Below are 55,879 nucleotides of genomic sequence, written 5' to 3' on the forward strand. Positions count from 1 at the left end.
GTGCATGGGCATGGGGCTGGACAGCCGCTGCACGGTGCTGGGGGCTGCCTCCACGTGGAGGGGCGGCGCGCTCACCGGCTCCGTGGCGTGGGCCGTCTCCGGCAGTTGTGACGACCCCAGGGCCACGGCGAGCACGGCGCTGCCCAGTCCGCTGGCGAGCCGCCAGGACCTGCGCGGCGTCATGTCCTCGGACGCGGACAGCAGCCGGCGAACGCGCATCAGCAGCGAGCCATCGCTGACGCCCAGGGCGGGGTGGGGTGATGGGGCCAGGCGCAGCTCCTCGATGTGGGCCAGGGCGCGGGCGTAGAGCAGCGCATCCCCGCAGCACTGGACGGCCAGGTCATCCGCGCAGTGCTCACGCTCCTCGCGGATGCGGTGGGACAGCCACCAGACGGCCGGGTGGTAGAACAGGAGGGTCTCCACGAAGGACTGGAGGAGGTTGACCACGTAGTCGTGGCGCCGGATGTGGCCCAGCTCGTGGGCGAGGATGGCCTCCAACTGCGCGGCGGACAGCCCGGTGATGGCACCCGCCGGCACCAGGATGAGGGGGCGCCACAGGCCAATGACCATGGGCACGTCGACGCGGGCGGAGGCCAGCAGGCGCACGGGCCGGGACAGGCGGACGTGGCGCAACGCACGGGTCAGCGCCTCACTCCAGTGGGCCGAGGGGGCTTGCGTCTCCTGCCGGGCCATCCGGTGGGTGATGAGCCAGGCAGCCACGGTCCGGGCCGACAGGAGGAGCACGCCGCAGCACCACGCCGGCAGCAGCCAGGGCCGGAGCACCTCCGTCCAGTGCGGAGCCGCCAGGGAGGCGGTCTCCGTCGTGACCACGGCCAGCATGCGGGACTGGCTCAGGGACTCGAAGGCGCCGAACGTCGCGGCGCGCGAGGCCTCCGCCAGCGCGGTCAGGAACGTCACCACAGGCAGCACGGCCATGGCCACCATCCCCAGACACGCGGTGGCGTAACGCGCCCGCGCGGCGCGCTGCGGCGTCAGGGACAGGATACCCGCGACCGCCAGGGCCACCACCGCGCCCTGCCACAGGAAGCCGAGCAGCGCCTGCTCCAGGGCGTGGAGATAACGCGCGTCCATCACTTCCCCCGCTTTTCGTGTGCGTCGAGCAGCCTGCGAATCTCCGCCAGCTCCTCGGCGGACGCGCGCTTCATGGACAACGCCTGGGCCACGACCGACGTGGCGGACCCCCCGAAGGCCCGGTCCATCAAGTCGCGCAGGAGGTCGCGCTGGGTGCGCGTCTCGCTGATGGCGGCTTCATAGACATGGGTCCGCTCGCTCTCGTCACGCTGGACGATGCCTTTCTCCGTCATGTTCTGGAGGAGCTTGAGGACCGTGGTGTAGCCGGTGTCCTTGTCCTGGGTGCCCCGAAGCAGCTCGTGCACCTGTCGGACGGTGCTGGGGCCCTGCTTCCAGAGCACGCGGAGGATGGCCAGCTCGGCCCGCGTCGGCTGCGGGAGGGCGTGGGTGGTCATCTCGTGGAGTATTACGACGGCCGTCGTAAGAGTCAACGACGCCCGTCGTAGATGGCCGTTCCTGGAATGCACTGCCCTTGCTAGGGGGCGGGGGACAGGGCTTTGAGCTCGCGGAGTGGGTCGAGGGTGGTCAGCGACGATGCCAGGATTTGGAGTGCGAAGGGGCCCCTGAGGGCGCTCGTGGGAATCAGCCGCGCCGCCAGGGGACGCTCGTCCCCTGCACCCCGCATTGTATCGTCATCCGTCACCGTGAGCCCTTGCTCCCAGATGGACGCCAGCAGTTGCGTGGGGCAGTGGCCCGCCGCGCTGGCTGTCTTGAGTTCCAGGTACGCCTGCCGGTGCGTGCCTTTCGCATAGGGTTCCAGGTAACGGCCTCGACGGGCGGCCTCCACCAGGCCAATACAGCGGCCAATCGCCGGCTCACACGCGCGTGCCTTCTCGCCGACCTCCATGGGAGAAGCGATGCTCGAAAAGGCAGAGGCGGACCACAGCACGGCCTTGAAGCGCCTCTGTTGTTCGAGGCTCATGGGCCGCCAGTCAGGCGGGGGATTCTCCAAGGTGGCGTGGAGCCTGTGTTCGGCGGTGAGCAATGAGAGGGCGACCATGCCGCCCACCAGCGTGTCCGTGCGGTAGGCCAGCCACGCGAGCTGCCTCACGTCGCGCACGGCTTCCAGCGGCGTCCCCTGTTCAATCGCATGCCGGAGCCGCAACTTCGACCAGAGCACCAGGAGTGAGAACTCCGGAAAGGACGCGGACATCAGGTCGAAAGGCTCGCCCGGTGCGATGGACGCACGGGGAATGGCATTCCAGTGGTCGAACGCATGCATCTGGCGCATCCAGCCGAAGTCCAGGCTGTCGAGGTCCAGGTCCGTCGTTATCCAGTCCTCCATGCTCTCGGCCTTCTGGAGCAACAGAAGGTGTGCCGGGAGCCGAAGGGGTGACTCTTCCAGACCGGGCGGGCCGGAAGCCACGCGGAGCCATTCGTTGAGCAGCGGGCCCGCATCGCCCGAGCCCCGCGGTTCGTGAAACCACGGCTCCGCGCCCACCAGCGCCTGTTGTTCGCAGAAGAACTCCACATGCGCCGTGACGTCGGCCCGGAACTGCCCGATGGCGGGGCCATATTGGCGCTGAGACCAGACGTGGAAGGCCATGAGGGCCAACATGGCGAGCAGCAGGATTCCGCTCACGCCCCATACCAGGACCCGCAGCAGCACGTTGCCCCGGTGAACCGAGGCTCGCCTCGAACGCCATCCCATCCAGGGCACGCTAGCAGTGCCTCAGCCCACCCATCAAACCGCTACGACTCCGCGGCCAGGTCCTCCGCCTCATCGGCCACGACCTTGAGCGGCGCGCCATCCGGCGTGCTGTACTCCTTGAGCCGGTACTGAATCTTCCGCACGCTGATGCCCAGCACCTCGGCGGCCCGGGACGTGGAGCCCTGCACCATCTCCAGCGTGCGCAGGATGGCCTCGCGCTCGATGGCTGCCAGCGTGGCGCCGGGGATGAGCGCGCCCGTGGACGTCCCATGCGGCCGGGGGCCGCGCAGCACCGGCGGCAGGTCATCCGTGGTCAGCTCCTGTCCCTGCGCCAGCACCACCGCGCGCTCGATGGCGTTCTCCAGCTCGCGGATGTTGCCCGGCCAGTCATGGGACAGCAGCGCCTGGAGCGTCCCGGGCGCCAGACCTCGCACCTGCTTGCCGTATGAATCGCTGTACTTCTCCAGGAAGTGGTTCACCAGCGCGGGGACGTCGCTCTTGCGGTCCCTCAGCGGCGGCAGCGTCACGCTCACCACGTTGAGCCGGTAGTAGAGGTCCTCGCGGAACCGGCCCGCCTTCACCTCGGCCACCAGGTCCCGGTGCGTGGCCGCGACGATGCGCACGTCCACCTTCAGCGTCTGGGTGCCACCCACGCGCTCGAACTCACGCTGCTGGAGGACGCGCAGCAGCTTCACCTGAACGGCGGGAGAGATTTCGCCAATCTCGTCCAGGAACAGCGTGCCACCGTCCGCCAGCTCGAAGCGGCCTTCCTTCCGGGCCAGCGCTCCCGTGAATGAGCCCTTCTCGTGGCCGAACAGCTCGCTCTCCAGCAGGTTCTCGGACAGGGCCGCGCAGTGCACACGGATGAAGGGCTTGTCCTTGCGTGGCGACTCCTGGTGCAGGGCCTGGGCAATCAACTCCTTGCCCGTGCCCGATTCGCCCAGGATGAGCACCGTGGCGCGCGTGCCGGCCGCCCTCCGGATGACGTCGTAGATGCCCTGGAGCTGGGGCGATTCGCCGATGATGTCGTGGAAGCGGCGGACGCGCGAGCGAACCTGGTCCCGCAGCGCCTCGGCCTCCTGGCGCAGGCTGCGCTTCTCCAGCACCTTGCCCAGGGTGACGAGCACCTGGTCCGCGTCCAACGGCTTGAGCAGGAAGTTGTCCGCGCCGGACTTCATGGCCTCCACGGCCGTCTCCACGCTGGCGAACGCCGTCATCATCACGAAGGTGGCGTCGCTGCCCTGCTCGCGGGCCGTCTTCAGCAGCGTGAGGCCGTCCATCTGCGGCATGCGCACGTCGGTGAGCACCACCGCGGGGGAGAACTCGCCGATGCGAGCCAGGGCCTCGGCGCCGTTGGCGGCCTCGGCCACTTCGTAGCCTTCCTCATTCAGGATGGTGGCAATCGCCCGGCGGGCATTGTCCTCATCGTCGACGACCAGGATGCGCTGTGGGGACATGGGGGAAGGGGAGCCTTTGCTGTCAGGTCAGGATGCGGGGGCGGTCGCGGCGGGTACGCTTCGACCACTGCTACGAGCGTGCCACGTCTCGACCACCGGTTCGATGCGCGGAGTGATGTTGATGACGGAGCTGGGGAAGCAGTGCGCGGGGAGTTCGGTGAAGATGAGGCGGACGGCCTCCGCGTCGGCCTCGGTGGCCACGGCCACGTGTGGGCGCACGATGAGATCCGTGAGGTGCGGCGGCTGGTCCGCGCCACACACCACGCGGGCCACCGCGGAGCTTTGGTAGAAGAGCACGCGCACGTCCGCTTCCCGCGCCTGCTCCAGGAACGCCAGCAGGGTGCGTCCCTCTACCGCGCCCACGAGCAAGGCCTCCGGGGACCAGGGGCCCACGGCCACGGTGTCCTGCCCGGTCAGCGGCTGGCCAATGGGCACGGGCGGCGCACGGTCGCTCGTCAGCACGGCGCCGCGCTCTCCCTGCCAATAGAGGCGCGTTTCATACTCAGTGATGGTCACGTTCGTCACGAGCTCACCTCCGCCGAAGCCTGAGCAGGCAGTGCCCCTTCAACGCGCATGCCGCGCGACTGCTTCTTCCGGGACGCCACGTTCGTACCGTGGTGCCGCGCAGGCGTGGAGAGAAACTCATGGCAACCCAAAGAGGCGCAGCACGGCAGGGCCCGAGACGCTCACCAGCAGACAACCGCCCAACATCAGGGGAACCCCCAACTTCATCAGCTCGGAGGAGGCCAGCCCCTCGCCCACCGTCATCGCATTGGGCGGGGTGCTGATGACGAAGGGCATGCCCAGCGAGCATCCCAGGGCCACGAGGACCGGCGTCGAAGCGGCGGGATGCAGCTGTGTGGCCAGGGGGATGAGGAGCGCCGCCGTCCCCGTGTTGCTCATCAGCGCGGACAGCACCGCCGCGACGGCCACCAATACCCCCAACTGCACCGGCACCGGCCAGCCCGCAAGGTCCGCGCCGGCAAGTGCGCGAGCGATGAGCCCGGAGTGCTCCAGCAGCCGGCCCAGGGCGATGCCGCCGGCGATGAGCAGCAGCGTTGCCCAGTCCAACCGGCCCAGGTCCTCGCGCTTCAGCAGGCCGCTGCCGAAGAGCAGCGCGGTGGCGGCCAGCGCCACCACGGGCGCGGGCACACCGTGGAGCGGCTCCGACAGCCAGGCCACCACGCACGCCGCGCTCACCCAGAGCACGCGGCGTCCCGAGCGCGCCAGGGACACGGGCGCTTCGGTGGGCAGCGTCAGCCTGCCGCCCACGCGGAAGCGCAGCAGCACCAGGCCGAAGCCCGCCAGCAGCAGGAGCAGCGTGAGCGGCAGGGCGAAGGACATCCACTTCGCGAAGGTGACTTGCGCATACGCGGACGCAGCGGATACGGCGAGCGCATTGGGGCCGCTGCCCACGGGCGTGGCGATGCCGCCGACGTTGGCGCCCAGGGCCACGCCCAGCAGCAGCGCGGGCCGCAGCGGCGCGCCCGCGGGCATGGCCTGGAGCAGGGGACGCAGCGCGGCCAGCATCATCGCCGCCGCGGCCACGTTGGACATCCACATGGAGAGGAAGGCGACGCCCGCCATCACCAGCAACACCAGCCGCCGCGGCCGCCCACCCGACAGCCGCATCACGTGCCGCGCCACCGAGGCGTCCAGTCCGTGCCGCATGGCGGCCACTTCCAGCGTGAAGCCACCCAGGAACAGGATGAGCACCGGGTCCGCGCACCACGCGAGCACCGACGGCAGCTGATAGGCGCGGTCCAGCGGCCCCAGGAGGAGGGGCGTGGCGCCCAGCAGCAACAGCGTGGGCACGAACGAGGGAACCACCTCTGTCAGCCAGAGCACCAGACAGGCACCGCCGATGAGCACCGTGCGCGTGGCCACCGGTCCCTCGACGCCGAGGAACGCCACCAGCGCGACCCCCGTGAGCCCGGCCAGCGCGAACGCATGCCGGGGCGCGGAGACGCCGGGTGGAGTCGCGGAGAGGGGGGCCTCGGCGGAGGCCGCTCCGGTCAGGGGAGTGGGGGACATTGTGGCGGGGGGAGCACGCCAGGCGGAGAGGGGACACGGGCCCGCCCCTCACGCGCTGGCGGAGGGGTCAGGCATTGAACTCGGCGGCGAGCTCCCGGCGGTCCTGCTCGCCGATGAGGTGCTGGGCGTAGCGGACCAGGTCCGCCTCGGTGAGGATGCCCTGGAGGACGCCGCCCTCATCCACCACGGGCAGGCAGCCGTACTTGTGCTCGAGCATCAGCGTCACCGCCCGGCGCAGCGGCGTGTCCGGGCGCACCGTCTGCACGTCGCGCGTCATGATGTCCGCGGCCCAGAGCGGCTGCGCGGCCGGGTCCGTGGCGTGGGTGGCGGCGGCGCGCAGCAGGTCGCGGTGGGTGATGAGGCCCACCAGCTTCTCTTGCCGCACCACCGGCAGGTGACGGATGCGGTGCAGCCGGAGCAGCTCATCCGCCTTGGCCAGGTTCTGCGTTTCCTTGAGCGTGACGACGTCACGGGTCATCAGCTCTCCGACAATCTGCATGGCGGTACTCCTGGCGGGTGGAAGACGACGATTGTCCCGTCATCGTTGCATCTCCGGGGCCAACAGGTCTGCCCCAGGGAACGGTGTTTCCCTGCCTTGGGGCGCGCAAGGTTTGCGTGGACGCCCGCCGCTCCGCAGACATTGCGCGGTCGACAAGCGCTTGCGCCCGCGGCCGGGTTGAAGCCGGCCGCGCTGTGCGCTACATGCTCACCCAGTCGCTAGGGGTGTCCCGGAAGGGACTGAGACGGCCGTGGTCCCGGCCAACCCTTGGAACCTGAACCGGTTCGTACCGGCGGAGGGAAGCGGCCCGGGAGGCTTGCTGCCCCCCGACCGCCTGCCCGTCCGCCCTCTCAAGAGGAGATGCGTGATGAGCGGAGCGTCCAGAAGCCTGAAGGTCGACGGGAAGGTGCTGGAGGGAATCAGCCGGGGCCCGCTGCCAGCCTCGCGCAAGGTGTACGTGCCCGGCGTGCTGCACCCGGACCTGCGCGTGCCCCTGCGCGAAATCAGCCAGACGCCCACGCGCCTCGGCCACGGCCCGGACGCGAAGGAGACGGCCAACCCGCCCGTGCACGTCTACGACTCCAGCGGGCCGTATACGGATCCAGCAGCGGAGCTCGACCTGCGGCAGGGGCTGCCCGCGCTGCGCGAGTCCTGGATCCTGGGCCGCAATGACACTGAAGCGCTGTCCGGCGTGAGCTCCGAATACGGCCGCGCCCGTGAAGCGGACCCGCGTCTGGCGGGCCTGCGCTTCGCCCACCGCCGCTCACCGCGCGTGGCGAAGTCCGGCGCCAACGTCACGCAGTTGCACTACGCGCGCAAGGGCATCATCACCCCGGAGATGGAGTACGTGGCGCTGCGGGAGAACCTCCAGGTGGAGGCGTCGCTCGCGGCCCAGCACCCGGGCCAGTCGTGGGGCGCGGCGATTCCTCGGGTGATTACGCCCGAGTTCGTGCGTGACGAAATCGCGCGGGGCCGCGCCATCATCCCGGCCAACATCAACCACCCGGAGCTGGAGCCGATGATCATCGGCCGCAACTTCCTGGTGAAGATCAACGCCAACATCGGCAACTCGGCCGTCACGTCTTCCATCGAGGAAGAGGTGGAGAAGATGGTGTGGTCCATCCGCTGGGGCGCGGACACGGTGATGGACCTGTCCACCGGCCGCAACATCCACGAGACGCGCGAGTGGATCCTCCGAAACGCGCCGGTGCCCATCGGCACCGTGCCCATCTACCAGGCGCTGGAGAAGGTGGGCGGCAAGGCGGAGGACCTCACCTGGGAGCTGTACCGCGACACGCTCATCGAGCAGTGCGAGCAGGGCGTGGACTACTTCACCATCCACGCGGGCGTGCTGCTGCGCTACGTGCCGTGGACGGCGAAGCGCCTGACCGGCATCGTCAGCCGTGGCGGCTCCATCATGGCCAAGTGGTGCCTCGCCCACCACCGGGAGAACTTCCTCTACACGCACTTCGAGGAGATCTGCGAAATCATGAAGGCGTACGACGTCAGCTTCAGCCTGGGAGACGGGCTGCGGCCGGGCTCCATCGCGGATGCCAACGACGCGGCGCAGTTCGGTGAGCTGGAGACGCTGGGCGAGCTCACCCAGATTGCCTGGAAGCACGACGTGCAGGTGATGATTGAAGGCCCGGGCCACGTGCCCATGCACCTCATCCAGGAGAACATGACGAAGCAGTTGGCCGTGTGCGGCGAGGCGCCGTTCTACACGCTGGGGCCTCTCACCACGGACATCGCGCCGGGCTACGACCACTTCACCAGCGGCATCGGCGCGGCGATGATCGGCTGGTTCGGCACGGCGATGCTCTGCTACGTGACGCCCAAGGAGCACCTGGGCCTGCCAGACCGGGATGACGTGAAGGAAGGCGTCATCACGTACAAGATTGCCGCCCACGCCGCGGACCTGGCCAAGGGGCATCCAGGGGCTCAAGCCCGGGACAACGCGCTGTCGAAGGCCCGCTTCGAGTTCCGCTGGGAGGACCAGTTCAACCTGTCGCTCGACCCCGAGCGCGCTCGCGCCTTCCACGACGAGACGCTCCCGGCGGAAGGCGCGAAGGTGGCGCACTTCTGCTCCATGTGCGGTCCGCAGTTCTGCTCCATGAAGATCACGCAAGAGGTGCGTGACTTCGCGGCGAAGCAGGGCGTGAGCGACGACGCCGCGCTTCAGTCCGCGCTCGATGAGAAGAGCGAGGAATTCAAGAAGGCGGGGAGCCAGTTGTACCGCTAGGCGGGTGCCCCTTCAGTTCACCTGTCCTGGACGTGACAATCGGAGCGGGTGCGTGTCATGGTGGACCCCGCTGGGTGCGGTGCACGCGCCCGAGACATCTTTGGAGGGGATTTTCAATGGAGACTCCGCCGCAGGAGCAAATGGGTTCGTTCATCAGTGGCACGCCGATGCCGACCCAGGATGAGAAGACGATGGGGCTGCTCGCTCACATGGGCACCATCCTGGCCAACTTCGTGGGCCTGGGCTTCGCCGTGCCGCTGGTGCTGATGCTGACGAAGGGCAAGGAGTCCTCCTTCGTCCGCGCCCACGCCGTGGAGTCGCTGAACTTCCAGATCACGATGTTCATCGCGGCCTTCGTCAGCGCCATCACCGTGTGCATCGGCATTGGCGCCGTCCTGCTGCCCATCGTCGGCATCGTGGCCATCGTCTTCGCCATCATCGCGGGCCTGAAGGCGAACGAGGGCCAGCTCTACAAGTACCCGGTCAACATTCGACTGGTGAAGTAGCGCCACGCGGGGCCGGCGGAAACGGTCCAGGAACACTCGGGCGGGCCAGGCGCGAAGGCGCGGGCCCGCCCGTCGTGTTTTCAGCCGCCGATGCCCATCATGGACAGCAGCGTGGCGCCGTTACCGGGCTCGGTGAAGCGGTGCCCTTCTGGCTTGTCGCCCAGCGCCTGGCGGATGGCCACGGCCAGCTCCACGTCGCTGGCGCCGCCGCGGATGAGCTGGTGCAGTGGTGCCTGCGCCCGGCCGCCGAGGCAGCTGCGCAAGTCGCCATTGGACGCCACGCGCACGCGGTTGCAGGTGCCGCAGAAGTTCTGCGTGAGCGGGGAGATGAAGCCCACGCGGCCTCCGGGCGCACGCCAGTAGCGCGCCGGTCCGGCGGCGTCGCCCGTGTCATCAGGCTCGGGTTCCAGCGGCAGTCCTGACGCCTGGAGCCGCTCTACCAGCTCCGCGGTGGGCACCGGCGTGCCCTGACCGAAGGGCATCAGCTCGATGAAGCGGGGCGTGAAGCCGCGCGCGTGCGCATAGGCGATCAGGGCGGAGGCTTCCTCGTCGTTCACGCCCCGCATGACGACGACGTTGAGCTTGAGAGACGCGTAGCCGGCGCCCGCCGCCGCGTCCACGCCTCGCAGCACCGCGTCGAAGTCCCCCTGCTTGGAGATGCGGCGGAACGTCTCCGCCAGGAGGGTGTCCAGGCTCAGGTTGAGCTGGGTGACGCCCGCCTCGCGCAGGGGGCGGGCGAGCCGCTCCAGGTGGCTGGCATTGCTGGTGATGGCCAGGTGCTGGATGCCGGGCACTGCGGCGATGCGCCGGGCGATGTCGAGGATGTCCGGGCGGATCAACGGCTCGCCGCCGGTGAGCCGCACGCGGCGGATTCCCATGCGGGCGAAGACGGAGGTGATGCGCTCCAGCTCCTCGGGGCCCAGCAGGTCCCGCTTGCCGCCCCACGAAGCGGGCGAGCAGTAGCTGCACCGGAAGTTGCACCGGTCGGTGATGCTCAGCCTCAGGTACGTCATCCGCCGCCCCTGCGCGTCCAGAAGGGGCGGCGCCAGCGCGGAAGGCGGGGGCTGGAGGGCAGGAGTCGTCACGGCGGACCTGTCCTCATAACAGCCGCCCCCCGTGCGGTCATCTCTTCCAGCCGGGCTCACCCCTTGTTGCCAGCCGCCGAACGTACGACGGCGGACTTGGGCTCGTCCTCGTCACTGGCGGAGTGGCCTGGCACGGCGGCGTCCACGTCGTCGTCCAGATCCGTGAGCCGGGCCAGCTCCGCCTCGGCGTCATGGGCGTCCTGCTCGGCCTGCGGGAGCTGGAGCTTCTTCGTCGCCATCTCCTGCTTGATGCGGATCAGCCCCTCCTCGCCAATGTCGAGGAACGCCCGCACGACCTCCGGATCGAACTGCGTGTTGGCGCAGCGTTTGATCTCCTGGATGGCGTTGGTGAACGTCGTGCCCTTGCGGTAGGGCCGGTCGCTCGTCATCGCGTCCAGCGTGTCCGCCACGGCAAAGATGCGCGCGCCAATGTGGATTTCGTGCCGCTGGAGGTTGCGCGGATAGCCGGCACCGTCCCAGCGCTCCTGGTGCGAAAGGACGATGGAGGCGGGCGTGTCCAGGAACGGAATGGCCTGGATCATCTGGAAGCCGATGTCCGGGTGCTTGCGCATCTCCAGCCACTCGTCCGGGGTGAGCTTGCCCGGCTTGAGCAGCACCGCGTCCGGCACGCCAATCTTCCCGATGTCGTGCAGCAGCGCGCCGCGTCCGATCTCCTCCAGATCCTTGCCCTGGATGCCCATGCGCTGCGCGATGGCGGACGTGTAGCTGACCACGCGCTGGGAGTGGTCGCTCGTCTCGTGCTCGCGCGCGTCCAGGGCGGCCACCAGGGCCAGCAGCGTGTTCTGGTACGTGTTGGCGATGTCGCGCAGGGCGCTGCGCAGCTCGGCCGTCCTGTCCCGGACCTTGCGCTCCAGCTTCTTCTGGTAGCGCTTGCGGGCCATCTCGATGCGGCGCTTGGCCAGCGCCCGCTCGATGGCCCGGATGAGGTCCGTGAGCTTGGGTGGCTTGAGCAGGTAGTCCACCGCGCCGCGGCGCAGGCAGTCCACGGCCGATTCGGTGTCACCGTAGCCCGTGAGCATGATGACGGAGGTGTCGGGGAGCCGCTCGCGGAGGTTCTCCAGGAGCCAGAGGCCGTCCTTGCCCGGCATCTTCATGTCACTGATGACGAGCGGCGTCTCCTCCTCGCCCGCCAGGTCCAGGGCCATCTCGGCCCCGTTGGCGACGACACAGTTGTAGCCTTCCTCACGTAGCAGGACAGAGATGACGTCTCGTACGGAGTCGTCATCGTCGACGATGAGGATTCGGGGTGGGGCAGGGGGGATGGCTTCCACAGCGAGCGATTCTAGAGGTTTCCGGGATTCATTGGCCAACGAGTACGGGAATTTACCACCGGATCAGGGTTCAGGGCTGATCGATTGAGGGGCCTGGCGAGGGGACGACCCCTGGAGGTGGGTGGGACAGGCAGGCTCCGCGTCCTGTCCGCCCCTCTGAATCAGGCGGTAGGACCGCCCGCCCGCTCGTACCCCCTTGGGCCGAGGAGGCAGGGGGACGGCTCCTCACCCTTGACGTCGGGTTGCGTCAGGTGCGGGGCTGGGCGGACGAGCGGTCGTACCGGAAGGGGGCCAGGTCCACGGCGGGCCGCTCACCCAGCACGGCCTGCGCGACGAGCTTCGCGGTGATGGGGGCCAGGAGGATGCCGTTGCGGAAGTGGCCCGTGGCCAGGAAGAGCCCGGGCACGGGGCCTTCACCCAGGTAGGGCCGCTTGTCCTCGGTCCACGGCCGGAAGCCCGCCCACGTCTCGGTGATGGGCGCCGAGCCCAACTCCGGGCACAGCTCCAGGGCCATGTCGAGGATGCGCGCCAGCCCCGCCGCGGTCACCTGCTTGTCGAAGCCCACCAGCTCCATGGTGCTGCCAGCGATGACCCGGCCGTCCGCGCGCGGCACCAGGTAGCCCTTCTCGGACGTGACGATGCGGTCCAGCAGGGGCAGGCGTGTCTGGAATTGAACCATCTGCCCGCGCGCGGGCCGCACCGCCCGGGCCTCCACGCCGGCGCCCTGGACCAGGGCGGACCAGGAGCCCGCGGCCAGCACCACCGCGTCGGCGCGCAGCAACTCGCCGTCCAGGTCCACGCCCACCGCGCGGCCACCCTCCTGCACCACGCCGCGCACGTAGCCGCTGCGGAACTCCGCGCCCAGCCGGGCGGCGGCCATCGTCAGCGCGCGCACCAGGAGCCGGTTGTCCAACTGATGGTCGTCCGGGAAGTGCGCGGCGCCCACGGCCTTCGCGGACAGGCGCGGCTCCAGGGCGCGGGCCGCGGCGCCGTCGAGCAACTCGGCCCGGAGGCCCATGCCACGCTGCCACGCCACCGTGGCGTCCAGGTGGTGGAGGCTGGCTTCGTTGAAGGCGACCTTGAGGATGCCGCAGGGCCGGTAGGCCACGTCCACGCCGGACAGCTCGCGCAGCTCGGCGGCGAAGGCGGGATAGAGGCCGCGGCTGCGCAGGCACAAATCCAGGAAGGCGCCCGGACCGTCGGACTCCATCTGGGGCGCGAGCATTCCCGCCGCCGCGCTGGAGGCCTCCGCGCCTGGAATGGAGCGCTCCAGAACGACGACGCGCACTCCGGCCTGCCGCAGCCGCAGCGCGATGCCGCAGCCCATGATGCCCCCACCCACGATGATGACGTCCGCGACTTGCATGGGCGCTTCCTGCTCGCCCGCGCGGGTGTTTGCAAGCGTTGCGCGGGCTCTCCCCGGGCCCGGTTGACGGCGGGGCGCTTTGTCGTTACTCATGCTGCGATGCTCTTCGCGTCCCTTCACCATCACCATGCGCATCATCGGCTCGGCCCCGACGGGACCGTTCGCCATGCGCATGCCTGGGTGAGACGCTAGACGCACCACCCACCTCGGCACCTGCCGCAGCGACCGAAGGCCCGTCCCCCCAGGACGGGCCTTTTTTCGTTTTCGCGTCGTTGTCTCCTCGCAGTCTCGAAGGGCCCCCATGCAGCTGAAGATTGCTCTGCCCAACAAAGGCCGCCTCTCGGACGAAGTACGGGAGTTGTTCAATGACGCGGGCCTGGAGGTGCGGGCCCGGGGCGAGCGCGCGCTCACCGCGTCATTGGGCGGGGAGTTCGAGGCCATCTTCGTCCGCGCCCAGGACATCCCAGAGTTCGTGGCGGACGGCGCCGCGCACGCGGGTGTCACCGGATGGGACCTGGTGTGTGAGTCCGGACGCGAGCTGGACCTGCTGATGGACCTGGAGTTCGGCAGGTGTCGCCTGGTGGTGGCGGCGCGGGAGGAGGGCGGCTTCGCCTCGCCGGAGGACGTGAAGGAGGGCATGCGGGTCGCGTCCTGCTTCCCCCGGCTGACGCAGGAGTTCTTCGCCAGGCGCGGGCAGCGGGTCGCGGTGGTTCCGGTGTCGGGCGCGGCGGAGATTGCGCCCCACCTGGGCATCGCGGACATCGTCGTGGACCTGACGTCCACCGGCTCCACGCTGAAGATGAATGGCCTGCGCGAGGTGGGCACGGTGCTGGAGTCCAGTGCGCGGCTGGTGGCGTGCAAGGGCAACCCGGTGGAAACCCAGCAGAAGCTGGCTGAGTTGAAGCAGGCGCTGGGCTCGGTGTTGGCGGCGCGCGACAAGCGCTACCTGATGGCCAACGTGCCGAAGGATTCGCTCATCCGGGTGCGTGAAGTCCTCCCGGGCCTCAATGGTCCCACCGTGGTGGACGTGCTGGACGGCGGTGACTTCGTGGCCGTGCACGCGGTGGTGCCGGCGAAGACCATCTACCGCACCATCAACGCGCTGAAGGTACTGGGCTGCGAGGGCATCCTCGTCACCCGCATTGAAAGGTTGATGGCATGACGGCCTTCCTTGCTTCGTCGACCCTGAGGTACCGCGGTCCCCTGTCCGCTCTTGCTCGGGAGGACTTCCGGCGTCTGCTGGACCGCGCGACTGGATCCGATGCCCGCGTCGCGCTGCGCGTGCGGGAGCTCATCGCCCGCGTGCGAGCGGAAGGAGACCAGGCGCTCTTCGAACTCGCGCGGCAGTTCGACCGCGTGGAGCTGACGGCGTTGGAGGTTCCGCGAGAGGTCTGTGCCGCGGCGCTCGCCGGATTGGAGCCATCGGTCAGGGACGCGCTGGCCCGAGCGGCCCGCAACATCGTCCTGGCGCATGCGCCGCAGAAGCCGCAATCGGTGGAGGTCGAAACCGAGCCCGGTGTCCTCGTGGGCCGGCGGCCGGATCCGCTGGGCCGCGTGGGGGTGTATGCACCGGGAGGCCGCGCGGTGTACCCCAGCAGCGTACTGATGGGCGTGGTGCCCGCGAAGGTGGCGGGCGTGGGCGAGGTCATCGTGTGCTCGCCGCCGGGGCCCGATGGATTGCCACACCCCAACGTGCTGGCGGCGGCATCCCTGGCGGGCGCGGACCGCGTCTTCTCGCTGGGCGGCGCGGGCGCGGTGGCGGCCATGGCCTATGGCACGGAGAGCGTGCCTCGCGTGGACCGCATCGTGGGGCCGGGTAATGCCTATGTGGCCGAGGCCAAGCTGCAGGTGGTGGGCGCGGTGGCGATTGAAGCACCCGCGGGCCCCAGTGAAATCCTGGTCGTGGCCGACGACACCGCGAACCCTGCCGCGGTGGCGCGGGAGATGCTGGCTCAGGCGGAGCATGATCCGGAGGCGGCGTGTGTCACGCTGGCGCTGGGCGACGCGCTGGCGGACGCCATCGCCGCGGAGGTGGAGCGACAGGCCGAGCGCGCGAAGCGGTGGGAGATCGTCACGTCGGCGCTGGGCTCTCGCGGCGCGGTGCTGACGGTGGCGTCCCTGGAGGAAGCCTGGCCCTTCGTGGCGGACTTCGCTCCGGAGCATCTGCTCATCGCCACCGCGTCGCCGCGGGAGGACCTGGGACGGGTGCGCAACGCGGGAACCGTCTTCCTGGGGGAGCGCTCGTCGGTGGCCTACGGCGATTACATGACCGGCTCCAACCACGTGCTTCCCACGGCGGGGTTGGCACGGGCGTACTCGGGACTCAACCTGCTCGACTTCTACCGGTGGACCACCTACCAGCGCGTCGCGCCCACGGCGGCGGCGTCACTGGCGGAGGACGTGGGGCGGCTGGCCGACAGTGAAGGTCTCTTCGCGCACGCGGACGCCGCGCGCGCCTGGGGGCGGCCATGATTCCCAGGCGGGCTTCGTACCGGGACATTCCGCTGTACGCGCCTTCGACGCGGCCGTGCCGGGTGGACCTGAGTGACAACACCAACCTCTTTGGCGTTCCACCCTCCGTGGAGCGGGTTCTTGCCACCACCGTGTCCCGCGTACCGCGTTATCCGCGGGGTTATGCCCCGGACCTGCGCCGGGCGCTGGCGGCGTCCATTGGAGCGGCGCCCGACGAGATAACGACGGGCTGCGGTTCGGATGACGTCATCGACTCGGCGCTGCGCGCCTTCCTGGAGCCCGGGGACACGCTGGCCTATCAGGACCCGACCTTCGTCATGGTGCCGCTGTTCGCCAAGGCGAACGGACTCGAGGGCGTGCCGGTACCGTTGAAGCCGGACTTCGACGTGGATGCGGACGCACTGCTCGGCACGGGGGCGAAGGTCATCTACCTGTGCTCGCCCAACAACCCCACAGGCACCGCGCTGTCGCGGGCGGCGGTGGAGCGTGTTGCCGAGGACGCACCCGGCATCGTCATCATCGACGAGGCCTATGCGGACTTCGCGCCGGGGAAGGACTTCCTCGACCTGGCGCGACGGCGGTCGAATGTCCTGGTGACGCGCACCTTCTCCAAGGCCTTCGGGTTGGCGGGGCTGAGAGTCGGGTGGGGCGTCGGAGCACCCGAATTGGTGGCGGAGGTCGAGAAGGCTCGCGGACCCTACAAGCTCACCAGTGTCGCGGAGGCCGTGGCCGTCTCGGTGCTGAACGGTGACGCGGACTGGGTGCGGGCCCGTGCGGAGGAATCCGTCGCCTGTCGCGAGCGGCTGCGCGGCGAGTTGGTGTCGTTGGGTCTGACGACTCTGCCATCGGAAGCCAACTTCCTGATGGTGCCGCTTCCGGGCGCGCTGGCGGTCGCGGAGCGGATGCGAGAGCGGGACGTGAATGTGCGGGCGTTCCAGGCGCTGACGGGCGTGGGTGACGCGCTCCGAATCGGTGTGGGGCCCTGGCCCTTGATGGAGACGGCGCTGGCGGCGCTGCGGGAGGCGCTGCGATGAGAGTCACCTTGTTCGACTACGGCGCGGGCAACCTCCACTCGCTGGCCAAGGCGCTGGCCACGGTGCCGGGCGCTGAGGTGCGCGTCCAGGAGGACCCCTTGCGTGCGCTGGACACCGACGTGCTGGTGCTGCCGGGAGTGGGCGCATTCGGTGCGGCGGTGGCGCGGCTCGAGCCAGGGCGTGAAGCCATGCGCGCGGCCCTGGAGCAGGGCCTGCCGTGCCTGGGCATCTGCCTGGGCATGCAGTTGCTCTTTGAAGGCAGTGACGAAGGCGAGGGCGCCGGCCTGGGCTACTTCGCGGGCCGGGTGACACGGCTGGCGGCGAAGCGAGTGCCCGAGATTGGCTGGAACCAGGTTGAGGACGAACGCACGCTGGCGGGTGCGCGGCTGGACACCGTGTACTACGCGCACAGCTTCGTCTGCCGCGCCGCGGATGCTTCGGTGGTGACGGGGTGGACGACGCACGAGGCGGACCGCTTCCCGGCGGCGGTGCGCAGGGGAAGGGTGGTGGGTGTGCAGTTCCACCCGGAGAAGTCCTCCACGGCGGGCGTGCGCTTCGTGCAGGCCTTCCTGCGGGAGGTGGCGCCGTGATTGCGATTCCAGCCATCGACCTGCGCGAGGGCGCGTGTGTCCAACTCGTGGGCGGCTCGTACGCAGCGGAGAAGGTCCGGGTGGAGGACCCGCTGGAGGCATTGAAGCAGTGGCGCCGTCACGGCTTCCGCGCGTTCCATGTCGTGGACCTGGACGCGGCGCTGGGCAAGGGCTCCAACGCGGACGCCATCTTTCAACTGGCCTCCTACGAGCGAGGGCTCACCTTCTCCGTGGGCGGAGGCGTGCGCGATTCCGACCGGGTGGAGACCGTCCTGTCGGGCGGAGCCGAGTTCGTGGTGGTGGGAACTCGCGCCATCGAAGACGCCGGCTGGCTGGCGGACATCGCGAACCGCTTCCCCGGCCGCGTGGTGGTGGCCGCGGACGTGAAGGGGCGCGAGGTGGTGACGCGAGGCTGGACGGAGGGAAGCCATCGCGACATCCGGGAGGTGCTGGCGGCCTTCGAGCCCTTGCCGCTGGGGGGCCTGCTCGTGACGGCGGTCCACAAGGAGGGGCAGCTGTCGGGAGCGGACCTGCCGTTGATGCGGGAGGTGGCGAGCACCAGCCGGCACCGCCTGTACGCGTCGGGTGGCGTGACGACGATGGAGGACCTGCGGGCCCTCGCGGCGGCGGGCGCATACGGGGCCGTCATTGGCATGGCGCTGTACACCGGAAGGCTGGATGCGAGCGCAGTCGCTCGGGAGTTCGCGGGATGACCACTGTCATTCGGGAGACGAAGGAGACGCAGGTCCGGGTGGAGCTGTCGCCGGGCAAGGGCGTCACGAACGTGGACACGGGGTTGAAGTTCTTCGACCACATGCTGGCCACCTTCGCGCGCTACGCGGGTCTGGACCTCTCGCTGCATGCGCGGGGGGACCTCACACACCATGTGATGGAGGACGTGGCCATCACGCTGGGCACGGCGGTGCAGCAGGTGATTCCCGCCACGGCCGCGCGCTTCGCCGAGCGCACCATCCCCATGGACGACGCGCTGGTTCAGGCCTGCCTGGATGCGGGGGGGCGCTTCTATTACCAGGGCCCGTTGAAGAACCGGCTCTACGAGCACTGGATGCGTTCGTTCAGTGAGCACGCCCGGGTGACGCTGCACCTGCGGGTGCTGCGCGGAAAGGACAGCCACCACGCGACGGAGGCGTCCTTCAAGGCGCTGGGGCTGGCGCTGCGGGACGCCATGGTGGACTCCGGCTCGGTGTTCAGCATGAAGGGCTCCGTGTCCCTGGAGGTGAAGTGATGCTCACGCGGCGACTCGTCGTCTGTCTGGACGTGAAGGGCGGACGCGTGGTGAAGGGCGTCCAGTTCGAGGGACTTCGCGACGTGGGTGACCCGGTGGAACTGGCCCGGCGCTACGAAGCGGAGGGTGCGGATGAGCTGACGTTCCTCGACATCTCCGCCAGCGCCGAGGAGCGGGACACCTTGTGGGAGCTGGTGCGGCGCACCGCCGAGCACCTCTTCATTCCCCTGGCTGTCGGCGGCGGGGTGCGCACGGTCGATGACGTGGGCCGGGCGCTGCGTGCGGGCGCGGACAAGGTGAGCATCAACTCCGCGGCGGTGGCCAACCCGGCGCTGCTCACCGCATGTGCGGAGCGCTTCGGCGCGCAGTGCGTGGTGGCCAGCATCGACGCGAAGCGAGACGGCGACCGCTGGCGCGTCTACACCCATGGCGGCAGGAAGCCCACGGACCTGGACGCGGTGGCCTGGGCGCGTGAGTGTGTGGCGCGCGGGGCAGGGGAAGTGCTCCTCACCAGCATCGACCGGGATGGCGCGCGGACGGGCTATGACCTGGCGTTGACGCGGGCTGTGTCGGAGGTGGTCGATGTGCCCGTCATCGCCTCGGGCGGCGCGGGCAGCGCGGCGCACGTCCGGGACGCGTTCCAGGAGGGAGGCGCTGATGCGGCCTTGGTCGCGGGCATTCTTCACGACGGCGTCACCACCGTGGGCGCCATCAAGGCGCTGCTCCGCGAGAGCGGCCTTCACATTCGGAGCCTGGCATGACGGACTCGGGAAATCTGATGCAGGCCGCCGCCGAGGTGGCGCGGATAGCAGGTGACGGGGCGTTGGGGTTCTTCCGCGGTGGCATCGCGGTGGACACGAAGTCGGACGGCTCTCCGGTGACGGTGGCGGACCGCACGGCGGAGTCCCGTGCACGCGAGTGGCTGGATGCGCGCTTCCCCCAGGATGGCATCCTGGGCGAGGAGTTCGGCGAGACCCGCCCGGGCGCGAAGCGCCGGTGGATTCTGGATCCCATCGACGGGACGAAGACGTTCATCCGCGGTGTCCCCCTGTGGGGCACGTTGGTGGCGCTGGCGGAGGGGGAGCGCATCCTCGTGGGAGCCGCGTACTTCCCCGCGGTGAGTGAGTTGCTGGTGGCGGCGCCGGGGCGGGGCTGCTTCTGGAACGACCAGCGCGCGGCCGTGTCCACGCAGGCGGAGCTGTCCCAGGCCGTGGTGCTGTCCACGGATGAGCGCTTCCCGGTGTACCCCGAGCGTGGGGCCGCCTGGCGCGCGCTCGCGCGGGATGCGGCCGTGGACCGCACCTGGGGGGATTGCTACGGCTACCTGTTGGTCGCCACCGGGCGCGCGGAGGTCATGGTGGATGAGCTGCTGTCTCCCTGGGATGGAGCGGCCTTGCAGCCCATCATCGAGGAAGCCGGCGGTGTGTTCACCGACTGGACGGGGCGGCGGACCGCGTTCGGCGGAAATGGAATCGCTACCAACGCGGCCATGGCACGCGTGGTGCGGGAGCGGCTCGGCGCCGTGGAGACACGCTGATGCTCGACCTGGACGCGCTCGACTTCGCGAAGGGCAACGGACTGGTGACGGTCGTCACGCAGGACGCGAGCACCGGTGACGTGTTGATGGTGGCGCATGCCGACCGGGAAGCGCTGGAGCGCACGCTGGCCACGGGGGAGATGCACTACCGGTCGCGCACGCGCGGCCTGTGGCACAAGGGCGCCACCAGTGGAAACGTCCAGCGCGTGGTGGCGCTCCGCGCCGACTGTGACGGTGACGCGGTGCTCGCGCGCGTGAGGAAGGCGGGCCCCGCGTGTCACCTGGGGACGGAGACCTGCTTCGGCCCAGGCCGTTGGGATGCACTGAGCGCGCTGGATGACACGCTCGCTCGGCGCGCCGCGCCGGTGGAGCGGCCCGGTGATGCGCCTCCCAGCTACACGCGGCGCCTGCTGGAGGACCGCAACCTGCGCTTGAAGAAGCTGGGCGAGGAGGCCGCGGAGTTGGTGACGGCGTGCGCGGACGTGGACCCGTCACGCGCCGCGGAGGAAGCGGCGGACGTGCTCTACCACGTGCTCGTCGCGGTCCGGCCTCTGGGCATCTCGCTCGACGACGTGAAGGCAGTGCTCGCCAGACGCGCTTCGCGCTGATCCACGCGCATGTCCGCTGTACGACAGGATCCGGTGAATCCTGGAGATGACGCGGGCGTATACGTGTTTTCCCTGAGTGTCCGTGTCGGTCCGAGTGGATTTGTCCGTTTCCGCTGCAGGACAGAACCGCGGTGCCGGGCCAAATGAATGCCGGTTCAGGTGTCGTGCACTTCAACGAATGGAGTGTTCCTGCTACAGATCCGACCGCACGGCAGCGTGGCAAGCCGGGCGGGTGCCGGTCAGGCGCTCGCCTCACCGGAGGCATCGTGAACGGCCCTACCTACAAAGCGGAGATCATCGACCGAGTCATCTTCTCCCGCTGGGAGAATCCTCCGACCAAGGAGGACGTGACGCTGGTGCTGGCGCAGATGCAGGAAGCTGCGGCGCGGCTCAACACGAACCTCATCTATGTGGGTTCGGTGAGCTCGAAGTCGAAGGTGCCCGACGCGAACGAGCGCACCGTCCTCAACCAGTTCCTCATGGATGCCCGCCGCACCTGCGTGGAGCAGGCGTGGCTCATCTATGAAGGCACGGACCTGCAGCACAACCTTCAGCGCGTCATCATCTCCGGCGTGCTCATCCTCACGCGCACCTTCGACAACTTCCTGTCGGTCGCGAAGTCGGGTGACTCCATCGTCAAGGACGTGAGCGCGGTGCTGAAGAAGGACGCCGCGCCACTCTTCACACTGGCCAAGGAGCGCGGCCTCGTCGCCTGACGTCGGTCGGCGGCGCCTTCAGCGGGCGCCGTGGACCTCCAGCTCCTTCAGTTCGGTGTCCGCGCGCTCGGGGAAGACGCTCACGGCGTCCACGTCGCGCAGCGGCACCTGGAGCGGGCACTCCTCCCACTGACCCGTGCCGGTGAAACGGCACACGGTGGGATTGACGAAGGCGAAGTCCTTCTCCGGGTCCTTCAAGCCCACGCCCTGCGGCGTCCGGACGATGGCGCGCACCGTTCCCGGGCCCGAGGCGCGGATCCTCACCGATACGAGCTGCTTCAGCGTGGGCGCGTAGCTCGCGCGCAGCGCGCCGTCCGCCTCCCATCGCTGACTCTTGAGCGCCTTGCCGACCGGGACCCCGGTGTTCTCGTCCCGGTCGAACGCCTGGAAGCCGGGCTCGGTGCCTTCAATCCGGTCCGGCTTCATGGCGCTCGTCTCGGGAGGAATGGGCACCGCGGCCAGGGCGACCAGCGCGGGCGTGGGCGACACGAGGTTCACAGCGGCGGCGCGCAGCAGCGCGTCATCCAGGAAGCCTGCCTGCGAGCAGCGGGGCGCCAGCTCCCCGACGAGCGCGAGCACCGGGGGCCGTACCGTGAGGTCTGACTGGGCCGCGGGTGCGAGCCCCAACTGAACGAGCGAGGCACAAGCCCCTTCCAGGCCCGGCCCCGCATGCTCCAGGTTCCATTTCGCGCTCGCGACGTCGGCATTCGGCCCCACCGCGGCACTCAGCAGGGCCTGCCCCACGGCCCGGGCGCACGAATTGGCGGCCGGCGGGCAGTGCTCACACAGGCTGGCCAGCAGGCCACGCAGCGGTGTGGCTTCTCCCTCGGATAAGGGCGACCGGGCGTCCAGGGCCACGCCCAGCGCGCAGGCGCGAACGGGCGGCTGACGGCATGCGTCGAGCTGCTGGCGCGCTTCGTCAAGGACCTGGGTGTCCTGGGGCGTGCGGAGGGCGCTTTCGAGGGCCCGTTCCAGCGTGCGGCACTCGGGGGCAGAGGAGGGGACGGGGGCCTCGGCCGGGGCGTCACCCGCCTGGGCCATGCGCCCGGGGCGAGGACCGGGCGCTTTCTCCTGGTGCGTCACACACCACAGGCGCCCGAAGGCGATGAGTGCTACCAACATCAAGAGGAGGGTTCGGAGCGGGAAACGGCGCACGAGCAAACTCCTTGATTCCAACCGGGACCGGGGGTTATCAGCCCCACCGGGTTCCATCCGCAATAATTACGGAGGCGTGCGTGGCTGAGACGTTCGACGTGGTGATCATCGGTTCGGGCCCCGGCGGCTACGTGGGCGCCATTCGCGCGGGTCAGCTGGGCCTGAAGACGGCCATCATCGAGAAGGACAAGCGGCTGGGCGGCACCTGCCTCCACCGCGGCTGCATCCCGACCAAGTCCCTGCTGTGGACCGCGGAGCTGTTCCACCACGTCCGCGAGGCGGCTGACTTCGGCGTTGATGTGAGCAGCCCGGCCATCAACTGGCCCAACGCGATGAAGCACAAGGACAAGATTGTCACCAAGGGTGCCAACGGCATCGACTTCTTGATGAAGAAGAACAAGGTGACGGTGGTGAAGGGCCACGGCCGCATCGCCGGCAAGGGCAAGGTGGAGGTCACCGCCGAGGACGGCTCCAAGAAGGTCCTGGAGGCGAAGAACATCATCATCGCCACGGGCTCGGTGCCCAAGTCCCTGCCCAACGTCCCCGTGGACCACAAGCGGGTGCTGAACAGCGACTCCATCCTGCAGATCGACCGCGTCCCCAAGAGCATCATCGTGCTGGGCGCCGGTGCGGTGGGCTGTGAGTTCGCCTCCGTGTTCAACCACGTGGGCAGCAAGACCTCCATCGTGGAGTACATGCCCGCGCTGCTCCCCATCGAGGACGCGGACATCTCCAAGGAGCTGGAGAAGATCTTCAAGCGCCGCGGCATCGACGTGCACACCGGCTCCGCGGTGGAGAAGGTGGAGCACACGGCGGACGGCGTGCGCGTCACCATGAAGGTGGGCAACGAGACCAAGACGCTGGAGGCGGAAATCCTCCTGTCGGCGGTGGGCCGCTCGCCCGTCACCGAGGACGTGGGTCTGGACAAGACGAACATCCAGGCCGAGCGCGGCTACATCAAGGTCGACTCGATGCTGCGCACCTCCGAGCCGAACGTCTACGCCGTGGGTGACATCATCCCCACGCCGATGCTGGCGCACATGGCCAGCGCGGAGTGCGTGGTGGCGGTGGAGCACATCGCCGGGAAGAACCCGCAGCCCATCAACTACGACCTGACGCCGTCGGCCACGTACTGCTACCCCGAGGTCGCCTCGGTGGGCCTGACGGAGAAGAAGGCCAAGGAGCGCGGCTACGATGTGAAGGTGGGCATCGCTCCGATGGGCGCCGTGACGAAGGCCTCCATCTCCAACGAGGCCACCGGCATGATCAAGATCGTGTCGGACCGGAAGTACGACGAGGTCCTCGGCGTGCACCTCATCGGGCCGCACGCGACGGAGCTGCTGGCCGAGGCGTGTGTCGCGCTGAAGCTGGAGATCACCACCGAGGAGCTGGCCAACACCATCCACGCGCACCCGACGCTCTCGGAAATCGTGCACGAGGGTGCCGAGGCCACGCTGGGCCACCCGCGCCACTTCTAGGCGGCGGCGCCTCGCTTGCAGTCCCAGGGGCCGTCCCGGTGTGCCGTGGACGGCCCCTCGTATTTCCGGCCCCCGCGGCCTCGCGAGGTGACGGTCCCCTGTCTGGCCGCCCTCACGGGTGCTCCAGGCCTGTCCCCAGGAACCGGGGGCATTAGTAGAGAGGCGACAACTGGCGGACGACTGGTGGATGCTGACGCCTCGCGTCAGTGGCTTCCGCTTGAACGTCCTCCGTCCAACCCATAGAAGGCCCGCGATCCATGGCGACTCCCGACCGGTTCCCTCTGCCCCAGGTGACTGAGACCACCCGCAAGCCGGAGTGGCTGAAGGTGCGGCTCCCGCACGGAGAAGGCTACGAGCGGGTCAAAGCCATCGTGAAGCGCACCAAGCTGGCCACGGTGTGCGAAGAGGCCCGCTGCCCGAACATCGCCGAGTGCTGGGGCGGTGGCACCGCCACGGTGATGCTGATGGGCGAGGTGTGCACGCGCGCGTGCCGCTTCTGCCACGTGAAGGTCGGCGCGCCTCCTCCGCTGGATCCGATGGAGCCCATCCATCTGGCCCAGGCGGTGAAGGAGATGGACCTGGAGTACATCGTCGTCACGTCCGTGAACCGGGATGACCGGCCGGACGGCGGCGCCAGCCACTTCGCTTCCGCCATCCGCGAGCTGCGCCGGGAGAGCCCGCGCACCATCGTCGAAGTGCTCATCCCGGACTTCAAAGGCGTGGAGAAGGACCTGGCCACCGTGGCGGAGGCCAAGCCCCACGTGGTGGCGCACAACGTGGAGACGGTGGAGCGCCTCACGCCGACGGTCCGTGACCGCCGCGCGAAGTACGACCAGTCCCTGCGCGTGCTGGAGTACCTCAAGAAGCGCCCCGAGGGCCTGTACACCAAGACGTCCGTCATGGTGGGCCTGGGGGAGACGGACGCGGAGCTGGAGCAGACGTTCAAGGACCTGCGCGACGTGGGCGTGGACGTGCTGACGCTGGGCCAGTACCTGCAGCCGTCGCAGTACCACCTGCGCGTGGAGCGCTTCGTGTCGCCCGCGCAGTTCGAGGCGTACAAGACGCTGGCCGAGTCCTACGGCTTCCTCTACGTGGCCTCCGGTCCGCTGGTGCGGTCCAGCTACCGGGCCGCTGAGTTCTTCATGAAGGGCCTGATGGAGCGCGAGCGGCTCGAGCGGCTCGGCTGAGCTTTGACGCTCCGATTCATGGCTTGACCCAACACCCCTGCTTCCCGGAAAGACGACCCCATGGCGATCTTCGAATTCAAGCTCCCCGACCTTGGTGAAGGCGTGATGGAGGGTGAGCTGGTGAAGTGGCACGTGAAGGCGGGGGATTCCGTCAAGGAAGACCAGGTGCTCGCCGAGGTGATGACGGACAAGGCCACCGTCACCGTTCCCGCTCCCAAGGCGGGCCGTGTCGTGAAGACGCACGGCAATGAAGGCGACATGGCGAAGGTGCACCAGCTCCTCGTCACCCTGGAGGTGGAGGGCGCTGCGCCGGCGCAGGCCGGTGGTCATGCCGAGGCCAGCGCGCCGGCGGCGCCGCCCGTAGCGGGTGGCCATGTCGGTGGGGCGCCTGCCTCGGCGTCCAAGGTGCTGGCCACGCCGGTGACGCGGCGGATGGCGCGCGAGCACGGGCTGGACCTGGCGTCGATTGCCGGCACGGGGCCGCAGGGCCGCGTGACGAAGGCGGACGTGGTGGCGGCGCTGGAGGGTGGCGAGAAGAACGTCGTCGCGGCTCCGGCCGAGCAGAAGGCGCGTCCCGCGGCTCCTGCCGTCAGCTCGGGCGCTGCGGACGAGCGCGTTCCGCTTCGGGGCCTGCGCAAGAAGATCGCGGAGAAGATGGTGCGGTCGAAGTTCACGGCGCCGCACTTCGCCTTCGTCGAGGAAGTGGACGCCACGGAGCTGGTGGCCCTGCGCGCGCGGCTGAACGCGCAGCTGGCGGCGGCCGGTGAGAACATCAAGCTCAACTACCTGCCGTTCATCATCAAGGCGACGGTGGCGGCGCTGAAGAAGTTCCCGCACCTGAACGCGAACTTCGACGAGGCGTCGCAGGAGCTGGTGGTCCGCGGCGAGTACAACATCGGCATGGCGGCGGCGACGCCGGACGGCCTCACCGTGGCGGTGGTGAAGAACGCGGACCGGCTGACGCTGGCCGAGCTGGCGCGTGAGACGGCCCGCCTGGGCGCCGCCGCGCGCGACCGCAAGCTGAAGATGGAGGAGCTGACGGGTGGCACCTTCACCATCAGCTCGCTGGGGCAGAGCGGCGGCCTGTTCGCCACGCCCATCATCAACCATCCTGAAGTGGGCATCCTGGGCGTGCACCGCCTGAAGAAGCGCCCTGCGGTGGTGGGGGACCAGGTCGTCGTGCGCGACATGATGAACCTGTCGCTGTCGTGCGACCACCGCGTCATCGACGGCTCGGTGGCGGCGGATTTCACGTACGAGATCATCAAGTACCTGGAGAAGCCGGACCTGCTGTTCCTGGCCATGGCGTGAGGTGAGCGCCGTGGCAGGTCCACGCCCCTGACGTGAGGGGCGTGGTGGCCCTGGCGCCGGGCTGGGAAGCGCCTGGTGCTGGGGCCCGCGTTCAAGGGCCGCGCGCGGGTGCCCCGAGCCGGTTAGGCTCTCCCCGTATGGCCGAGAACCCTCGCGAGCTGATCCGCGCCGCGCAGTCCGCCGAGACACAGGGGGACGTGGCCCGTGCGGTGGAGTGCCTGCAGAAAGCGGCGGAGCTGTACCGTCATGCGGGCAATCCGTCCCGCGCGTTGCAGTTGCTTCGCCATGCGCAGCGGTTGGACGGCAGCCGCGCGGACATCGCGGATGCGGTGAACCGGCTGGAGTGGATGCCGGAGCCTCTGCTCGCGCGGCCTGGGATGGACGCTGACGACGAAGAGGCATTGCCTGCGTCCGGGGTGGTGCATTCCCTGGAGTCGGAGTTGTTGCCGGACGTCGTCCACCGGCAGCGGCTCATCGAGGATGCGCTGCGAGAGGCGGCCCTGCACGCCGGTGACGACGCGCCTCGCGACGCCGCCCAGGCCTGGGTCATCGAGACAGAGGTCGCGGAAGATCTGCAGCGGCTCGAAGCGCAGATTGCGCGCATCGCGGGTGTGGTCGCAGGGGCGGAAGATTCCTCGTCGCCACCGGATGCGACCGTGGACGTGCGGGGCGGTGTTGCGTCCATACCGGGTTGGAGCGCGGGGGCTCCTGGACGGAACGCTCCGTCCGCGTCCATGCCCGCACCGGAGGCCGCTTCGTCGGACAAGCTCCAGGATGGCGTGGGCGAGCAGGAACTTCTGGGCGTCGATGAGTCCACGACGCGGCTTGCGTCATCACGCATGACGGGTGAGGCGGAGGAAGCACCCACCGGAGAGGACATCCTCACGGATGCGCGGCTTCGGCGTCGCAGAGAGGCTCGGATCATCGAGCGCGGCCCGACGCGTGCGGATGCCGCGCTCGACGCATGGTGCTCCTTCTGTTGCCGTCCGCGTACTGACACGGGGGACCTGGTCGCGGGGCCTGCGGGCGCGTTCATCTGCAAGAGCTGCGTGTTCGAGTCGCAATCGCTGCTGGGAGACGTCACGCTGGTGCCTCCGCCCACGGTGTCGCGGCCGGAACGGCCCGTGACACCTGTCTTGGGGCTCGTGGGGCAGGGCGTGACGCAGGCGCTGCTGACGCAGTCGCTTGAGGCCCACGCGCGGACCCTCTTGGTCATCGGGCCCGAAGGCAGTGGCAAGAGCGTCTGGTTCCAGCAGCTCCAGCGAGAGGCCGTGGGCGTCATCACCCCCGTCGCGGACCTGGACGTGACGACTTCTTCTCGCACGCTGCTGGTGGAGGACGTGGACCGCCTGAACGCGACGTCACACGCGACCCTGCAGGCCTTCCTGGCCCGGGACAGCCGCCCCGTCGTCCTGCTGAGCGCGAGGGGCATGCGCACGGAGGCTCGGGGCCTGAGCCTGCGCGGAGACGCATTCAGTGTTTCCGTGTCCACCACCGCCGCGCTGACTCAGGCCGTGCGCGGAACCGTGCCCACGGACATCCTGGAGCACGTGCAGGTGCTCCTGCCGCTCCAGGTGCCCACACCGGCTGAATTCGTGGAGATTGCCCGCCAGCGCCTGACCTCGCGAGAGCCCGCGGTCTCCGTCTCGGAAGAAGTGCTCATGGCGCTGGCCCAGGAGGCCAGCCGCTCGCCGCGCGCCGGACATGAGCTGCATGCCCTCCTCAACCGGGTGCCCACGGGGACGTGGAGCATGGCGCCCACCGTGAAGCCCTCGCCCACGCGGAAGGCTCGAAAGAAGCGAACGTCATGAACACCATCACCGTCTACCGCCTGGGCCGAGTGGAGTACGAGGACGGGCTCACGCTGATGCACCTCTTCAGCGAGTCGCGCCGCCAGGGGCTCTCCGGCGATGCGCTGCTCCTCTTGGAGCACCCGCCCATCCTCACCCTGGGCCGTGCCGCGAAGCGCGAGAACATCGTCGCCAGCGACGCGCAGTTGGCGAAGGAGGGCGCGGCGGTCTTCGAGACCAACCGTGGCGGCGACGTCACCTACCACGGCCCCGGCCAACTGGTGGGCTACCCCATCTTCCTGCTGCCCGAGGACCGACGCGACGTGCGCCGTTACGTGCGCGACGTGGAGCGCTCCGTCATGCAGGTGCTGGCCCAGTGGGGCATCACCGCGGGCCCCATCCCCAAGTGGCCCGGTGTCTGGATTGGCGCGGAAGGTGCTCCGGACGCGCGGAAGATCGCCGCCATTGGCGTGCACCTGTCGCGTTGGCTCACCACGCACGGCTTCGCGCTCAACGTGAACACGAACCTGGACCACTTCCAGCTCATCGTCCCGTGTGGCATCCGAGAAGCGGGTGTCACGTCCATGCAGCGGGAGTTGGGCCGCGTGCTCCCCATGGCGGAGGTGGAAGAGGCCATCGCCAGCAGCTTCTGCACCGTGTTCGACAGCGAGCTCGTGGACGCGCCGCCGCCGATGCGGACGGTGAGCATCGCGGTGGTGAAGGGCCGTGGTCCCGAAGCCCGGGTGCTGCTCGTGCGCCGTCGCCCGGAGCGGGGCGGTTTCTGGCAGGTCCTCACCGGGAGGCTCGAAGCGGGTGAGTCGCCAGCGCAGGCCGCGGCGCGGGAACTGGAGGAGGAGACAGGCCTCCGCGTGCCGCTGGTGGACCTGGACTACCGCCACGCCTTCGCCCTGGGAGAGGCGCTGCCGCCGCAACTCGTGGAGGAGAACGGCTTCGCCGTCCACGTGCCGCCGGACGCGGACGTGCGCCTGGGCGCGGAGCACGACGCCTTCGAGTGGGTGGACGTCCCCACGGCCCTGGAGCGGCTGCCCTTCCAGGGCCTGCGGGAGACGGTGAAGCGCGCTACAGCTTGATGACCAGGGACTCGCGAGCGGCGATGGCGTCGGGGCGGTGCTTGCGCACCTGACGCAGCAGCCGGTCCATTCCCGCGTCATCTCGTGACGGGTCGTGGTGGAAGAGCACCAGCTTCTTCACCCCGGCCTCGTCCGCCGCATGCACCGCGGCCTGCCAGGTGGAGTGGCCCCAGCCGGTGCGAGCCGGCCCGGTGCGGCCGTGGTACTCGTCCTCGGTGTACATGGCGTCGTAGATGAGGACGTCCGCGTCCTGGGCGAACGCGTAGAAGGCCGCGTCCATGTCGCTGCCGTGCTCCAGGTCGGTGGCGTACACCACCGAGCGGCCCTGGCACTCGACGCGGTAGCCCATGTTACCGCCCGGGTGGTTCAGCTCGATGGTGTGAACCGTCGCCGGGCCCAGTTGCAGCGTCTGCGTGGCGGCCAGGTCCGTGTAGGTGAGCTGCGCCCGGAACACGCCGTCCGCCGTCACCGGGAAGTACGGCGGCACCATCTGTCCGCTGAGGAGCTGCTTCACCGACTGCCCGTGCCGCGCCGGGCCGTAGACAGTCAGGTCGCTCGTGGGCAGGTACATGGGCCCGAAGAAGGGCAGGCCCTGCAGGTGGTCGTAGTGGTAGTGCGAGATGAAGATGGAGCCCTTCACCGGCTTCTTCTTCGCCACCAGCGCATGTCCCAGCGCGCGCGCGCCGGTGCCCAGGTCGAAGATGAGCAGCTCGTCTCCGCAGCGGACCTCCACGCAGGGCGTGTTTCCGCCGTAGCGCTTCGTGTGCGCGCCCGGCGAAGGAATGGAGCCGCGCACCCCCCAGAAGCGCACCTCGAAGGGCACGCGGGCCTGGTTGCGCGCGACGGTGTTCCGTCGCCTCGTGGGGGGCTGCTCAGCCTGTCTTGGCTTCCGTGTCGTCGTCCTCGGCGAAGAGCTCAATCAGGTGCCCCGTACGCTCGCGCTTCGTCCTCAGGTAGTCGACGTTATGCGGATTGTGCTCGGTCCGGGAAGGGATTCGACGCCGGACGGGAATGCCTTCTTCGACCATGCCCGCGATCTTCAGCGGGTTGTTGGTCATCAGGTCCACCGAGCGCACATCCAGGCTCCGCAGCATCTCCGCCGCGATGTCGTAGGTGCGCAGGTCGTCCGCGAAACCCAGCTGCCGGTTGGCTTCGTAGGTGTCCAGGCCCTTGGACTGCAGGGCGTAGGCCTTGATCTTGTTCCCCAGGCCGATGCCGCGCCCCTCCTGCCGCAGGTACAGCACGACGCCCTGTCCCGCCTGGGTGATGAAGTCGAGCGAGCGGTCCAGTTGCTCGCGGCAGTCGCACTTCAGGCTGCCGAAGACCTCGCTCGTGAGGCACTCGGAGTGGATGCGCACCGGCACACCCTCGTGTCCTGAAACCTGTCCCACCACGAGCGCGACATGCTCCCGCCCGTTGCGCTTGTCCCGGAACACGATGGTCCGCAGCGAGCCGCGCTCGGTCGGGATGTCCGCCTCCGAGAACCGTTCCAGGTGCTGCGTGTGCTTACGGGTCGGAAGGACCTGAGGTGAGCGTGTGTCCGACATGTTGAGTCCTCTCCAGATGCGGGCCCCTGTTTGGAGTCCTCAGGTTCTCAAGTCAAGGCGGCTTGTGCTTTCGAGCACGCGCCGCCAAGAGGATGCTCCACGGCGTCCTTCGTTCCTCAGGCCACCCATGAGAGCGGAAGCAGTTCTACCGCGTCCCCCTCCGTCAAACTGCTGGCTTCCCGAGGGAAATGCAGCAGATGGGTGGCCGCCGCCGCAGAACGCAGGGCACCAGACGTTTGTGTCGCCAGCGGACGGGCCCACAGGTTGCCTTCTCTCCAAGCAGCCGTGACGCGGACGAAGTGCGCCAAGCCGGAGGGCTTGGAAAGCTTGCCTTCCAGGCGTCCGGCTACGCGCCCAGGCCCCACCTGCGCGTGCCCCAGCAGCTTGCGGAGGGCTGGGCGCACGAAGAGCTCGAACGTCACCAGGGAGGAGGTGGGGTTGCCCGGAAGTCCAAAGAACAGCGTGGCGCCACGACGGCCCACCACCAGCGGCTTTCCCGGCTTGATGGCGACGCGCCAGAAGTGTTGCTCCACACCCAGCTCGGCCAGCACGTCCTTCACGTAGTCGCGCTCGCCCACGGACACCCCCGCGCTGGTGAGCACCACGTCGAACCCGTCCAGCCGGGAAAGCGCGGCCAGTACGGCGGCGCGCGTATCCCGAGCGATGCCCAGTTGCGTGGGCATGCCGCCCGCGCGGCGGACCGCCAGCGCCAGTGACGGAGCATTGGTGTCCACGATGCGGCCATTGGGTGGCTCGTCCGCGTGGCACAGCTCGTCGCCCGTGGAGAGGATGGCCACGCGCGGTGCGCGCGACACAGGCACGGCCTGTCGGCCCTGGGCCCAGAGGAGGCCCAGCTCGGGGATGCCCAGCGGCGTGCGGCGTGCCAGCAGCACCTGCCCCTCCCGCGCGTCCTCGCCCCGGGGCCGCACGAACTGGCCTGGGGCCACCGCTTCGAGCACGTCGACCTGATCCGCGCCGCTCTGGACCACGGGCCGTGTCCGCTCCCGCATCACCACCGCATCCGCACCCGCGGGGAGGGGAGCGCCCGTCATGATGCGGGCGCATACCCCGGACGTCAGCGCCTGACTGCCCACCGCGCCAGCGTAGATGGTCTCTCCGACGATGAGCCGGACGGGCAGGGGACCCGCCAGGTCCGCGCTGCGCACCGCGTAGCCATCCATGGCCGAGTTGTCCCAGGGAGGGAGTGTCCGTTGCGCCGTCACGTCCTCGGCGAGCACGCGCCCTAGTGCGTCATCCAGGGGCAGCCACTCGGAGGGAAGGGGCGCGCACAGGGCCAGGATCTGCGACCGGGCTTCTTCTTCCGGCAGCAATGTGGCGGAGTCGTTCATGCTCGGCTTATAGCCATGCCGTGGCTTTGTGGCTTGAACCCGTTCACGAACAAAGTCCGTGAGATAATCAAGTGTTAGTTTGACAGCCTACCTGATCATCGTTACAAGCAACGGTGATCGCGAGGCTTGCCTGCCCTCTGGGCAGGTCCGCCAACCCGTTGAAAGGACACGGGAACTCTCAAGGAGACTGCGTCGATGGCCAAGCCCAAGTCCGGGGCCAAGAAGACGACTCCCGCTGGCAAGGCTGGCGCAAAGCCCGCTGCGAAGAAGGACTCCGCTGCCCGGCTGGATCTGATCAAGAACGCCTCCAAGCGGGTGGCGAAGGCGGCGACGAAATTGGCGAAAGCAGCATCGGACGTAACGAAGGGGGCCAAGAGCGCGGTGAAGAAGGCCACGCAGGAGAAGGCCACCGCGAAGAAGGCCGCCCCCGCTGGGAAGACGGCCTCGGCCGCGAAGGCCGCCCCCCCGGCAGCGAAGACCCCGAAGGCACCTCCGGCGAAGGCGCCTCCCGCGGCGAAGGCCGCCGCGAGCGCCAAGGCGGCGAAGGCGAGCGCGGTACCCGCCGCCCCTCCGGTAGAGAAGCCCCGTCCTCGCGCCACCAAGTTGCCGCCTCCGGGCGAGCCGCTCACCAAGCGTGAGATGGAGCAGTTGCTGACGGCCGGCGAAGGTCGCGGCGTCACGGGCGAGGGCAGCCTCAAGGGCCGCCTGGTGGTCACCAACGACTTGCCGCACCTGGTGGTCGTCGGGCGCGACAAGCGCGAGCTGACCTTCCTCCTCCAGGGCCCGGATCAGGAAGTCCTCCCGGCCTACGTGGACCACAAGGTCTCCGTCAGCGGACTCATCCGCAAGACGACCAACCACGCTGGCGTGGTGGACGTTCGCAAGTACTCGGCCAAGAAGCCGGATGCCGAGGTGGTGGAAGCCGCCCCGGCGGAGACAGAGGCGCGGCTGCGCTACCTGTCGCCCGGTGAGGTCTCCATGGTGACGGCGGCCGGTATGGGCGCGGGCATCAAGGGCTTCGCGGGCGTGCGTGGCAACCTGGAGATGACGGGCGAGGAGTTCGTGCTCGTCGTGTCCAATGGCGGCACGCGCCAGCAGGTGTCGTTCATCATTGAGGGCAAGGCCGCTGGCAAGGCTCTGCGCAAGCACGTCGGGTACACGCTCCAGGTGCAGGGCGTCGTCGACAAGACGTCCGGCTGGGGCGGCCGCATCCTGGCGGAGAACGTGGAGCTTCGTCCGGCCGAAGCGCGCGCCGTGTCTCGCGACGAGATGGAGCTGGTGCACATCGAGGGAGAGGTCCCCACGTCCGTGGACGTGCGCCTCAACCACGGCCTCACCGTGCGCCTGCCCGAGCACCCTGGCTTCACCTGGGCCATCGAGCCCACGGTGGCCAAGCGCGTGGGCCTGCGCGAAGCCAACTTCGAGCCCGCGCCCGAGGACGGTCCCGGTACCCGCGAGTTCTTCTTCACCCCGCGCAATCCAGGCGCCTTCGAGGTGGAGTTCTTCCTGGCCAAGGCGCTGTCGCCCGGCCTGGTGGACCGCTCCTTCAAAATCAACGTCACGGTCAAGCCCTGAGGGTCGTCGCCCGGAACAGGTTCCGGGGGGCGGCCGGTCGCCGGGGGGTTCCCGTCCGGCCGCTTCGGGCTTACCCGTTCCCGTAGCGGCCGAGCCGCGACCCCACCGTGAGCCTTTCTCAAGACCTTCTCAAGCAGATCCTCGCTGAAGCAGACCACCCGCTGGGCATCAAGGAGCTTCTCCGGCTCGCGGGCCTGCACCCCGGACAACAGACGGAGCTCAAGCGCGCCCTGCGCGAGCTCGTCCGTCAGGGGGACATCCTCAAGGACGGCAAGCGCTTCGTGCCCCGGCAGCCATCGCGGCGCGAGGCCGACGTGCGTGCAAGGGAGCAGGGCGCTCCCATGGCGTGGCGTCAGCGCGGCGCCGCCGGGCCCCACGAGGGCGGGCCGAATCGCGAACCTCGGCATGCCGGGCAGCGCGCGGCGGGCCCTGGCGGCTTCACGGCCCGCCGGCATGAGCCAGGGGCGCGCGGCAAGAGCGCGGGCTGGCAGGAGCGGGGCCCAGGGCGTGATCGCCGGGGCGCTTCGAAGCACGGAGGGGGCTTCCGGCAGGAGCGGGCGGAGTGGCCCGGCCGCCGGGGCCGTTTCAGCGACGTCGAAGAGGATGGCCTGCTGGAGGGCATCCTCCACGTCCACCGGGATGGCTTCGGCTTCGTGCATCCGCTGTCGGGGGAAGGGGACAACGTCTTCCTGCCGCCGCACGAGGCCCAGCGCGCGCTCGACAATGACCGGGTGGTGGTGGCCGTCTCGGGGCGGCCTCCGCGCCTGGAGGGCCGGATCGTCCGGGTGGTGCAGCGCCGTCGCGAGCTGGCGGTGGGCACCTACGTCGTGAAGGGCCGCTACGCCGTGGTGTACCCCACGGATTCGAGCTTGCCCGGCCCCATCCGCGTGCCGCTGACGCAGATGGCGCGCGAAGGGGACCTGGTGAAGGTCCAGCTGGGCATTGGTGCCCAGATGCTGGACCCGGACCGGGGGCTGCACGGCGAGGTCGCCGGCTCGCTGGGCAAGCCCGGCACTCCGAGCGCCGAGGTGTTGGGCGTCGCCTACTCGCAGGGGTTCTCCGACGAGTTCCCGCCGGAGGTCATGGCCGAGGCGGACCGCTACGCGGTGACGGTGACCGAGGAAGAGGCCCGCGGCGAGCACCGGCGCGATCTGCGCGCCATTCCCCTCATCACCATCGATGGTGAGGACGCGCGCGACTTCGACGACGCGGTCTGCGTGGAGGACCAGGCGGATGGGTGGCGGTTGGTCGTGGCCATCGCGGACGTGACGCACTACGTGTGGGAAGGCAGTGCGCTCAACGCGGAGGCGCTGCGTCGCGCCACGTCCGTGTACCTGCCGGACCGGGTGCTGCCCATGCTGCCGGAGCGGTTGAGCAACGGCATCTGCTCTCTGCGCCCGGACGAGGACCGGCTGTGCATGGTGGCGGACATGACGTTCGACCGCCGGGGCCACCGTCGCTCCTACGACTTGTATCCGGCGGTGATGCGCAGCGTGGCGCGGTGCACGTACAACGAGGTGCAGGACGTCCTCGACGGCAAGGACGTTCCGCACCGCAACGCGCACAAGCCCCACTTCGAACGGCTGATGTCGCTGGCTCGCGCGCTGATGAAGATGCGCAAGGAGCGCGGCGCCATCGACTTCGACCTGCCCGAGCACAAGGTGGTGCTGGACGAGGAGGGCCTGCCCGCGCGCATGGACAAGCGCGAGCGCAAGGACAGCCACCGCCTCATCGAGGAGTGCATGCTCGCCGCCAACGAGGCGGTGGCGACCTTCTTCCAGGACGAGGGCCTGCCCACGGTGTACCGGTTCCACGGCGAGCCGGACCCGGAGAAGCTGGCCACGTTCGCCGCGCTGGCGGAGGCCTATGGCTTCAAGATGCGCGTCGAGGACGGCGTGTCGTCGAAGGAGCTGGATGCCTTCGTCAGTCAGCTCCAAGGTCACCCGGAGCAGCGGGCGCTGAACCAGCTCCTGCTGCGCTCCATGATGCAGGCCGTGTACACGTCGTCCCGTGTGGGCCACTACGGCCTGGCCGCCGAGCACTACCTGCACTTCACGTCGCCCATCCGCCGGTACCCGGACCTGCTGGTGCACCGGCTGCTCAAGGCGCACTGGGCCCGGAAGGGGCGCAAGCCTTCGCAGTCGATGCTGGAGCGCGAGGAGGACCAGCTCGAGGACATGGCCGCTCAGTGCTCCGAGCGTGAGCGCGCGGCGATGCAGGTCGAGCGGGAGGTGGTGTCCTTCTACGCGTGCCTGCTGATGAAGGACCGCGTGGGCGAGGAGTTCGCCGCCACCGTGGCCGCCATCACCGACTTCGGCTTCTTCGTCGAACTGGACGAGGTGCACGTCGAAGGCCTGGTGAAGGCCGAGACGCTGGGGCCCGGGGCGAAGCTGGACAAGCTGACGCACTCCCTGGTGTACGCGAATGGCCGCCGGGTGCGCGTGGGACAGAAGCTGCGGGTGCGGCTGACGTCCGTGAACGTGACGGCGAAGAAGATCGACTTCGAGGCGCTCCAGTTCGACGGCGAGGCGCCGCTGAGCCGTGTCGCGACGCGGGGCGAGCAGCCGCAGCGGCGTCAGGCATGGATGGCCGAGGCGCCGTCGCACCGCGAGCGGGATGGCCGGCGGGAGCGGGCAGGGCGCCCGGGCCGCCGCGAACGGGAAGCCGCCGCGAGCCGGGGCGCGCCCTCCGGGCATTACGAGGAGACGGGGCCGGGTCGCCCGCGCGGACGCTTCTCTCGCGAGGGCCGTCGTGAGGAGGCCGCGCCGCACCGGAAGGAGCCTCGGTTCCCGCCCAGGCCGCCAGAAGGACAGGAACCGCCTCGTGCCGAGTCGCCCGCGTGGCCCAAGCGCAGGACGTTCATCCGCCCGGAGCCGCAGGCACCGGCGCCCGTGTCCGCTGAAACGGCCGAGCCGCTTCCGCCCGAAGCGCCGTCCGCGCCCGCTCCGTGGGAATTGCCGGTGGGCGAAGACGCCGCTCGGTCTCCACACCCGGGTTTCGACCGGATTCGCGCGTTGGCGTCCCAGCGTCAGCGTGGGCCTGAATCCCGCGGCCCTTCTCACGGACGGTCGTTCCAGAAGCCGAAGCCGCAGGGCGGCCCAGGGCCTCGGTTCCCCGCGCCCAAGCCCGGGCGCGAGTCCGAGGACAACAGGGCATTCTCGATGGAGCCCCCGCGCCCGCCGCCCGAAGCGCCTGTCGAAGCGCCTCCGCCTGTTCCCACCCGGGCCGTGACGGAAACACCGATTCCCGTGGCCCCGGAGCCCGCGCGAGCCGAGCCCACGAGCGTCGAGCCGCCCGTGACTCCCGCGCCCGAGCCAGAGGCGGCTGCGCCCAAGCGGAAGGCGACGCGGAAGAAGGCCGCGGCGAAGGCAACGCGCACCCCGGCGCAGAAGAAGACCGTCGCGGCCGGCAGCGCTAGGCAGGCCGCCGCTACGAAGGCCAAGAAGCCCACCGCCAAGGCGAAGAAGGCCACCGCCGAGGTGAAGAAGCCCACCGCCGAGGCCAAGAAGCCCACCGCCGAGGCCAAGAAGCCCACCGCCAAGGCGAAGAAGGCTGCGCCTGCTCGGGCCGCCGCGAAGGCCACCAAGGTGGCTGCGACGAAGCCCAAGGCGAAGGCGCCGTCGAAGAAGGCCGCGAAGCCCGCCGTGGCGCGTGCCGCGAAGCCCGCGAAGGCTTCGGGAGCCGCGAAGAAGAAGGCGCCTTCGGGGCGAAAGAAGCGCTGAGACCGACGCGGGCCTCCTCCTTCAAGGGAGGCCCGTGACTTCAGGAGGCAATGTGAGCTTCGTCCGGCTGCTGGGTGTCATGCTCGCCATCGCGGGCGCCGTGTTGCTGTGGTCCGGGCTGAAGGCCCGGGACTCGCTCGCGGAGCGGGCCACGGAGTTGATCACCGGCCGGAACACCGACCGCACCACGCTGTATCTGGCGGGGGGCGGCGCGGCGTTGGTGGGCGGAATCCTGATGGTGCTCGCAGGCGGAGGCAGACGGCGCCGCTGAGCCGCGGGCCAGAAATCCAGATGGCCGCCATCGGCTGAAACACGAAGGGCCCGGAACCGGCTCGCGGTCCCAGGCCCTCGTGTACGTTCGTCAGGCTGCGGTGGGTTACTGCGCGGGTGCCGCCGCCGCCTTCGCGGCCTTCTGTGCCTCACCGAACTTCTTCGTCATCTCCGCGAACTGCACCTGGTACTCGTCCATGCGCTTCTGGTGCTCGTCGGCGCGAGCCGTCGCTTCGGCGACGACTTCCTTGTTCTTCGCGTTCTCGGCCGCCTCGGACAGCGCCATCTCCTTCTGCTGCCGCTCGAACTCCATCAGCCGGCCCATCACCACGCGCTTGTTGAGGTAGGTGTTGGCGGAGTTGGGGTTGATGGCGATGACCTGGTCGTAATAGCTGAGCGACTTCTCCAGGGACTCCTTGATGATGGGCGCGCCCATGGAGCGGGCGCCGCCGCGCTGCGCGTAGATCTCCGCGATCCACCCGAGCGACGCCTCGTCCTTCGGCTCCAGCTTGAGGGCCTCGTTGAAGTACTTCTCGGCGTCCTCGGTGGTGCCGCCGGTCATGTACATGCTGGCCAGCGTCCGGTAGATCTCCGCCTTCTCCGCGGGCGTCGTCTTGAGCTCGCCCATCTTCAGGACGGCCTCGGCGGCCTCGTTCATCTGCCCCAACTGCATGTGGGCGAAGGCCTTCTTCTCCCAGACCTTCTCCTGCTTGGGGTCCGCCTGGAGCGACAGCGCGTAGGCCGCGGCGGCTTCCTTGAACTCTTTCTTGCTCAGGTGGTCGCTGCCGGCGATGCGGTGCTTCTTCGCGGTGTCGTCCTCGGCCTTACACCCGACGACTGCGCCACCCAGCGTGAGCGCTCCGACCAGCAGACCGACTTTTCCCAGGCGCTTCATATCTGTGCCTCTCAAGATTCTTGAGGACCCACCCTCACGGGTCCTGATTTGCCGGGGAGCATACCCGAAGTCGAGCCGCCGCGGCCCTTTGCCCGATGGCCTGCTCCCTGTTGAGCAAGCAGGCCGCGCACCGGATGTCCCAGTGCGTCATGCTGTCAGCACGAGCTTGACCAGCTCTGGCGGGCTGCCGACGCGCATGGGCGGTCCCCAGAAGCCGCAGCCACGGCTGACGTAGATGTTCGAGTCACCGTGCGCGTACAGCCCGGCGGAGTGCTCCCACGCGAGACCAATCAGCATCGTCATGGGCACGAGCTGTCCACCGTGGGTGTGCCCCGAAATCTGCAGGTCCACGCCGCGCTCCGCGGCCACCTTGAAGTTCGCGGGTTGGTGCGCCAGCAGCACCGCGGCGCGGTCGGAATCCCGCCCCGCGAGCGCCTGCTCCAGGTCGTAACCCTTCTTGTTGCGCCGCCGGCCTCCGCTCCAATCATCCACGCCCACCAGGTCGAAGGATGCGCCCTTGTCCCCGATGGGGACGTGCCGGTTGCGCAGCACCGAGATGCCCAGTGACTCCAGGAAGGCCGACCACTCCTCGTCACCCGAGTAGTAGTCGTGGTTCCCGGTGACGAAGTAGCTGCCGTAGCGGGACTTCAGCGCGGCGAGCGCGGACACGTGGCCGCCCAGCGAGGCCACGTCGCCATCCACGAGGTCTCCCGTGATGGCGAACAGGTCGGGGCGCAGCGAGTTGGCCTGCTGGACGAGCGCGTCCATGTAGCGGCGCTGGATGAAGTGGCCCACGTGGATGTCGGTGAGCTGCACGATACTCAGCCCGTCCAGGGCCTTGGGCAGCTTGGGAATCCTCACCGCCACTTCAGTGATGAGCGGCGGCGAGAAGGCGCGCCAGCTTCCGTAGGCCGCCAGCCCGCCCCCCGCGACGAAGGCGGTGCCGGCCACGGCCTGGCCCAGGAATCGCCGCCGGTCCTCGTCCACGGTCGTGCTGGGTGCTGGCGTGGGAGGCGCGGGCGGGGCGTGCGGCTGCATCCGTCTCGCCAGGGCCGTGAGCCCTCGGCCGATGTCCGTCAGGAGCAGGGCGATGACGAGGCAGAGCGCCACGCCCATCCACGTGTACACCGCCATGGTGAGCAGCCCTTCGGCGCTCTCCGGAAGCAAGTCCAGCACGGTGCGCCGGTTCCCCAGCACGCCCGTCATCAGCACGAGCACGCCGATGGCCAGCAGCCGAGGCAGGCGGCCCCGCACCAGGGGGCGCACCAGCCGACGGTACAGATACAGGTGGCCCAGCACCGCGCCGAGCCCGATGAGCATCGAAAAGGAGAAGAGTCGCAGCGGCATGACGGAAGGGTCGCGGGGGCCTCACGGTACCACGGCACGGCTCGCGGCGAGTCTGGCGCCGGAGTGGCGAAGCGCCCCCCACGGGGGCCGGGCGGGCTCGCGGGGCGTCAGGGCGCCTGATAGAGGCACACGCGTCAGCCTGGGAGGACCATGGACATGGACAAGGTCATCGTCATCACTGGAGCAAGCAGCGGCATCGGCGCGGAGCTGGCGCGGCAAGCGGCCGGGAAGGGCGCCCGTCTGGTGCTGGCCGCGCGCCGCAAGGCGGAGCTGGAATCCGTGGCCGGACAGTGTGGACACGAGGCGCTCGCCGTGGTCACGGACGCGACCCGGCGCGCGGACATGGAGCGGCTGCGTGACGCGGCGCTCGCCCGATTTGGCCGCATCGACGTGTGGGTGAACAACGCGGGGCGGGGCATCACGCGCTCCGTGGCGGAGCTCACGGACGAGGACCTGGAGGCCATGTGGCGCGACAACGTGAACAGCGCCCTCTACGGGATGCAGGCGGTGTTGCCGCACTTCCAGTCGCGCGACGCCGGGCAGTTGGTGAATGTCTCCAGCACCTTGGGGCGGCTGCCCATCGTTCCCCACCGTTCGGCGTACAGCGCGGCGAAGCATGCGCTCAACGCGCTCAGTGCCTGCCTGCGCCAGGAGCTGCGTGAGACGCACCCGGGCATCACCGTGACGGTGGTGATGCCCGGCGTGGTCGCCACGGCTTTCGGGGACAACGCGCTTGGCGGAGGGCCCGATTCTCGGGGGCTGCCAGGGGCGCAGCGCGTCGAGGATGCCGCGACAGTCATCCTCGATTCCATCGAGCGTCCGCGTGCCGAGGTCTACACCCAGGCGGCGACTCAGGCCCAGGTGGAGCGGTACTACCAGGATGTGGAGGCCTTCGAGCGGGGAAGCACCTGACGCAGCCGAGCCGTCCCCGCGGCGACGTCAGAGCACCCAGGCACGCCGGGTGTTCACGTCGCTCTTGAAGCGGTGGTAGGGGTTGCCGGAGTCCTGCACGATGATGGTCTCCGACCCGTCGTCCAGGATGGCGGTGACCCGGATGTCGTTCAGGTTCCAGTTGTCACCCGTCTCAAAGGGGTTTGACTGCCCGGATTGAAACCGGATCGCGAACTCGCGCATGTTGCTGTAGAGGACGCCGCTGGGGAGCTCGACTTCCACGGTGCGCGTGGACCCGTTGGGCCAGTTCGCGCCGTTGTTCAGGTTCTGGCTGATGGAGATGTGGTTGCCATTGATCGCCGTGTAGCTGAACTCGGCGAAGGCGTTGCTCGCCTGGCGCAGGTCATCGCTCCCGGTGACGATGCGGACACGAAGGTGCGTCACCTGCCGGTCACCATCCACGGCCTGTGCCTTGCCAGGGGTCATGAGGAGCATGGCCACGGCCAGGGTGGCTGTGACGGCAGTCACGAAGCGCCTGGAATACGTGGTCAGGGTGGGGGTCGTGTTCATGTGGGACTTCTCCTTGCCAATTCGGAAGTGGGTATGTGTGTCATTGGCTCGCTGCACGACGCCCGCGAGCCGATAGGAACCCTGCCTTGGCGCGTTTCACGTGAACACTGCCAATCTTTTTGCACTGCCCTGACCTCGCGGGCGTGGGGCATTGCCATGGGATGGCGAGACACGCGGTGCTCATCCTGGTCGTGGCCCTGTTCCGCGCGGCGGCGTTCGCCGCGTCCCCACCCGAGGGCTTTGGCGGACATCCGGAGTCCCTGCGCATCCGGCTGGTGACGATTGGCCCCGGCGCGGACATGCACCAGCGCTTCGGTCACAGCGCGCTGTGGGTCGAGGACACGCGCCTGAAGACAGGCTTCCTCTACAGCTATGGCACGACGTCCATCGCGAATGGGGGACCGGTCCGCTTCCTCCTGGGCCGGCCGACGTTCTGGGCGGCGCGCCTGTCCGTGGAGCGGACCTTCCTGCTGTACCGCGCGCTGGCGCGGTCCATTGACGTGCAGGACCTCGTGCTCACGCTGGAGCAGCGCCAGCGGCTCCTGGCGCGGTTGGAGCGAGACGTCCAGCCCGCCTCGCGTGAATATGCCTATCATCCGCTCAGGGACAACTGCGCGACGCGTGTGCGGGACGTCCTTGATGAGGCATTGGGTGGCGCGCTTCGGGATGCGCTCACGGAGCCGGCGCGAGCCACCCAACGAGAGCTCCTCCGGAGATACATCCAGACGCATCCGGTGTCGGAGCTGCTCTTGATGTTGTGGCTGAACGACGCCGTGGACGCGCCCGCGACTCAATGGGAGGAGGCCTTCCTGCCTCGGGAGCTCGCCAGGCTGCTCGTGGGCGTGTCCTACGTGGATGGCTCCGGCAGGCGCATCCCGTTGGTGAAGCGCGAGGGGGCCTCATCCCCGTCCACGGACGCGTCCGCTCCTGTCAACGCCGGCTGGGTAGGAACCTCCACTTGGGGGCTTGGCGCAGGAGGCGCGGCCCTGGCCCTCATCCTCGCGTTCCTGCGTGGGCGCGGCCCACACCGGATGTTCCAGATTCTCTTCGGCCTCTATCACGCCGTGTTCGGGCTCACGCTCGGCGCGGCGGGCGTGGCGCTGGGTGGGTTGATGCTGTTCTCCAGGCTCGATGTCATGCAGGACAATGAGAACCTGTTGCTGGCCAACCCGATTGCCTTCGCGCTGCTTCCGCTGGGCATCCTCATGATGTCCGGCAGCGAGCGCGCGGAGCGCTGGGCACGCCGATGCGTCTGGCTGCTCGCGGCGGGTTCGCTGCTCGCGGTGGTGCTCAAGCTCTGGCCCTCGTTCGACCAGGACAACCGCACGCCCATGGCCTTGTGGCTGGTGGCGAACCTCGGACTGGGGCTCGCTCACGCCTGGCGGTTGCGCCGGCCGTCCACGGCGCCCGCGCCTGCTGCCGGGGCGAGGGAAGGGGCCCGCGGCTCTACCCGCTGGTGGGCAGCGTGACTTCGACCCGCGCGCCTCCCTCGGGCGGGTTGCAGGCGCGCAAGGTGCCGCCGCTTGCCTCGACGAGCCCGCTCACCAGGAGCATGCCCAGCCCAGCGCCCTCTGGCTTGGTCGTACCGGCTCGGGGGCGTTCCCCCTCCAGCAGCCCCGTTCGGAAGCCCGGTCCGTCATCGCTCACGCTGAGCAGGACGCGGTGCAGCGCCGGGTTCGGCTCCACGCTGATTCGGACCGTGCGCGCGCCTTGCTGGCCATCACCCTCACAGGCGTTCACGAACAGGTTGGTGACCACGTGTGTGAGCCCTCGCTCTCCACCGACAATCCGGACGCTGACGTCGTTGGCGGCGGCACGCGCCAGGCCCGCTGTTCCTTCCAGCTCGAACCGGACCCGGGAGAACCTCGCCTGGACGACCTCCATGGCGCGGCGCAACGTGGCGCCCACGTTCACCGCCGTCGCATCTTCAATCACAGTCAGCTCGCTCAGGGTCCGAGCCTTCACGCTCTCGATGAAGCTGCTCAGCTCACCCAGGTCCTGGACCAGGGCGCTCGCATGGCCGGGCGCGCTGGCGCCCATGGGCTCGCGGAAGAGGAGGTCGGCGCGCAGCCTCGCCGCGGACAGCAACGTGCGCACGTCGTGGTGCTCGCGCAGCAGCGCGCGCAGGTTCGTGCGTGCACGCTCCATGTGGGCACTCGCGGTTCCGGCCTCCAGGACCAGTCGCCGTGCGATGCCACAAATCACCGAGGCGAAGACGCCCGCGCTGCCGATGAAGATGAACAGGAGCATCAGATCCTTCGCCCCGTAGGTGGCGTTCCTGGCATTGACGTGGAGGTCGAGCGCCGTCAGGCCCCCCATCAACAGGACGTTGGCCGCCGTCCCAATCCACGCAGCCCCGGGCGACAGCCGCAGCGCGGTGATGAAGGCCACCGCGATGGCCGCCGCGGGGTCCGGCATTCGCAGCAGCCCGGTGTAGTGGGGGCCATGCCAGAGCACCGTGGAGAGGAGGGACGCATGGGCGAAGACGGCGTCCAGCACCGTGGAGGCCACGAGCAGCTTCGCGCCGAACAGCCGCCGCCGAGCCGCCCACAGCGCCATCGCCGACACTGCGATGCTGCCCAGCAGCAGGGGAAGCTGGAGCCATGCCGCCGCGGCACCGCCCTCGGCGTGGGCTCCACCCAGCGCCAGGAAACGCATCAGGATGAGGGCACTGAAGACAATCCGGCCCACGCTGACCAGTGCTTCGCCCTCGTTCGAAGCGTCTGATAGCACCCGCTGCGCCATCTGCTCCATCGCGGGCGGTCGGGGACTCTCTGGCATTCATGGTAAATTGCCATGGGTGGGGCGGGTCCGACATCTCCTGGTCGTCGAGGACGCCACGCGTCTTGCGCGGGCGATCGAGGAGGCGTTGCGCTCTCGCGTCGAGCGGTGCACCCATGCAGCTTCGCTCGCCGCGGCGCGTCAGGTCCTCCAGCGTGATGCGCCCGACGCCGTCATCCTGGATGTCAGCCTTCCGGATGGGGACAGCATCGAGCTGCTGGCGCCGCTGTGTGAGCTGGAGCCGCTGCCGCATGTCATCGCCATCAGCGGGACGGCGACGGCGGAGCAGGCCTTCCAACTCGCGCAGGAGGGCGTGCGTGCCTTCCTTCCCAAGCCGCTGGACCTCGCGCGGCTGGAGGCCGTTTGGCTGGAGACGCTGGCGCGTCCCCCCGATCTGGTCACCGCGCTGCGGGCGAGCGCGGGACGCGTGCCTCTGCACGGCTTCGAGAGCCTCGTCCGCGACACGTTGGTGGACGAGGCCCTGGCGAAATCTGAAGGGAGCGTGCGCGGGGCCGCGAAGCTGCTCCGCATCTCGCGTCAGCTCCTCCAGCACATTCTCAGTGGCCGGAAGTAGACGCCCTGTCAGGTGCGGGCTTCCCGCTCTCCTCGGGCGCCCGCGCTCTTCAGGTCCTCGATGATGGCGCGGCTGAAGTCCTCGAGGTCGTCCGGCTTGCGGCTGGTGATCCAGTTGGCGTCCCGCACCACCGCCTCGTCCTTCACCTGGACATTGGGGATGCGGCGCAGGTCATGCTGAATCGTCGTCCACGCGGTGAGTGTCCGTCCGTCCAGGATGTCCGCGGAGATGAAGAGCTGGGGTCCGTGGCACACCGCCGCGATGAGCTTGCCGCGGTCATCAAACTCCTTCACGAACTGGACGAAGCGCTCGTCGGCCCGGAGGTTGTCGGGAGAGTGCCCGCCTGGGATGAGCAGCATGTCGAAGTCCTGCACCTGGACGTCGTCGATGCTCCGCTCCACGCGGAACGTCTCCTTGCCTTGCTTGCCGGCGACTTCCTCTCCGGCCTTCTTTCCGATGAGGACCACCTCGTGGCCCTCCGTGCGCAGCTTGTCGTAGGGAACCCGCAGCTCGGAGTCCTCGAAACCGCTCCCCACGATGCACGCGATTCGCTTGCCATCCGCCATGTCGTCCCTCCTCGAGTCAGGCCTGCAAACATGTGCACCCTGTGCAGTCCCGGCCCGGAAGAGGAGGGCTTGAAACGCGCTCGGGCGCCGTGCCCGCCGCCTGCTCGGCGGACGGGCTGGCGCCCGAGGCCAGGACTCCGGCTACTCGTAACGGAGCGACTCGATGGGCGCGAGGCTCGCCGCGCGCCGCGCCGGCCAGATGCCGAAGAACACCCCCACCGTCGCCGAGAAGGCGATGGCCACGATGATGGCCTCGGGTGCCACCACCACCGTCCAGCCCGCCATGCGCTGAAGCATCGCCGCGCCGCCCATGCCCAGCAGCAGGCCCAGCGTTCCTCCGGCCAGGCACAGCACCAGGGACTCCACGAGGAACTGGAGCATGATGTCCGTGCCAGTGGCGCCCAGCGCCTTGCGCAGACCAATCTCGCGCGTGCGCTCCGTCACCGACACCAGCATGATGTTCATGATGCCAATGCCTCCCACCAGCAGGGAGATGGCGGCGATGCCGGCCAGCAGCAGGGAGAACGTCTGCGTCGTCTCCTGCATGGTGTTGAGCAGCGAGGCCTGGTCGCGGATGTTGAAGTCCGCGGGCTGCTCCGGGCGCAGCCGGTGCTCGCGCCGGAGCTTCTGGTCGATCTCCGCCATCGCGTCGTCCATGGACGTGTCGCTCACGGCCTGCACCGCGATGGAGCGGATGCGGTCGCTGCCCATGACGCGGAACTGCGCGGTGGACAGCGGGATGTAGAGGCTCTCATCCGGGTTGTTGAAGCCCTGCGCGCCCTTTTCGGCCAGCACCCCGATGACCTCGAACGGAATGCCCCGGATGCGGATGGTCTCGCCCACCAGGGACGCGGTGTCCGTCAAGCCCAGCTGCGCACCGGCCAGGGCGCCCAGCACCACCACCCGGCGGCGCCCCTTGTCCTCCGCGTCCGTGAAGAGTCGGCCGTTCGTGATCTGCCCCTGGTTGACGAGGAAGTAGTCCGGCCAGGTGCCCACGACGGACAGGTTCGCGTTCTTCGCGCCGTACTCCACCTGGAAGCGCGACTCGATTTCCGGCGCCACGGCCTGGATGTGGCGCGCGTTCTCCCGCAGCGCCTCCGCGTCGTCGATGGTCATCGACGCCTGGGCGCGAATCATGCCGCCCGTGAACGCCTGACCCGGGCGCACCGTGAGGACGTTGGTGCCCAGCCCCTGGAGCCGCTGGGCCACCGAGCGCTGCGCCCCTTCGCCCAGCGCGACCATGGTGATGACGGCCGCGATGCCGATGACGATGCCCAGCATGGTCAGCAGCGACCGCAGCTTGTTGGCGAGGACCGCATCGAATGCGACCCGGATGATTTCACCCATGACGTGTCCTCCTGATGGGCCTGGGGGTTAGCGCGGTCCGCGCGGGCCACCACCCGCGCCGGGAATCACGCCGCCCGACATCTGGCGCATCCGCTCGGTGCTCTGCTGCTGCTGCTTCTGGAGCTTCGCCACCGTGATGAGCACCACCTGCTCGCCATCCTCCAGGCCACTCACCACTTCCGTGCTCTCCCAGTCACTCAGGCCCAGGGTGACGCGCCGGGGCTGCGGACCGGTGGGGCTCTGCACGAAGACGACGCCCTGCCGCGTGTCCGTCGCGCCCTGGACATCCTCGCGAGCCCGGCGGCCCGCGCGGCCCTGGCCTCCGCCGCCCTGGCCTTCACCCATGCCGCCCTGGCCCCTGGCGGGCACCGCGCCCGGCCCGGCGCCATTGGCCACCGCGGCGGTGGCGCCCGCGCCAGCTTCTCCCACGGCCGACACCGTCGTCGGTCCGGACGGCGCGCCCGGGCGGCTCGAGGCACCCGGCGGCCGCATCACCGCGCGCAGCGCTTCTTCGGAAACACCCACCGCGGCGGCCGCGGTCCGGGCGTCCCGCACGCCCACCACCGCGGTGTTGGGCACGGTGAGGGCATTGCGGCGGCGGGAGATTTCAATGGCCACTTCCGCGTTCATGCCCGGCCGCAGCAGGCCGTCCGGGTTGTCCATCCGCACCAGCACCGGGAAGAGGGTGACGTTCTGCTCCACCAGGGCCTGCGGTTCGATCTTCACCACCTCGCCGATGAAGGTGCGGCCCGGGTAGGCCTCCATGGTGACGCGCGCCTTCTGGCCGGGCTTGATCTGCCCGACGTCCGTCTCGTCCACCTTGGCGCGCACCTGCATCACCGACAGGTCCGCCATCTTGAACAGCGCGGTGCCACCGGACACGTTGTTGGTGGCGGAGGCGATGATGACGCCCGGCTGGATGGTCCGCTCCAGGATGGTGCCGGGGCTGCGCGCGACGATGGTGACGTCCCGGCTGCGCTCTCGCGCCAACTGGAGGTTCGTCTCCGCCCGCACCTTGGTGGCCCGTGCCGTCGCGGATGCGTCCACGGCCGTCTCGTATTCCTGCTGCGTGACGTAGCCGTCCTTGCGCAGCGCCTCCATGCGCTGGCGCTGGGCCTCCGTCGTGTTCAGCCGCACCCGCGCGGACTCCAGGTCGGCCTGGGCCTGCGCCAGCGCGTTCTGTACGTCGCGCGGCTCGATTTCCGCCAGCAGCGTGCCCTCGGCAACGGTGTCGCCCGTGTCGTAGTGGACCTTCAGCACTTCACCGGAGGCCTGGGACTTCACCTCCACGACGCGCAGCGGCTCCACCAGGCCCGCGGATTCGGCCACCACTTCCATGTCCCGGCGCTCCACCACGGCCACCGCCGCCGAGCGCTCGTTCGTCTTGGGCTCCTCGCCGCGCTGGGTGACGTACACCCCCGCGCCGAGAAGGAGCGCCGCGCTGCCTGAGATGATCCACTTCTTCGTCTTGCTCACGACGACCTCCCGTTCCCTGGCCCACGCAGCGAGCGTGGCGAATATTCAGTCCCGATTCCGCTCGTCCCGCTCGATGACGCCGTCCTTCAGGAACAGCACCCGCTGCGCATGCGCCGCGATGTCCGATTCGTGGGTGACGAGCATCAGCGTCTGACCCTGGCCATGCAGCTCGCCGAAGAGGGCCATGATCTCCTCACCCGTGCGGCTGTCCAACGCGCCCGTGGGCTCGTCCGCCAGCAGCAGGGCGGGCTGCGTCACGAGCGCGCGGGCAATGGCCACGCGCTGGCGCTGACCGCCGGACAGCTCGTTGGGCCGGTGGTCCATTCGCGCGCCCAGGCCCACCTTGTCCAGCATCGCCGCCGCGCGCTCGCGCCGCTCCTTCTTGGGGATGCGCGCGTAGATGAGCGGCAGGGCGACGTTGTCCAGCGCGGAGGCGCGGGGCAGCAGGTTGAAGCTCTGGAACACGAAGCCCAGCTCCCGGTTGCGGATGCGCGCCAGTGCGTTCTCAGACATGCCCGCCACCGGCTGGCCGTTGAGCCAGTACTGGCCTTCACTGGGGACGTCCAGGCAGCCGATGAGGTTCATGAAGGTGGACTTGCCGGAGCCGGACGGGCCCATGACGGCCACGTATTCATTGCGGCGGATGGTGAGGTCCACGCCGCGCAGCGCGCGCACCACCTCGGAGCCCATCGTGTAGTCCTTGCGCAGGCCCTCCACGCGGATGACCACGTCGGAGATGTCCCGCGCCGGGCCCGTGCCCGCCTGCTGTTGGGGATGGTTGGACGTGCTCACAGCGGCCTCCCCGCGAGCGCTTCCAGCTCCGCGCGCGCAATCCGGTAGTCGAAGCGGGAGGCCACCAGGTTGATCTCCGCCGTCACCAGGTTCTCCTGGGACGTCAGCAGCTCGATGATGGTCGTGGCGCCCAGCTTGTAGCGCTCCTGCTGCACCTTCAGGTCCTCCTGGGCCACCGCGACGGACTCCGTGGCCAGGGCGATGCGGTTCGACGCCAGCTTGAGCTGGTTCAGGGACGTTCCCACGCTCGAGCGCAGCGCGCGCCGGGTATCCGACAGCGTGGCCTGGGCCACCGACGCCTGCGTCCGCGCACTCACCACGCGCTCCTCGCGAACGAAGCCGTCGAAGATGGGGTAGGACAGGCCCATCCGGACCGACCAGCTCGTGCGGCCTCCGTTGAAGGCGGGCTCGTCATTGAACCAGTCATATCCGCCGGAGAGACGCACCGTGGGCAGGTAGGACGACCTGGCCACCTTCACGCTGGCTTCGGCCGCCCGAAGGTCCGCCTCCGCGGCCTGGATGGACGGCGCCTGGGCGGTGATTTCGTCCGTCAGTGCCTCGTCGGTGAGCGCGAAGGTGGACACGTCCTGGAGCTCCAACGGCTGCGCGTCCACCGGTCCGTCTTCACCGATGAGCCGGCCCAGCGACAGGGCCGCGGCGGCGTGCTGGGTCTGCGCGGAGAGCAGGGCCTCCTGCGCGGCGGTGAGGTCGTACTTCGCCCGCAGCACGTCGGAGCGCGTCGCCGAGCCTACCGCCAGTCGCCGATCCGCGGCCTCCGCGTTCTGCTTCGCGCGCTCGATGCGGGACCTTGCGACCTCTTCCAGGCCCCCGGCGCGGAGGACTTCGTAATAGGACCGCTCCACGTCGAGCACCGCGGACGCGCGCTGCGCGATCAGTCCGGCCCGCGCGGCGCTGGAGCGCGCCTGGGCCTGCTTGCTGGTGGCGCCACGCTGGCCACCGGTGAAGACGTTCCACGAGGCCGACAAGCCGGCGCTGTACGTGTCGCTGGGGGCGTTGAACACCGCGCCCGTGGTGGGGTCCAGGCGCTGGCTGCTGGCCAGCGAGGTGTTCGCGCTCGCGGACAGGTTGGGGAGGTAGGCTCCAAACGCGCTGCGCTCGGCGGCCCCTGTCGTGGTGACGGTGCCGGCGGCTTGCGCCACCTGGGGGCTCGTCTTCAGCGCCCGGGCGATGGCTTCCTCCAGGGAGACCGTCGTCATCGTCGTCGTTGCCTGGGCCAGACCCACGCCGGGCGCCGTCACCAGCCCGAGGAAGCCCAGGGCCAGGGCCGTCATCCGGTAGGGTTGCCGCTTCCACCACGGTGTCTGTGCGTTTTTCATCGCAAGCCGGGCCACTGCATTTGCCTTGCCACGGTCCAACCCATGGAAATGTGGAGGGAAAGTGGCGCCGGGCCTGCGGGAACCGCAGTGCGAGTGCGGATTCCGCACGCGATACCGGCCATCTTCGCATGCACGCCTCGGGGCCTCCCTGGGGCCCACGCGCGCGGGCCTGAACAGCGGGCCTGGGCCCCGTGATTGCACTGGGCAGGGCGACCTGTGGGCGCGCCGAGGTTTCGCGCCTGCTCCTTCGCCCTGCCAGCGGCCACGTGGCCGCCCTCCACCCCCAGGAGAACGCCCCATGCACCCTCTCATGCTCGGACGACCGACGGCTCTCGAGGCGCGCGGCACCGACAGAAGAGAGTGCGGATTCCGCACTCCACATGCAGAGTTCGCAGCCTGTGGAGGTGTGCGATGGAGTTGGAGTCCCCACGGCGGAGGTCGGCGGTGAGCGGCGCTCCCTGGTGGCGGCCGCTTGGGCCTCGAGCGCCCTGGGTGGCGGCGGTGCTCATGTGCGCGGTGCTGATGTCCGCGGCGCTGTTCATCCGGAACACCGCGCTGGAGTCGTCCGCCCTGGTCACCCGGGGCATGGCCAACGTCATCATGGTCGCCGGCTTCGAGGCCTTCCGCGACACGGAGGGGCTCCCGGACTCGTCCGCGCTGGACGCCTTCCTGGAATCCCACCGGGAGGGCGGCCTGCGCTACGTGGCCGTCATGGATGACGACCAGGTGCTGGCGTCAGCCGGGGAGGTGAAGCTGGGGCGGCTTCTCTTTCATGAGGGCTCGCCGCTGGTCGTCGAAGGGGGACGCGCGCGCCTGGTCAGCCGTCTCCGCCGGCCCCGTCCCGCCTACGGTCCCCTGACACACGAGGAGGTCCGCGCCATGGCGGCGCAGGGCGATTCCCAGGAGCCGCGCAAGCACCTGCGCATGGTCTACGAGTTCGAGCCGCTCACCGCCCTGGCGTTGGAGTCGCGCTCGCAGCGTCTGCTGGGCGTGGCGGTGGCCTCGTGCGTGGGCATCCTGGCGTTGGCCTTCGCCTTCTCGCGCTCGTTGGCGCAGCGGGAGGCGCTGTCGGAGGAGCTGGAGCGCGGCCGGCGGCTGGCGGCCCTGGGCACCATGTCCGCGGTGCTGGCGCATGAGCTTCGCAACCCGCTGGCCTCGCTCAAGGGGCATGCGCAACTGCTCGCCGAGCGCGTGGAGCGTGACGCCGTCCTGGCGCCCAAGGCGGACCGGGTGGTGTCGGAGGCCGTCCGGCTGGAGCAGTTGATGAATGACCTGCTGGGCTTCGTGGCCAGCGGAGAGCTTCGCCGCGTGGAGGCGGACCCCAACGACGTGCTCCGCGCGGCGGTGGAGAGCACGGGCGCGGCGCGTGTGGAGGCTCGCTATCTGCCGGACCGCACGCCCTTGCCTTTGGACGCGGGCCGGTTGCAGCAGGCGCTGGAGAACGTGCTGCGCAACGCTGTCCAGGCCAGCCCCGAAGGCAAGCGCGTGGAGGCGACCGTGGAGCGGGAGGACACGTCCCTGGTGTTCACGGTCAAGGACCACGGGCCCGGCATCGCGGCGGGGGAGGAGGAGCGCATCTTCGAGCCCTTCATCACGGGCCGCGTGCGCGGCGTGGGCCTGGGGCTGGCCATCACCCGCCGCATCGTCGAACTGCACGGCGGCACGGTGAGCGCGCGGAGCCATGCGGGCGGCGGCGCGGAGTTCCGTCTCACCGTTCCCGCGAGAGGAGCCTGAGCCATGGCGCGAATCCTGGTGGCGGATGATGAAGAGGGCGTGCGCTCGTTCCTCGCCGAGGCGCTGGAGTACGAAGGTCACTCGGTGACGGTGGCCGCCGACGGTGAAGAGGCCGCGCGGCTGATGGCGAGGCAGGGCGTGGACCTGTTGCTCACGGATCTGCGGATGCCTGGGATGGATGGGCTGACCTTGCTGCGCAAGGTGCGCGAGGAGCAGCCCGACGTGGAGGTGGTGGTGCTCACCGCCGTGGGTACGGTGGAGAGCGCCGTGGCGGCGATGAAGGCGGGCGCCTTCGACTTCCTGCTCAAGCCGGTGGGCAGCCCCGCCGAGCTGCGCCTGACGGTGGCGCGGGCCCTGGAGCGGCGCGCGCTGCTCAACTGGAAGACGGAGGCGCGACAGTCGGCGGGCGAGGTGGAGCTGAGCTGGGGGGCTCCCGCCATGCATCCGGTGGTGGAGGCGCTCCGGAAGGTGTCGCCCACGCAGGCCACGGTGCTGTTGGTGGGGGAGAGCGGGACCGGCAAGGAGGTGACGGCGCGGGCCCTGCACCAGTGGAGTGAGCGCGCGGACGGGCCCTTCGTGGCCGTCAACTGCGCGGCGCTGACGGAGACGCTCCTGGAGAGCGAGCTCTTCGGCCACGAGAAGGGCGCGTTCACCGGCGCGGTGGCCCAGCGGCGCGGCCGCATCGAGCTGGCGCAGGGAGGCACCTTCTTCCTGGACGAGGTCGGCGAGCTGAAGGCCGAGCTCCAGGCCAAGTTGCTGCGCGTCCTCCAGGAGCGCCGCTTTGAACGCGTGGGCGGTACGCGGACCTTGGAAGCTGACGTGCGCTGGGTGGCTGCCACCAACCGCGACCTCAAGGCGATGATGGCGCGCGGTGAGTTCCGCGAGGACCTCTACCACCGGCTGGCCGTGTTCCCCATCCGGCTGCCATCCCTGCGCGAGCGGCGCGAGGATCTACGGCCGCTGTCGGAGCTGCTGCTGCGCCGCATCGGCGACGAGCTGGGTCGTCCGGGCTTGCGCCTGTCACCGGAAGCCGTGGCGCGGCTGGAGGCGTTCACCTGGCCGGGTAACGTCCGCGAGTTGCGCAATGCGCTCGAGCGGGCCGCCATCCTCGCGGATGGGCCGGTGGTGGAGCCTCGGCACCTGTGGCTGGATCCGACGGGCGCGGCGGGGCCCGTGGTGGATGCGCCCGTCTCGGAGGGGGGCCGGCTTCCCAGCCTGACGCTGGAGGAGCTGGAGCGACGGGCCATTGAGCAGGCCATCGCGGACGAGGCGGGGAACCGCAAGCGTGCCGCGCAGCGGCTGGGGATTGGCTTGCGGACGCTGTACGACAAGCTGCGGCGCTACGAGTCGCCCTGAGCGCATCGAGCGGCGCGGAGAAGCGACTCCGCGCCGCGCGCCCCGGCAACCTACGCGGGGGTCACGGAGGGCCGTGGCCCTGCCGCACCGAGTTCAGCTCCACCGCGGTGGCGTAGATCTGCGCCCAGGAGCGGTACTTGAAGCGGTTCAGCGCGCCCTTCTGGTCGTTCGCGTAGTCGAACATGTCCTTGCGGAAGAGGGCGTCGGCGGCCTTGCGCGCATCGGGGCCGAGCGGCGTGCCCTTCTTCTCGAAGTAGCGCAGCAGGTCGTAGCCGTAGTCGTGCGTCTTGGCCGCGGGGTCGAACTCCTTGTCCGGGCCGATCTTCAGCGGGACGGAGGCGTAGCCCAGCGGGTCCTGCATCCGCTGACCGTGCGGCGTCTGGATGGCATAGGGCTTGTAGCCGATGACCTGCTCGAAGTCCGCCGGGGGAGGGCGGGCGCCGGTCAGGTACTCCATCATCAGCTTGCCATGGTCGCCCGCGGGCGCCGCACCCACCTTCGCCGTGCGCTGGAGCGCCGTCGTCGTGTTGCTGAACGAGTCCTTCTGGTGGATGGCCGCGGGGGCCGCGGCGGCGTTGGGCTTCTCCGCGGCGGGCGACTCCGAGGGGGAGTTCGCCGGGCGGCGGGCCGAGACGGGGGCGTTGCGAACGAGCATGATGAAGTCCGGGGGAAAGCTTCCTCTCAGTTTGTCGCAGTTTGTAGACTTGAAGTTGCGTGGAAATGACCGACGCACCGCGTGGTGCCAGGAGAGCTCAGTGGGAACGGACCTTTATCGCGACGGAATGGCCCGGTTGGACGCAGGGGATGTGGGCGAAGCCCGCCGTCTGCTGGAAGAGGCGCTGCGCAAGTCCCCCGGAGACGTGGCGGTGATGCACGGATTGTCTCGCGTGTTGGATCTGGCGGGTGAGCGCGCACGCTCCGTGGAACTGCTGGAGCACGCCCATGCTCGGGCACCGTCGGAGCCGGGCCCGGCGCACGACCTGGCCATGGCGCTGCTGGAGCGGGAAGAGGACGTACGCGCGGTACAGGTTCTCACGCCTGTGTTGGAGGCCCACCCCGAGGACACGCGGGCGCACCTCTTCATGGCCATGGCCCTGGCGAAGTCGGACGCCGCGCGTGCTCGCGTTCACACCGCGAAGGCCCTGTCGGACTCGGATCCCGACGTGAAGCTGCAGGCCCAGGCCCTGGACGACGTGCTCGCGGAGCACCAGCGCGTGTCCTGAGCCGCGACACGCGCGGAGCGATGCCCGGACCGAGCTACCAGGGCATTGCTTCGATGGCGTCCACCATCTTCGCGACGTCGTAGGCGTAGAATCCCGCCGCGTTGAGATTGTTGAGCTCCCCGACGTACAGGCTGCCGTCGTGCATGAAGACGTCCAGGACGTAGGCCCGGTCTGGCGTCCAGGTGTCGGCCATGGCCTGGGCGAAGTCGCGCACGTCGGGCTCGACCTCGGGAGACGACGCAACGCGGTCCCCGAGCTTGTACCGGCTGCCAGTGACGACACGTCCGTCGACGACGACCATGCGGTACTCACGCTGGATGTGTTTCAGCGGGCTGACGGCCACCCAGGTGTCGGCATCGACCGTGGCGCCTTCGCCCAATGCGAGGGCGCTCGCCCGCCACGCGTTGAAGTCGTCCCACGTGGTCACCATGCCGGAGAAGGACTTGTCGTCCAGGCAGGGGCGGATGAAGAAGGGGCCCTCCCTCGGTGGAACGTCCCCGAAGCGGTGGACCTGGGCATCGGCGTTGAGCAGGTGGTGGCCCAGTTTCTCGCGCCAGATCCGGAAGTCGAAGTTGTCGTTGAGGAACGCGCCCGGCGTCCAGCCTCTCCGCTTCGCGTAACGTGTCAGGCTGAGGGAGCCCATCACGATGACGGGCCCGTCGACGTCGACAGTCGGCTCGACACCGCCATCGAACGGGATGACCTTCACGACGGTGTGCGGAATCTCGCCGCGCCGCAGCACGCCCATCAGCGTGTGGAAGCCCGGCTCGTTGAACAGGTTGTGCTGGACGACCCAATGCATGGTGGCCTCGGAGAAAGGCGTCGGGACGTTCGCGGTGTGCGCCAACTGACGGCTTTCCGCGTGAGCCGGGTATCTGACGACACTGCCGTGATTTCACCCTGTGCCAGGGGCTCGGCTGTGATTGAGGTCCCGGGCGGGTTGACACAGAATCCAGCGCCATGACCGGCTCTGACCATCACGACCCGCTCGGACTGGAGTCCTCCGCGACGGTGTCGCTCGGCATGGTGCGCCACGGTGTGCCGGTGCCGGCGGTGCTCGCCTGTGTCCATCAGGAGTCCGCTGCGGC

The 55,879-nt window shown here is 69.4% G+C and carries 52 protein-coding genes and 1 riboswitch (1 of these 53 cut by a window edge); of the genes, 27 read left to right on the top strand and 25 right to left on the bottom strand.

Annotated elements, in window-relative coordinates; translation table 11 throughout:
- The 7 genes from FMP39_RS11675 to FMP39_RS11705 all read right to left on the bottom strand — a co-directional run.
- On the bottom strand, positions 1 to 1,092 hold a 1,092-nt coding region (locus tag FMP39_RS11675; protein ID WP_228557902.1), incomplete at its 3' end, for a M56 family metallopeptidase.
- Positions 1,092 to 1,487: a BlaI/MecI/CopY family transcriptional regulator gene (locus FMP39_RS11680; RefSeq protein ID WP_140863658.1), complete on the bottom strand. Its 396-nt coding sequence runs from the start codon at positions 1,485 to 1,487 to the stop codon at positions 1,092 to 1,094. The genes FMP39_RS11680 and FMP39_RS11675, both read right to left, overlap by 1 nt.
- Positions 1,488 to 1,567: 80 nt before the next feature.
- The gene (locus FMP39_RS11685) at positions 1,568 to 2,743 is read right to left on the bottom strand and encodes a hypothetical protein (protein WP_228557903.1); all 1,176 of its coding nucleotides are present in this window, start codon (positions 2,741 to 2,743) and stop codon (positions 1,568 to 1,570) included.
- Positions 2,744 to 2,784: 41 nt separating this feature from the next.
- A complete protein-coding gene (locus tag FMP39_RS11690) occupies positions 2,785 to 4,200 on the bottom strand; it encodes a sigma-54 dependent transcriptional regulator (protein WP_090490665.1) in 1,416 nt (471 codons plus the stop codon).
- A 27-nt stretch (positions 4,201 to 4,227) separates the two neighbouring features.
- Positions 4,228 to 4,725: an OsmC family protein gene (locus tag FMP39_RS11695; RefSeq protein ID WP_011554242.1), complete on the bottom strand. Its 498-nt coding sequence runs from the start codon at positions 4,723 to 4,725 to the stop codon at positions 4,228 to 4,230.
- A gap of 117 nt (positions 4,726 to 4,842) precedes the next feature.
- Positions 4,843 to 6,234, bottom strand: coding sequence for an SLC13 family permease (locus FMP39_RS11700; protein WP_141589996.1), 1,392 nt, complete (start codon positions 6,232 to 6,234; stop codon positions 4,843 to 4,845).
- A gap of 67 nt (positions 6,235 to 6,301) precedes the next feature.
- Positions 6,302 to 6,733, bottom strand: coding sequence for a CBS domain-containing protein (locus tag FMP39_RS11705; RefSeq protein WP_011554239.1), 432 nt, complete (start codon positions 6,731 to 6,733; stop codon positions 6,302 to 6,304).
- Between the two features lie 210 nt (positions 6,734 to 6,943).
- Positions 6,944 to 7,051, top strand: a riboswitch (TPP riboswitch).
- 49 nt (positions 7,052 to 7,100) lie between these two features.
- Between FMP39_RS11705 and thiC the strand changes: the two genes are divergently transcribed.
- Both thiC and FMP39_RS11715 read left to right on the top strand, forming a co-directional pair.
- Positions 7,101 to 8,975 (top strand): phosphomethylpyrimidine synthase ThiC, encoded by a 1,875-nt coding sequence (thiC, locus tag FMP39_RS11710; RefSeq protein WP_090490663.1) that lies wholly within the window; start codon positions 7,101 to 7,103, stop codon positions 8,973 to 8,975.
- Positions 8,976 to 9,091: 116 nt separating this feature from the next.
- Entirely contained in the window at positions 9,092 to 9,481 is a 390-nt protein-coding gene (locus FMP39_RS11715; protein WP_090490662.1) for a DUF4870 domain-containing protein, read from the top strand.
- A gap of 80 nt (positions 9,482 to 9,561) precedes the next feature.
- On the opposite strand, the gene moaA is transcribed toward FMP39_RS11715, so the two are convergent.
- The 3 genes from moaA to thiO form a co-directional block, all read right to left on the bottom strand.
- Positions 9,562 to 10,566 (bottom strand): GTP 3',8-cyclase MoaA, encoded by a 1,005-nt coding sequence (moaA, locus tag FMP39_RS11720; RefSeq protein ID WP_141589997.1) that lies wholly within the window; start codon positions 10,564 to 10,566, stop codon positions 9,562 to 9,564.
- Positions 10,567 to 10,622: 56 nt separating this feature from the next.
- Positions 10,623 to 11,858 carry an HD-GYP domain-containing protein gene (locus FMP39_RS11725; RefSeq protein WP_141589998.1) on the bottom strand — a complete coding sequence of 412 codons (1,236 nt, stop codon included), beginning with the start codon at positions 11,856 to 11,858 and terminating at the stop codon, positions 10,623 to 10,625.
- Between the two features lie 247 nt (positions 11,859 to 12,105).
- Positions 12,106 to 13,224 carry a glycine oxidase ThiO gene (gene thiO / locus FMP39_RS11730; RefSeq protein WP_141589999.1) on the bottom strand — a complete coding sequence of 373 codons (1,119 nt, stop codon included), beginning with the start codon at positions 13,222 to 13,224 and terminating at the stop codon, positions 12,106 to 12,108.
- Positions 13,225 to 13,525: 301 nt separating this feature from the next.
- Here thiO and hisG point away from each other — a divergent pair, with 301 nt between their 5' ends.
- From hisG to FMP39_RS11780, 10 genes are all read left to right on the top strand, one after another.
- A complete protein-coding gene (gene hisG, locus FMP39_RS11735) occupies positions 13,526 to 14,386 on the top strand; it encodes an ATP phosphoribosyltransferase (protein WP_141590000.1) in 861 nt (286 codons plus the stop codon).
- The gene (gene hisD / locus FMP39_RS11740; protein ID WP_141590001.1) at positions 14,383 to 15,696 is read left to right on the top strand and encodes a histidinol dehydrogenase; all 1,314 of its coding nucleotides are present in this window, start codon (positions 14,383 to 14,385) and stop codon (positions 15,694 to 15,696) included. Before hisG ends, hisD begins: the two co-directional genes overlap by 4 nt.
- Positions 15,693 to 16,730, top strand: a complete 1,038-nt coding sequence (locus FMP39_RS11745; protein ID WP_141590002.1) for a histidinol-phosphate transaminase — start codon at positions 15,693 to 15,695, stop codon at positions 16,728 to 16,730. Before hisD ends, FMP39_RS11745 begins: the two co-directional genes overlap by 4 nt.
- Positions 16,727 to 17,320 (top strand): imidazole glycerol phosphate synthase subunit HisH, encoded by a 594-nt coding sequence (gene hisH / locus FMP39_RS11750; RefSeq protein WP_141590003.1) that lies wholly within the window; start codon positions 16,727 to 16,729, stop codon positions 17,318 to 17,320. The genes FMP39_RS11745 and hisH overlap by 4 nt, the downstream gene beginning before the upstream one ends.
- Positions 17,317 to 18,033, top strand: coding sequence for a HisA/HisF-related TIM barrel protein (locus FMP39_RS11755; RefSeq protein ID WP_141590004.1), 717 nt, complete (start codon positions 17,317 to 17,319; stop codon positions 18,031 to 18,033). The genes hisH and FMP39_RS11755 overlap by 4 nt, the downstream gene beginning before the upstream one ends.
- On the top strand, positions 18,030 to 18,566 hold the full coding sequence (locus tag FMP39_RS11760; RefSeq protein WP_090490653.1) for an imidazoleglycerol-phosphate dehydratase: 537 nt from the start codon (positions 18,030 to 18,032) through the stop codon (positions 18,564 to 18,566). The genes FMP39_RS11755 and FMP39_RS11760 overlap by 4 nt, the downstream gene beginning before the upstream one ends.
- A complete protein-coding gene (gene hisF / locus FMP39_RS11765) occupies positions 18,563 to 19,327 on the top strand; it encodes an imidazole glycerol phosphate synthase subunit HisF (protein ID WP_368667063.1) in 765 nt (254 codons plus the stop codon). The genes FMP39_RS11760 and hisF overlap by 4 nt, the downstream gene beginning before the upstream one ends.
- Positions 19,324 to 20,103, top strand: a complete 780-nt coding sequence (hisN, locus tag FMP39_RS11770; protein WP_141590006.1) for a histidinol-phosphatase — start codon at positions 19,324 to 19,326, stop codon at positions 20,101 to 20,103. The genes hisF and hisN overlap by 4 nt, the downstream gene beginning before the upstream one ends.
- A complete protein-coding gene (gene hisIE, locus FMP39_RS11775) occupies positions 20,103 to 20,711 on the top strand; it encodes a bifunctional phosphoribosyl-AMP cyclohydrolase/phosphoribosyl-ATP diphosphatase HisIE (protein WP_141590007.1) in 609 nt (202 codons plus the stop codon). Before hisN ends, hisIE begins: the two co-directional genes overlap by 1 nt.
- A 266-nt stretch (positions 20,712 to 20,977) precedes the next feature.
- The gene (locus tag FMP39_RS11780) at positions 20,978 to 21,427 is read left to right on the top strand and encodes a hypothetical protein (RefSeq protein ID WP_011554224.1); all 450 of its coding nucleotides are present in this window, start codon (positions 20,978 to 20,980) and stop codon (positions 21,425 to 21,427) included.
- 18 nt (positions 21,428 to 21,445) lie between these two features.
- Here FMP39_RS11780 and FMP39_RS11785 read toward each other — a convergent pair whose 3' ends face one another.
- Positions 21,446 to 22,549, bottom strand: a complete 1,104-nt coding sequence (locus tag FMP39_RS11785; protein ID WP_228557905.1) for a hypothetical protein — start codon at positions 22,547 to 22,549, stop codon at positions 21,446 to 21,448.
- A gap of 113 nt (positions 22,550 to 22,662) precedes the next feature.
- Here FMP39_RS11785 and lpdA point away from each other — a divergent pair, with 113 nt between their 5' ends.
- From lpdA to lipB, 5 genes are all read left to right on the top strand, one after another.
- Complete coding sequence (gene lpdA, locus FMP39_RS11790) at positions 22,663 to 24,060, top strand: dihydrolipoyl dehydrogenase (protein ID WP_141590009.1); 1,398 nt, start codon at positions 22,663 to 22,665, stop codon at positions 24,058 to 24,060.
- A gap of 257 nt (positions 24,061 to 24,317) precedes the next feature.
- Positions 24,318 to 25,247, top strand: coding sequence for a lipoyl synthase (gene lipA, locus FMP39_RS11795; protein WP_141590010.1), 930 nt, complete (start codon positions 24,318 to 24,320; stop codon positions 25,245 to 25,247).
- 60 nt (positions 25,248 to 25,307) lie between these two features.
- Positions 25,308 to 26,558: a dihydrolipoamide acetyltransferase family protein gene (locus FMP39_RS11800; protein WP_141590011.1), complete on the top strand. Its 1,251-nt coding sequence runs from the start codon at positions 25,308 to 25,310 to the stop codon at positions 26,556 to 26,558.
- A gap of 137 nt (positions 26,559 to 26,695) precedes the next feature.
- Positions 26,696 to 28,369: a ClpX C4-type zinc finger protein gene (locus tag FMP39_RS11805; RefSeq protein WP_228557906.1), complete on the top strand. Its 1,674-nt coding sequence runs from the start codon at positions 26,696 to 26,698 to the stop codon at positions 28,367 to 28,369.
- Positions 28,366 to 29,439: a lipoyl(octanoyl) transferase LipB gene (lipB, locus tag FMP39_RS11810; protein WP_141590013.1), complete on the top strand. Its 1,074-nt coding sequence runs from the start codon at positions 28,366 to 28,368 to the stop codon at positions 29,437 to 29,439. Before FMP39_RS11805 ends, lipB begins: the two co-directional genes overlap by 4 nt.
- On the opposite strand, the gene FMP39_RS11815 is transcribed toward lipB, so the two are convergent.
- The 3 genes from FMP39_RS11815 to glp all read right to left on the bottom strand — a co-directional run bounded on the left by FMP39_RS11815 (position 29,429) and on the right by glp (position 32,335).
- On the bottom strand, positions 29,429 to 30,262 hold the full coding sequence (locus FMP39_RS11815) for an MBL fold metallo-hydrolase (protein ID WP_090490643.1): 834 nt from the start codon (positions 30,260 to 30,262) through the stop codon (positions 29,429 to 29,431). The two genes, lipB and FMP39_RS11815, sit on opposite strands and share 11 nt — an antisense overlap.
- Before the next feature lie 49 nt (positions 30,263 to 30,311).
- Positions 30,312 to 30,986: a GTP cyclohydrolase II gene (gene ribA, locus FMP39_RS11820; protein ID WP_011554216.1), complete on the bottom strand. Its 675-nt coding sequence runs from the start codon at positions 30,984 to 30,986 to the stop codon at positions 30,312 to 30,314.
- Between the two features lie 116 nt (positions 30,987 to 31,102).
- Positions 31,103 to 32,335, bottom strand: a complete 1,233-nt coding sequence (gene glp / locus FMP39_RS11825; RefSeq protein WP_141590014.1) for a gephyrin-like molybdotransferase Glp — start codon at positions 32,333 to 32,335, stop codon at positions 31,103 to 31,105.
- A gap of 195 nt (positions 32,336 to 32,530) precedes the next feature.
- Between glp and FMP39_RS11830 the strand changes: the two genes are divergently transcribed.
- From FMP39_RS11830 to FMP39_RS11840, 3 genes are all read left to right on the top strand, one after another.
- Positions 32,531 to 33,910: a protease inhibitor I42 family protein gene (locus tag FMP39_RS11830; RefSeq protein WP_141590015.1), complete on the top strand. Its 1,380-nt coding sequence runs from the start codon at positions 32,531 to 32,533 to the stop codon at positions 33,908 to 33,910.
- Positions 33,911 to 34,017: 107 nt separating this feature from the next.
- A complete protein-coding gene (gene rnr, locus FMP39_RS11835) occupies positions 34,018 to 37,632 on the top strand; it encodes a ribonuclease R (protein WP_141590016.1) in 3,615 nt (1,204 codons plus the stop codon).
- Between the two features lie 52 nt (positions 37,633 to 37,684).
- Positions 37,685 to 37,903 (top strand): DUF3185 family protein, encoded by a 219-nt coding sequence (locus tag FMP39_RS11840; protein WP_020478851.1) that lies wholly within the window; start codon positions 37,685 to 37,687, stop codon positions 37,901 to 37,903.
- Positions 37,904 to 38,008: 105 nt separating this feature from the next.
- Here the strand turns inward: FMP39_RS11840 and FMP39_RS11845 are convergent, their stop codons facing one another.
- Both FMP39_RS11845 and FMP39_RS11850 read right to left on the bottom strand, forming a co-directional pair.
- Positions 38,009 to 38,797 carry a tetratricopeptide repeat protein gene (locus FMP39_RS11845; protein ID WP_141590017.1) on the bottom strand — a complete coding sequence of 263 codons (789 nt, stop codon included), beginning with the start codon at positions 38,795 to 38,797 and terminating at the stop codon, positions 38,009 to 38,011.
- 147 nt (positions 38,798 to 38,944) lie between these two features.
- On the bottom strand, positions 38,945 to 40,144 hold the full coding sequence (locus FMP39_RS11850) for a metallophosphoesterase (RefSeq protein WP_141590018.1): 1,200 nt from the start codon (positions 40,142 to 40,144) through the stop codon (positions 38,945 to 38,947).
- A gap of 150 nt (positions 40,145 to 40,294) precedes the next feature.
- On the opposite strand from FMP39_RS11850, the gene FMP39_RS11855 reads away from it, so the two are divergent.
- On the top strand, positions 40,295 to 41,056 hold the full coding sequence (locus tag FMP39_RS11855; RefSeq protein WP_141590019.1) for an SDR family oxidoreductase: 762 nt from the start codon (positions 40,295 to 40,297) through the stop codon (positions 41,054 to 41,056).
- A 27-nt stretch (positions 41,057 to 41,083) separates the two neighbouring features.
- Here FMP39_RS11855 and FMP39_RS11860 read toward each other — a convergent pair whose 3' ends face one another.
- A complete protein-coding gene (locus FMP39_RS11860; RefSeq protein WP_228557907.1) occupies positions 41,084 to 41,605 on the bottom strand; it encodes a hypothetical protein in 522 nt (173 codons plus the stop codon).
- Between the two features lie 161 nt (positions 41,606 to 41,766).
- Here FMP39_RS11860 and FMP39_RS11865 point away from each other — a divergent pair, with 161 nt between their 5' ends.
- A complete protein-coding gene (locus tag FMP39_RS11865; protein ID WP_141590021.1) occupies positions 41,767 to 43,074 on the top strand; it encodes a DUF4105 domain-containing protein in 1,308 nt (435 codons plus the stop codon).
- On the opposite strand, the gene FMP39_RS11870 is transcribed toward FMP39_RS11865, so the two are convergent.
- Positions 43,052 to 44,386, bottom strand: a complete 1,335-nt coding sequence (locus FMP39_RS11870) for a sensor histidine kinase KdpD (RefSeq protein ID WP_141590022.1) — start codon at positions 44,384 to 44,386, stop codon at positions 43,052 to 43,054. The genes FMP39_RS11865 and FMP39_RS11870 overlap by 23 nt on opposite strands.
- A 19-nt stretch (positions 44,387 to 44,405) precedes the next feature.
- On the opposite strand from FMP39_RS11870, the gene FMP39_RS11875 reads away from it, so the two are divergent.
- Positions 44,406 to 44,960 carry a response regulator gene (locus tag FMP39_RS11875; protein ID WP_228557908.1) on the top strand — a complete coding sequence of 185 codons (555 nt, stop codon included), beginning with the start codon at positions 44,406 to 44,408 and terminating at the stop codon, positions 44,958 to 44,960.
- Between the two features lie 8 nt (positions 44,961 to 44,968).
- Here FMP39_RS11875 and FMP39_RS11880 read toward each other — a convergent pair whose 3' ends face one another.
- From FMP39_RS11880 to FMP39_RS11900, 5 genes are all read right to left on the bottom strand, one after another.
- Positions 44,969 to 45,526 (bottom strand): type 1 glutamine amidotransferase domain-containing protein, encoded by a 558-nt coding sequence (locus FMP39_RS11880; protein WP_141590024.1) that lies wholly within the window; start codon positions 45,524 to 45,526, stop codon positions 44,969 to 44,971.
- A gap of 141 nt (positions 45,527 to 45,667) precedes the next feature.
- Complete coding sequence (locus FMP39_RS11885) at positions 45,668 to 46,873, bottom strand: ABC transporter permease (protein ID WP_141590025.1); 1,206 nt, start codon at positions 46,871 to 46,873, stop codon at positions 45,668 to 45,670.
- Positions 46,874 to 46,900: 27 nt separating this feature from the next.
- Entirely contained in the window at positions 46,901 to 48,349 is a 1,449-nt protein-coding gene (locus FMP39_RS38555; protein WP_141590026.1) for an efflux RND transporter periplasmic adaptor subunit, read from the bottom strand.
- 45 nt (positions 48,350 to 48,394) lie between these two features.
- Positions 48,395 to 49,141, bottom strand: coding sequence for an ABC transporter ATP-binding protein (locus FMP39_RS11895; RefSeq protein WP_141590027.1), 747 nt, complete (start codon positions 49,139 to 49,141; stop codon positions 48,395 to 48,397).
- Positions 49,138 to 50,433 (bottom strand): TolC family protein, encoded by a 1,296-nt coding sequence (locus FMP39_RS11900; protein WP_141590066.1) that lies wholly within the window; start codon positions 50,431 to 50,433, stop codon positions 49,138 to 49,140. The genes FMP39_RS11895 and FMP39_RS11900 overlap by 4 nt, the downstream gene beginning before the upstream one ends.
- A 537-nt stretch (positions 50,434 to 50,970) precedes the next feature.
- Here FMP39_RS11900 and FMP39_RS11905 point away from each other — a divergent pair.
- Both FMP39_RS11905 and FMP39_RS11910 read left to right on the top strand, forming a co-directional pair.
- Complete coding sequence (locus tag FMP39_RS11905) at positions 50,971 to 52,212, top strand: ATP-binding protein (RefSeq protein ID WP_141590028.1); 1,242 nt, start codon at positions 50,971 to 50,973, stop codon at positions 52,210 to 52,212.
- A 3-nt stretch (positions 52,213 to 52,215) separates the two neighbouring features.
- Positions 52,216 to 53,568, top strand: a complete 1,353-nt coding sequence (locus tag FMP39_RS11910) for a sigma-54 dependent transcriptional regulator (protein ID WP_141590029.1) — start codon at positions 52,216 to 52,218, stop codon at positions 53,566 to 53,568.
- 61 nt (positions 53,569 to 53,629) lie between these two features.
- Here the strand turns inward: FMP39_RS11910 and FMP39_RS11915 are convergent, their stop codons facing one another.
- The gene (locus FMP39_RS11915) at positions 53,630 to 54,223 is read right to left on the bottom strand and encodes a hypothetical protein (RefSeq protein WP_141590030.1); all 594 of its coding nucleotides are present in this window, start codon (positions 54,221 to 54,223) and stop codon (positions 53,630 to 53,632) included.
- 31 nt (positions 54,224 to 54,254) lie between these two features.
- On the opposite strand from FMP39_RS11915, the gene FMP39_RS11920 reads away from it, so the two are divergent.
- Positions 54,255 to 54,791 carry a M48 family metallopeptidase gene (locus FMP39_RS11920; RefSeq protein ID WP_141590031.1) on the top strand — a complete coding sequence of 179 codons (537 nt, stop codon included), beginning with the start codon at positions 54,255 to 54,257 and terminating at the stop codon, positions 54,789 to 54,791.
- Positions 54,792 to 54,825: 34 nt separating this feature from the next.
- Here FMP39_RS11920 and FMP39_RS11925 read toward each other — a convergent pair whose 3' ends face one another.
- On the bottom strand, positions 54,826 to 55,593 hold the full coding sequence (locus FMP39_RS11925; RefSeq protein ID WP_228557911.1) for an ATP-grasp domain-containing protein: 768 nt from the start codon (positions 55,591 to 55,593) through the stop codon (positions 54,826 to 54,828).
- A gap of 158 nt (positions 55,594 to 55,751) precedes the next feature.
- On the opposite strand from FMP39_RS11925, the gene FMP39_RS11930 reads away from it, so the two are divergent.
- Positions 55,752 to 55,879, top strand: partial view of a 4'-phosphopantetheinyl transferase superfamily protein gene (locus FMP39_RS11930; RefSeq protein ID WP_141590033.1) — the start only. It continues 673 nt past the right edge of the window; 128 of the gene's 801 nt are visible here — the first part of the coding sequence; its start codon is at positions 55,752 to 55,754; the stop codon falls past the right edge of the window.

Origin of the sequence: Myxococcus sp. AB056 (assembly GCF_006547365.1) — a bacterium.
GTDB classification, from domain to species: domain Bacteria; phylum Myxococcota; class Myxococcia; order Myxococcales; family Myxococcaceae; genus Myxococcus; species Myxococcus virescens.

Coding starts and splice junctions, on each gene's coding strand:
- FMP39_RS11680 (WP_140863658.1), bottom strand. CDS start 1,487: ATGACCACCCACGCCCTCCCGCAGCCGACGCGGGCCGAGCTGGCCATC.
- FMP39_RS11685 (WP_228557903.1), bottom strand. CDS start 2,743: ATGGGATGGCGTTCGAGGCGAGCCTCGGTTCACCGGGGCAACGTGCTG.
- FMP39_RS11690 (WP_090490665.1), bottom strand. CDS start 4,200: ATGTCCCCACAGCGCATCCTGGTCGTCGACGATGAGGACAATGCCCGC.
- FMP39_RS11700 (WP_141589996.1), bottom strand. CDS start 6,234: ATGTCCCCCACTCCCCTGACCGGAGCGGCCTCCGCCGAGGCCCCCCTC.
- FMP39_RS11705 (WP_011554239.1), bottom strand. CDS start 6,733: ATGCAGATTGTCGGAGAGCTGATGACCCGTGACGTCGTCACGCTCAAG.
- thiC (WP_090490663.1), top strand. CDS start 7,101: ATGAGCGGAGCGTCCAGAAGCCTGAAGGTCGACGGGAAGGTGCTGGAG.
- FMP39_RS11715 (WP_090490662.1), top strand. CDS start 9,092: ATGGAGACTCCGCCGCAGGAGCAAATGGGTTCGTTCATCAGTGGCACG.
- thiO (WP_141589999.1), bottom strand. CDS start 13,224: ATGCAAGTCGCGGACGTCATCATCGTGGGTGGGGGCATCATGGGCTGC.
- hisG (WP_141590000.1), top strand. CDS start 13,526: ATGCAGCTGAAGATTGCTCTGCCCAACAAAGGCCGCCTCTCGGACGAA.
- hisD (WP_141590001.1), top strand. CDS start 14,383: ATGACGGCCTTCCTTGCTTCGTCGACCCTGAGGTACCGCGGTCCCCTG.
- FMP39_RS11745 (WP_141590002.1), top strand. CDS start 15,693: ATGATTCCCAGGCGGGCTTCGTACCGGGACATTCCGCTGTACGCGCCT.
- hisH (WP_141590003.1), top strand. CDS start 16,727: ATGAGAGTCACCTTGTTCGACTACGGCGCGGGCAACCTCCACTCGCTG.
- FMP39_RS11760 (WP_090490653.1), top strand. CDS start 18,030: ATGACCACTGTCATTCGGGAGACGAAGGAGACGCAGGTCCGGGTGGAG.
- hisN (WP_141590006.1), top strand. CDS start 19,324: ATGACGGACTCGGGAAATCTGATGCAGGCCGCCGCCGAGGTGGCGCGG.
- hisIE (WP_141590007.1), top strand. CDS start 20,103: ATGCTCGACCTGGACGCGCTCGACTTCGCGAAGGGCAACGGACTGGTG.
- FMP39_RS11785 (WP_228557905.1), bottom strand. CDS start 22,549: ATGTTGGTAGCACTCATCGCCTTCGGGCGCCTGTGGTGTGTGACGCAC.
- lipA (WP_141590010.1), top strand. CDS start 24,318: ATGGCGACTCCCGACCGGTTCCCTCTGCCCCAGGTGACTGAGACCACC.
- FMP39_RS11800 (WP_141590011.1), top strand. CDS start 25,308: ATGGCGATCTTCGAATTCAAGCTCCCCGACCTTGGTGAAGGCGTGATG.
- FMP39_RS11805 (WP_228557906.1), top strand. CDS start 26,696: ATGGCCGAGAACCCTCGCGAGCTGATCCGCGCCGCGCAGTCCGCCGAG.
- lipB (WP_141590013.1), top strand. CDS start 28,366: ATGAACACCATCACCGTCTACCGCCTGGGCCGAGTGGAGTACGAGGAC.
- ribA (WP_011554216.1), bottom strand. CDS start 30,986: ATGTCGGACACACGCTCACCTCAGGTCCTTCCGACCCGTAAGCACACG.
- glp (WP_141590014.1), bottom strand. CDS start 32,335: ATGAACGACTCCGCCACATTGCTGCCGGAAGAAGAAGCCCGGTCGCAG.
- FMP39_RS11830 (WP_141590015.1), top strand. CDS start 32,531: ATGGCCAAGCCCAAGTCCGGGGCCAAGAAGACGACTCCCGCTGGCAAG.
- FMP39_RS11845 (WP_141590017.1), bottom strand. CDS start 38,797: ATGAAGCGCCTGGGAAAAGTCGGTCTGCTGGTCGGAGCGCTCACGCTG.
- FMP39_RS11850 (WP_141590018.1), bottom strand. CDS start 40,144: ATGCCGCTGCGACTCTTCTCCTTTTCGATGCTCATCGGGCTCGGCGCG.
- FMP39_RS11855 (WP_141590019.1), top strand. CDS start 40,295: ATGGACATGGACAAGGTCATCGTCATCACTGGAGCAAGCAGCGGCATC.
- FMP39_RS11860 (WP_228557907.1), bottom strand. CDS start 41,605: ATGAACACGACCCCCACCCTGACCACGTATTCCAGGCGCTTCGTGACT.
- FMP39_RS11865 (WP_141590021.1), top strand. CDS start 41,767: ATGGCGAGACACGCGGTGCTCATCCTGGTCGTGGCCCTGTTCCGCGCG.
- FMP39_RS11870 (WP_141590022.1), bottom strand. CDS start 44,386: ATGCCAGAGAGTCCCCGACCGCCCGCGATGGAGCAGATGGCGCAGCGG.
- FMP39_RS11880 (WP_141590024.1), bottom strand. CDS start 45,526: ATGGCGGATGGCAAGCGAATCGCGTGCATCGTGGGGAGCGGTTTCGAG.
- FMP39_RS11885 (WP_141590025.1), bottom strand. CDS start 46,873: ATGGGTGAAATCATCCGGGTCGCATTCGATGCGGTCCTCGCCAACAAG.
- FMP39_RS11900 (WP_141590066.1), bottom strand. CDS start 50,433: ATGACGGCCCTGGCCCTGGGCTTCCTCGGGCTGGTGACGGCGCCCGGC.
- FMP39_RS11910 (WP_141590029.1), top strand. CDS start 52,216: ATGGCGCGAATCCTGGTGGCGGATGATGAAGAGGGCGTGCGCTCGTTC.
- FMP39_RS11915 (WP_141590030.1), bottom strand. CDS start 54,223: ATGCTCGTTCGCAACGCCCCCGTCTCGGCCCGCCGCCCGGCGAACTCC.
- FMP39_RS11925 (WP_228557911.1), bottom strand. CDS start 55,593: ATGCATTGGGTCGTCCAGCACAACCTGTTCAACGAGCCGGGCTTCCAC.